Below are 57,671 nucleotides of genomic sequence, written 5' to 3'. Positions count from 1 at the left end.
GAGTTACCATCTCATCCGCCGTGTCGGAAGCATGGTTGTCTTCTGACTATTTGGGTGCAGCCTCGCCTGTAAAAATCACAATCGGGGCGGACAAGCGCATTTCTTTCAATCAGGATGCATATATCCAATCCCTGCTAGCCAAATCTCCGGCACTTAGCAGAGGAATCACCACTAATGACCATAAGTTTCTGGACGACTGGACGCTTCTGCCCGGTGTGGACTGGGATAACAACGGACGGCCGAACAATTTGTCGGCAGAGAAAAATATTCCGCCTGCCAGCGTACTTTATAATATAAAGAGCATTTTCAATAATAGGGATGGCAACAACATATCAAAGAATCATCCTGAATTCTTTGATGGTAACATGATTTCTGATATTCCTATCATAAAGGATACTGAAGTCAGCTTGGTATTTGTAAACAGCACTGCGGGCTGGTATAACACAGTCGGATACTATACATATCCTTCCAACGAGACGCCTACTGTTGATAATATCAAAAAGATAGTAGCATTCCCTAACGCTTCTCCCGTTTATAAATCAGCCGGTGTAGGTGCTTTGGTTTGTGGCGATGAAGTGAAACTGAAATACTGGAACGAAACAAAAAATCAATTCGAAGACAAGTTTCCGGCTGGTGTCACTATCGGCTGGTGTCTGCAAGGTATGGGATTCAGAGATAAACCTTTGGACGGTTATGTGCAAGGTGATCTCGTAGTTGGTCAAGGAACCCGTTATTCTACCACTGACTTAAACGAAGTAGGTAAAGATGGCTTGAAAAGACAAAGAACCGTATCACTCCGCGAAGACCCATCCAACCAAATCGTTGCCATAGGTTTTGAAGATAACATCGACCTCGATTATTGCGATGCCATTTTCTACGTTCACATAGCAGAGAAAAATGCCATTGATGAAGAAGTGATTCCTCCATTGCCTGTTGATCCTGAGGCGCCTCCTACTGATGAGGATAATTATACCATGCGTTCAGGAACATTATTATTTGAAGATTTATGGCCGGAGCAAGGAGACTATGACATGAATGACGTAATGATACGATATACAAGCAAAGTGTATAAATCAATACTCACCAATCGTGTTTATAAAATCGTTGACGAATATATTCCTTTCCATCGTGGTGGATATTTAGCGAATGGGTTCGGTTATCAGTTGCACAACATTTCCAATAGTGATGTTAGCAAGATAACTATCGAAAGACCCTCTTATGCGCAGAAATCTCAATACATGAGTGGAGATAGAGAATCGGGACAATCCCATCCTACCATCTTGCTCTTTGACGATATGCTGATATTCAACGGAAAAGAAGAAGCTGACCGTAAATACACCGTTACCATTCAGGTAAATGATGTATCTGAGAAAAGTGTCTTGCCACCTTACAATCCGTTTATCTTTATTGAGTCTGACAAGACCAGAGGAAAAGAAGTGCATCTAGTGAAGTATCCGCCTACGGATAAAGCGAATCTTTCCTTGTTGGGTACAGGTAAAGACGTTTCCCGCCCGGATGAAGAATTGTATTATGTTTCAGTAGACTTGATGCCTTTCGCACTCAATATGCCGGTTGTCGATTTCCCGATTCCTGAAGAAGGTGTGAGAATAGACGAGTCTTATCCGCAATTTGCGACATGGGTGAAATCGAACGGAAAGCAATCGACCAAATGGTACATGTATCCTAAGAAATAATAGTCTTCAATGAAGTAACAATCTTCAATGAAGTAGCAATCTCTTATAAAGACGATAAATAAAATGAGCAGGCAGGATTAATCCTTGCCTGTTTTTTTTATGCTTTCTATTTTAGCTTATCCCTCTATTAGAATATGATATGTCAAAGATAACTTATGCGCAAAGAATCAAGACACAGAGCAAAAAGTCGCCAATTGAACACCAAAAATCAAATCCTCTTAAAAGAGATAAAACTACTTTTGGCTAATACAACGTTTAGCCATACATTTGTCCGCTAATTTATAGTTCTCACATACAGATGAGACCAAACTTTAGACAAACAATCTATTAACCAGTTAAAAACAAACGAACGTTCTCTATGACAAGTGATTTAAACCCCTCAAATTCACTCCGTTTTTAGTTTTCATTTCAACAATTATATATCAACGAAGAACAAACAATAGTTTATTATTTTAAAAATTAAAGTTTCATATGACTAACAAGGTACTAATTTCAGTGTGTATAGCTGTGTTTGCTATTATTTTCCAGAGTTGCAGTGACAGGGATTATTATGACCCGACGAAACTTCCGGGTTATGTGGCTCCAAATCCATCCGGACTTGATTACTCTACCTCACATAATGTACGATTAGATCTGAATTATGATGTAGCAAATGGGGTTATATCAACCGTCGATTTTTATACGGAATATCCTTTGACTAAAACAGGTAGCCTGCGAACTGACATAACGCCAATCGCAAGAGGAATCAATGTTGCCGGCAGCACAGAACTAAGCCGGAGAATTCCTTCATACGTTGACAAACTGTATGCTTACTCACCTAATTTATTCGTACCCTTAGTGTCATCCGCAAAAATAACCAATGGCATCGCTTCTTTTCAACCGGAGGCAATTTCCGTAGAGCCTGCTAACACGACTCGTGCCGGCAATGCGGGTGATTTATGGAAGAGGGCTAGCATTTATGAACTGAAGAAAAGAGAGGATTTCTATGCGGCAACAAGTGGTGGCAATTTTAAATATGATATAATAACGCCTGATTACCAGTCGAATATCCCGGCAGAGGTTATGACTCATATCGGAAACACCTTTGGTGAATATGAGAGAATACCAGTCACAAGTGAGTTCGTCCGGGACGCTACCTTCACAGTTGTAAAAGGTAGTAAGAACAACGAAAGTGCTAAAATTTATTTATCAATACTGTCCACAGGATGTGACCAGAGAAACTCGCTATCTTATTTTGTTTATACAGGTGATAAAGAATTTAGCGAATTAACAAAGGAAGAAACTGCTAAACTTGAAGTAATAACCTTACTCCAGTTGGCTAACTCAAATAACAACTATTTCAGCCACATGAAAATAGGTCTTACTCCCGGAAATTACATACAGTTATTATATAAGGATGAAAACGGACAATTCGTTGAAGACTTTCCCGTAGGAGCCAAAATTGGCTGGAGATTAAACGCCAATGGCTTTGATGAAACAAACTTTACCGTTAAAGAATCTGAAGTAAGATTCTCTGTTTCTGTTTGGAACGACAATAAGTGGGGTGGTTCGGACTATCAAGGAGGAACTGACAGCAATTACACGATACAATTTCAGACTGCCGACAACAAAGGAAATATCTATAAATGTTTTGGCTTTGAAGATAAAAGATATAATAGCGATGAAGATTATAACGACTTGGTATTCCACGTATATAGCGACCCGGCTGATGGTCTCAGCGAGCTGCCCGAGGTGAAACCGGAAGATGTAACTATCACCGAATCATATAAAGGTATTCTTGCCTTTGAAGACAACTGGCCTAAAAAAGGAGATTATGACTTGAACGATGTGGTAGTTAAATATCAGTCGGATGTGACTTATATTGCCAAGGCAGGCAATACAGATGATGCTACAGCACAAAAAGTTGTTGATACTTTTTCATTTGTACACACAGGTGCTACCTATAGGAACGCTTTTTCATATAAGGTGAACATATCACCGGCTTCAATCAGTAGTATCACTATTTTTGATGAGAATAAGAATAGCCAAAAAGATTATACTACCCAGATTATTACTGACGGAGATGGTTTCATTATTGATTTGTGCCCGAATGTCAAAGGTGTCATTGAAGCGATGACTGACGGCGAAGTAAAAGTTCCGCAGGTTTACACAGTAACGATGGAATTCAAAGACGGGGCAGTCAAACAAAACTATTTCGCAAAAAACTGTGCACCTTATAATCCATTTATTGCTCCTATTGAGAAGCCCGGCGTAGAAGTACATTTGCCAATGTATCTCCCGACTAAGAGAGCTGAGAAATCTTACTTCGGCACTGAAGATGACCGTTCAGATGGTGGAACGATGTGGTATGTAAGTGGAGAAAACATAAAATTCCCTTTTGCGATCCATCTGTCAGACGCAACGAGTTTCAGGATTCCGAAGGAAGAATATGATATATCAACAACTTATCCCAATTATCTAAAATGGGTTGAAAGCGGTATGACCAGTTATAAAGATTGGTACAAATAAGCTGTCAATAAAAAGAATTATAAAAAAAAGAAGGAGCTGTCTAACAAGACAGGGTTAAAATGATTTCCCCACGTTACAAGTGTTTGTAACGTGGGGAAATTTGTAATCTACAGACTCGTTAGACAACCTCTTCTTTTTTTAATTCACCTTTAATCCCTTATTAGGATACAGCATATCAAATACTATCACAAAGACAAAAACAGATGTAACCAAGATATTCATCATCAACAAAGAAACATGATAGGGCCAGGGAAGCAACAAAGCCAAGGCTACTACTGCAATGATATGAGACAGGGGAATCATACGGCACGTGATATATTTATAAACACTGTTTGCCAAAATATAAATAATTGGCCCAATAATCAACACAAAGACAACTTCCGCGCCCATTTCTTGTTCAGGATGAGCAACAATCAGTTCATCTCCCACCGCACAGATAATCAATGCACCTACCAATACGATATGAATAGCGTTGTAGATTAATCCCAGTTTTCCGGGATCTTTCACCTCCTGTATCTTCCGGCTACCGGCTTCGCTGCTCACGTCGAAGTAAACCCACCACATCGCCAGGCTGCCTATGAAAGAGATAACAGCAGAAGTGATTACCAAAGGCGTCCATTCTTCAATCTCACTCAAAGAAGCACCCGTCATTAATAGAGTTTCTCCAAAGGCGATGATTACAAACAACTGGCAACGCTCTACCAGATGATGCCCTTCAATCGTCCATTCCTTGCTACTATCAGAGCGTCCCAAGCGAGGCAGGGCAAAGCCATGCATCGGGGCTGTATAATCGCAGATGGCAGCTATAATCCATAGGATGATTTGCCAGTCACCCTGAAGAACAGCACCTGTAATCCAAAAGATGGCAGAGATGCAAAACCATCCCATTATTCGTTTGAAATTGGCGGAAAGATGATGATCGCCCAATACTAAAATGACGTAAAGTGTCCGCCCCGCCTGTATCAGTACGTAGCAGATAGCAAAGATAAGTCCCCGATAAGTAAAAGCATAGGGAATGGCAGCCGCCATCACCAACCCCACCAACATACTGATAAAAAGAAGAATACGTATCGGCCGAGTATCCGGATTGAACCAGTTAGTCACCCAAATAGTATGTTGCCACAGCATCCAGACGGCAAACCACAGAATGGTTTCTTTCAACAATCCTGTCCAAGTGAGGTTATGCAGCAAGTAATGTGAAAGTTGCGTGACCGAAAAGACATAAATCAGGTCAAACAGCAGTTCGGAGTAAGAGACAGCGGCGGTTTCCGTTTCTCTCTTCCGAAGTAAAGGATGGGGGGAATAAAACATACGGGATTCCTTTTATATATATCTATAAAAGAAACCCCGTAGAAGTGTATTTTGTTCAGAGAATGTCTTACATTCTGGAAGGTACTTCGATACCCAACAAGCCCATTCCCAGACGAACGACTTTCGCTACATTGGCGGACAGAGCGATACGGAAGATTTTCACCGCTTCGTTCTCTTCACGCAGAATACTATAGTCATGGTAGAACTGGTTGTATTCTTTCACCAGGTCATAGGTATAGTTGGCAATGATAGACGGGCTGTAATCTTCACCTGCCTGTTTTACAACAGCGGCAAAGTCGGCAACCATCTGAATCAATCCTTCTTCCTTTTCACTCAGTTCAATGCCGACAGGAATCTGCTCAGGTATCACGATGCCTGATTCGGCAGCTTTCCTAAGCACAGACTGGATACGTGCATAGGTATATTGAATGAACGGGCCTGTATTACCGTTGAAGTCGATAGATTCTTTCGGGTTGAACGTCATATTCTTACGGGCATCGACTTTCAGAATGAAATACTTCAATGCACCCATTCCTACGATACGGGCAATATCATCCGCTTCTTCCTGTGTCAAACCGTCCAGTTTGCCAAGTTCCTGTGACGTTTCTTTAGCAGTGGCAACCATTTCTTCCATCAGGTCGTCAGCGTCTACTACCGTACCTTCACGGGATTTCATCTTACCTTCCGGCAGTTCTACCATTCCGTAAGAGAAATGCACCAATCCTTTACCCCACTCGAAGCCGAGCTTGTCAAGTAGAATGGAAAGTACCTGGAAGTGATAGTTTTGTTCGTTACCTACTACATAAATCATTTTATTAATCGGATAGTCGGCAAAACGAAGTTTTGCCGTACCGATATCCTGCGTCATGTAAACAGATGTACCGTCACCACGAAGAAGAAGTTTATGATCCAGTCCTTCGGCAGTCAGGTCAGCCCATACGGAACCGTCTTCTTTCTTGTAGAAGAAACCTTTTTCAAGTCCTTCCATTACCTTTTCTTTTCCTTCGAGGTAGGTATTGGATTCATAATATATCTTGTCGAAGCTGACACCCATCTTCTTGTAGGTTTCGTCGAATCCGGCATATACCCAGTTGTTCATCATTTCCCACAATCCGCGTACTTCCGGGTCGCCGGCTTCCCACTTCACCAACATTTCGCGGGCTTCCTGCATCAACGGAGATTCGGCTTCAGCCTTTGCTTTCGCTTCATCGTCACTCATTCCCTGCGCGGTAAATTTAGCCATCAGTTCCTTTACTTCCGCTTTATAATGCTTATCGAAAGATACATAATAATCACCTACCAGGTGGTCGCCTTTCTTGCCCGAATTCTCAGGAGTTTCACCGTTTCCGTATTTCTTCCATGCCAGCATGGATTTACAGATATGGATACCACGGTCGTTTACGATATTGGTCTTTACCACTTTATTGCCGTTCGCAGCAACAATATTTGCCAACGCGTTACCTAAAAGGTTATTACGCACGTGTCCCAGATGAAGCGGTTTGTTTGTATTCGGAGAAGAATACTCAATCATCACCAACGGAGAAGTTTCAGTAGCCTGCACCAAGCCGTATTGTTCATCCGCCTGAATCTCATTCAGCAACTCAATCCATGTAGCCGATGCAATAGTCAGGTTCAGGAAACCTTTTATCACATTAAAAGCGGCGACAGCCGGCTCGTTTGCTTTCAGATATTCACCGATTTCCTGTGCTGTTTGCTCCGGGCCTTTTCTTGACATTTTCAGGAAAGGGAATACCACCAACGTCAAATGTCCTTCAAATTCTTTCTTCGTTTTTTGCAACTGCACCATCTTTTCAGGGACTTCCTGACCGTAAAGTGCTTTGAGTCCGTTAAGGACGGACGCTACTAGTTTATCTTCTATCTTCATATTTACAATTATTTTCTGCGCACAAAGATACAGGATAATTTATAAAGGTTACTCTTCTGAAGAAGAATTATTCTTCGCACCACGCTGATATATAGAAGGTGAGACGCCAAATTGCATCTTAAAACGCCTGCTAAAATAGAACGGATCGTCAATACCTACACGGTAAGAAACTTCGGAGACTGTCAGATTTTCATCAGAGAGTAACAGTTCCGCCGCTTTTTTCATACGGATGATGCGCAGGTATTCATTGGGGGCATATCCGGTCACACCACGTATTTTCTTGTAAAATGCGGTACGTCCCATCTTCATTATCGAAGCAAATTCATCAATCGTAAGGTCAGGACGGGCAAGATGTTTCTCCAAAACGACAGTCAGACGGTCGGCAAACTCTTTATCCCTGTCCGTGGAGCATACCACCGGACGCATGATGCCCGGTTCATTCAGATATTTCTCACGGAGCTTGTCACGCTGCTCTATCAACTGGAACACACGCGCCAACAACAGTTTGATGCTGAACGGCTTGGGAATATAAGCATCTGCTCCCGATTCTATGCCTTCCAGGTATTTATCCGGCGAGTTCAGTGCAGTCAACAGGATAATAGGGATATGGCTCGTATCAAAGTCCGATTTCAGTTTCTTCGTCACTTCAAATCCGGTCATTCCCGGCATCAAGACATCACAGATAATAAGGTCGGCATCGTAGGAACGTGCTTTCTCAAAGCCTGAAGTTCCGTCCGCCGCTACTTCCACTTCGAAATAAGCGCTGATTTCTTCTTTCAGGAACTGGCGGATATCATTGTCATCTTCGATAATCAATATCTTCCGCTTATTCAACGGATTATCCACCTTTTCGTATTCCGGCAGTTCATCCTGTTCGTCTCCAAGAAAATCGGTAGGTTCTGCCAAGTGCCCGGCATGAATATCAGCATCTTTCAGCAATGCGTTATTGGGAACCAGGAAGTCTTTTTCATTATAAGCGGATTTATCGGTCGGGAGAGACACAGTAAATACAGAACCGCTACCCTCATTTTCCGCATACTTGATGGCACCTTTATGAACCTGTACCAACTCATGCGTCAGATGTAGCCCCACCCCGATACTATCTCCCGAGAAATTACTCTGCATGAAACGCTTGAATAATTCCGCCTGTTTCTCTTTCGGTATTCCCACTCCCGAATCTGAAACCTGTATTTGTAACTGCTGTTTCGCCTCATCTACCGTTACTGATAATACAATACGTCCGTTGGAAGGAGTATATTTAAAAGCATTCGATAACAGATTGTAGGTCACCTTATCCAAATTCCCTTTATCAATAAACATCTTATAGGAAGGAACGGAAGGATTAAACTGGAAATCCATCTTCTTCTGTTCGGCTATGTCGCCGAAGCTGAGGAATATTTCATAGAGGAATGAGATTACATCCGTTTCCTCTAGCGACAACGCCAGTTTGTTATTCTGCATTTTGCGAAATTCCAACAACTGGTTAATCAGCCTCAACATACGTTGCGTGCTCTTATCCATCGTTTTCAGAGGATGAACCAGTTCTTTGGGAATATCACCGACACGCTGTATCCGTTCCAGTGCACCCTGAATCAACGTAAGCGGAGTACGGAACTCATGAGAGATGTTGGTAAAGAAGACCAGTTTGTATTCGGTCAATTGCTTTTCCACGCTGATACGATTGCGCAAACGGTTGAAATTGCGAACTACACGATATGTAAAATAAAGAGCTACCATAGCCAACAAAGCATAGCAAAGGAAAGCCCATCCCGTTTTCCAGAAAGGCGGCTTGATAACGATAGTCAAAGTCGTCTCTTTATCATTCCAAATGCCTGCTTCATTGCAGGATTTCACATGCAGGACATAAGTACCGGGATTCAGGTATTTGTATGAGGCAAAATTAAGTGAGGAAGGAGCACTCCATTCCTTATCATAGTTTTCAAGCCAATACATATACTTCGCCTGTCCGCTATCGGAATAATCAAAGGTGGAGAAATCTATTAGGAAGGAATTCTGAAAATATTTCAGTTCCATTTCGCTGGAGTAAGCCAACGAATAAGTCAGCGGAGAGTCCGTTCCGCCGGGAATCACCTGGATACCATTGACATACAAATCAGTAAATACTACCGGAGAGAAAGATTCATTGCTTTTTATCTGCTTGGGGTCAATGACGGTCAATCCGTAGTTCGTACCGAACAACAGTTTTCCGTCCACTCCGACATAGGCACAGTTTTCACTGTAGACATTGCTCAATGTATAAGAAGAAAAGAAGTAATTGTCGAACGAGCGAATGTCAGGGTCAAATTTGGAAATCCCGTATTCGGTCGCAATCCACAGTTTGCCATCCCTGTCTTCCAAAATGGATTGCACAACATTGTTGACCAGTCCTTCATTGACTCCGTAATGTTCATACTTCAGGACATTATAATTATCTTCCGGCTGACAGAGATTAAGTCCCATTCCCGAAGTACCTGTCCAAATCCGTCCTTTGCTATCCTGAAAGATACATTTTATCTCATTGCTGCAAAACTTGCCGTTCGTATGGCTGAACCAATGATAATTTTCAGGGTCGGCTATTAAAGAATCGGGATGGAAAATACAGATTCCCTCACTGGTTCCCATCCAAATCATTCCATTCCTGTCTTCCTGGAACACACGAACCATCTGCACGCCATACCTTCCCTGGAAGAAATGCTGAAACTTATATTTGCCATCGGGAGTAGGTTCGGCCAAATCGAGCCCACCGCCAAATGTTCCAATCCACATACGGTCTTTGGCGTCACGGCAAATAGCAAAGATATTATTATTGGATAACGTGGTAAGGTCCAGTTTGTCATGCCTGTACCAGTCATTCCCTATTTTCAGCCCTTCGCCGCGAGTACCCATCCACAGTTTCCCATCGGCATCTTTCTCGACGGCATAGATATTCGACTGATAATAGGTCTTGTTCATCTTCTGATTGAAATGCGTATCATACGTGAACAGTCCCCCTTTGCGGGTGGTGATACCAATGTCTCCATTCGGCATCTCCCCTATTGTACGTATGGCATTGGAGCGGTCGAACAATTCCGGATTTTCCGGGTAAATGCGGGAAGTACCCTCGTTCAGAACCGAAATGCGGGCTACTCCCGAGTATTCCGAACTTACCCAAATACCACCTGCCCTGTCTTCCATGACAAATAAAAGAAAATCGGAATTGATATAGCTGTTTTCCGTAATGCCGGCGGCAAAATGTTCCAGCTTGTCTTCTGCGGTATTGTAAGCAAACAGACCGTTTCCATAAGTCGAAATCCAGATAATTCCCCGTGAATCATGGACGATATGATAACGTTCAAAGTCAATATGGTCGAGCATCCCTTCAGGAATCAGTTGAAAGGATTTGGTTTCGCCCGTGGCGGCAAGCATATAATGCACACGTCCGGTATGATTATAAATCCAGTAATCCCCGTGGTTGTCACGAATGACTTCACCTTTCTTTATATTCAGACGTGAGTCGGGAGTCAGCGTATAGGTTACGAGGTCATAATTATAAACTCCTGTGGTAGTTAGTATTACCCATTTATCTTTTATGCGAAAGTCATCAGTAGGAGATGTTTTTCCTGCAACAGAAGAGACAGCCGCCTGTTTTACCAATTCCTGCGCTTCTTCCTGATAAGAATAAATATCCCCGTTCTCCGTGAGGAAATAGACTGTATTTCCATTAGCCAGCAAAGAAACAAAATGCAGAGAACGGTTTACTATCTTTACTTCGCCATTTATCACTAATGCCAGTCCGCGTTTGGTTCCTATCCAAATACGTCCGCTCTCATCCTCACGCACAAAGTTCACCCGGTTATCCGGCAAATTGCCGGCTTCCGTTTTGAATACGGTAGAGGTCAGAGTGCCATTTTCCTGATGCACTACCCGCCGGGAACCATTGTCCGGATGCCAAAGCCAGACATCACCGCAAGAAGCTAAAAAGAGTTTTGAGTAATTCCTATCCTGTTCCTCCGGTTCCATATAGTTTACGAAACAGGCTTTCTGCAAGTCATAACAGCTATACAGCCGGACAGTAGTCCCCATCCAAAGGAAACCATGCTTGTCTTCAGTGATATTAAAAATCCGGTTATCCGCCAGTGACGGTTTTCCATCATTTCCCGGCTGAAAAGTCAGGAACGAGTTACCGTCATAACGGCTTAATCCGTTCAATGTTCCCAGCCACAAAAAGCCTTTACTATCCTGATACATGTACCGGACAGTGTTACTGGGCAGTCCATCACTTGTTTTCATCTGATGGGAACGCAATTCGATACCGGCATGCGTATCAAGAGCGGCGACTATGAACAAAATAAAAGCGAACAGGAATCTTTGCTTTATCATAGATTTCAAGATTAATAATAAATGTCTAACAAAAATAGCGAAGAATTTTGGAATAATAAAATTAGTCCGAACCGGAAATAAAACGAATCTACGCTTTATCCAGTCCAGACTTCACACAATTATCAAACAACCTAAAAACCTCTATATTTACCTATTCCGGCATATTCAAGCCATACCGGCATGTTCAAGTCGGGCATATTCTTTACAATTCCTTTATAAGGTTCTCAACCAACTTTCCAAATCTTTCATCATTTCAGCACGTTGCGCAAATGGTCTTTTATTATATCCCCACCCATGCTTTCCATTGGCATAGATATGTATTTCCGAAGGAATTTTCTGTGCTTTCAGTGCCTTGTGATAACTCTCTGAATGAACAGGCTTCACACTTTGGTCATCACCGGACAGCGCAAGAAAAGCACGGGGCGTTTTTTTATTTACCTGCCATTCATTGCTATATTTCTTCACTAGCTTTGCATCAGGATTCTCTCCCAACAGATGCTTTCTTGAACCTTGATGAGCATACTGCCCATCCATTGTAATCACTGGATAAAAAAGAATCTGAAAGGCCGGACGTAATTTAGCGGGGGCATGAGTAGCAACGGTAGAAGCCAAATGACCGCCAGCCGATGACCCCATTATTCCGATACTGTCCGGAAGAATATTCCACTCCTTCGCATGTTCTCTTATGCAGCGCATTGCCTCATAAGCATCCGAAACGGGAACTTCGGGATTACCATTCGGCATCCGGTATTTCAGTACCACTGCCGCTATATTCCGTTTATTGAAATATAAAGCCCAGTCATATCCTTCATCTTTCATAGCCAAATGGTCATATCCGCCTCCGGGACAAATCAGGATAGCTTTAACCGGCTTCTCTGAAGCAGGAAGAAATACCCTAAGAGACGGTTTATAATTATGCTTCTTATCATCGTATCCTTCCGCTTCCATCCCATTCGAATTAGGCAACCCCTTTTCCCACAAATCAACATCAAACGGTGGCTGTGCAGAGGTTTTGTTCATGGAAGAGGCCTGTATCATTGTCTCATACATCTGTTTACCCAAATATTCGGCAGATGTCTTATCAAAATGAAGGCGGTCTTTCAGCAAAGCAGCTTTCGACATATCTATCAGATAAGCGTTCTTATCTTCTGAAGCCAGCCTCTTCATTGCCGTCTCCACTTCTGCATTATAACGCTTGTTCGATTTGGCTACAGAACCGAAGATGAAAGGCAGTTCCGAATAATCCTCTCCAGTTTTACGGGTGAGGTGATTACGTACATAGCCTACTACATTTTTCAGATTTTCATAATAATCCGGGCCATATGCCGAATCGCTCTCGCCTTGATGCCAAAGAAAAGCGTCAATATGATAGCCTTCCGGCAAATGTGACAGCGTTTTTGTGATGCTATTACTTATTTGTTGAGCGAATGAGAGAAGTAACGATTTTCCCTTTTTCGCTGTAGGAGTATTTTGTGCCAACCATTCCAGGTCAGCAGACCAGTGTCCGCCACGGGAGTCCGTATTCTCCGGTGTTATTGATGTGCCGCCTACCGCCCATTTTATTACATAAAAGTCTTTTTGATAGAACTGTTCCAACAGATAATAAGTGACGGCATCATACCCCCAACGATTGCGACGGGGCCAAAAGGGAATAAACTTTCCATCCACACGATTCTGTGATATTTTGCAATATTTATAAGCTCCTTTGGCGAAGCCTGTGCTGTCTGTCCCCATACTCTTGATATATTCCGGCAAGTCTGCAACAGGCACTCGTCCGTCGGTGTTCGACTGTCCGGCTACAATAATGACATGAGCCGGTTCCTGCGCACCTGCCACCGCACACAAAAAGCCCAGTACCAACAGGCAAAGGCAACGCCTCGCCACTTTACACACATACAAGTCCTTTAAAACAGTTCTCATCATTCTTCCCTTTTTTACTTGGATACATTCAGATACCATTTATCTTCCGACGAGAAATCCGGCATTGCCAATCCCGAACGTTCGTATTTCTTGCCGATTACCTTTTTCAGATATTCACTACCGGAACCCGCCTTTTCTTTATTCATGCGTCTTGCCACACGGACAAGGTCTCCCCAGCGATGACCTTCAAACGCACATTCCAACGCAGCTTCTTCAATCAGCATCTTTTCCATACATTGTACCTTCGTCTCGTCTTGTTGCGGTTCTATCGGTTTCGCTTTCAATGATACACGTCCCCGTATTCCGTTAAATTCACGCCAGGGAGCACGATGATAGGGTGCATCCATCGAGCGCGCATCGAAATAGAAGGGTGCGGGATAAGGTTCACCGGGGCCGTAGCCTGTCTGCCTGTTCTGGTCGCCATACTCGTCTCCCCAGGTATATGTATTCTTGAAACCCTCATTCAGGATGGAATAGGCCAAATCCGTATATCCACAACGATTGGCTGCTTCGGCGTAACGCAACAGAACCAATGCGGCACGGTTCAAGAACCAACGTCCGCGCTTCATATAAGGTTTTGCCGGGTCATAGTCATACAGATATTTCTGTACTACGCACTGACCATCCACCCATTTGAAGGAAGAATCGTCCCCGCGCCCGTCAAACGGTGCTCCATTGGTTTGTGTCTGTGAAGCCCACAGGCTTTCAACTGCATAATCCGAGGGCTTCAATTGGTATTTTCCTTTTCCCTGATTGGCAAACAATTCAATCATCGGATAGTAAGGCTCGAACTTTTCATCATAGCTGACCGTCCAAATCAATTCACTCCATAAGGCGGATTTGTCTGCCTGAAAGGAAAACATATTCAACCATGTATTCTTATAGCTGTTTATATCTCCTTCCATATAACGTTCGTAAAAGACCTGATAATAGGTATCTCCTCCGGTGGAGTAAGTTCCGCAACGATATCTCACGCTATTGGACGTTGCCGATTTATCTTCATCGGTTGCCAGGAATTTACGATACTGCACAGCCGCTTCCCTATAATTATTGTTCCACAGATATAAATCTCCCAACAGGATGCGCTTATTAATGAAGAAACGCTTCAATTCATACGTGTCAAGCTTATATTGTACCAGCGCACTGTTCTTGTAATCATCCAATGTAGGAAGATTCTCCATACATTCTATCAACAGCGGTAACAGTTCATCCAGTCCTATTTTAGCCTGATGTTCGAGTTTCTGCGCATCCTCTACCGATACGGTAGGAGTAGTCACATACACGAGTTTACCGAAATACATACCCACTTGCAGATACGTCCAGCAACGGATAGCGGCAACATCCGAATAACGTTCCGCATATTCATCCTTCGTCATCCGGTGGTTGGCCAGCATCTCGTCGAATCCGGCAAGCATATCATTACAGTTCTGAATGACAGCATAGTAATTCGTCAGGTCGGCATATTTGTTGTTGGCGGAAGGAGTATTGGCACTGATTTCCTGCAATTCAATGGACGCGTTATTCGTGACATCCATCAGGTCGGCACGCAATTCTCCCAGCACAACGGTCTGTTCCGCCAGGTTCATAAACAATCCATACAGTCCCAGAATGGCATTATCCGCATCAGGGATTGTATTATAGTGGTTCTTATATTCAACGACAGATTCAAGTTCCGTATCCACACAAGCAGTGAACGTACTTATCAGCACTCCACAAAGCATGATTATATTTCTGATTGATTTCATAGTCCTGTACTCCTTTTTATAATCCTAGTTTTAATCCCACATAAAATGTGCGCGCCTGCGGCGTCATAAAAGCATCAATGCCATAACCCAACGGGTTGGTACTGGCGCTGAATTCGGGGTCGTACCCTTTATACTTCGTCCAGGTGCAAAGATTTTCCGCTACGGCATAGACCTGTATAGCTGTAATGATACCCTTTTTTATAGGCACATCATACGCCACCGTCAGATTCTTGAATTTCAGATAAGAACCGTCTTCAATCCAACGGTCGGAAAAACGGGCATTTCCCATCGGGTCGCCGTAAGTCACTTTAGGCATACTGGTAACCTGTCCTTCCGCTCTCCAACGGTTCAAGACTGCCTGTGTCTGATTTTCCATTCCCGACATAGATTCCAATGTGCGGCGGGTATAATTATAGACATCATTTCCCAGGGAATAAGTAAACCGGGCTGAGAAAGTGAAATTCTTCCACAGGATACGCGTATTCAATCCCCCGTAAATATCCGGGTTGGGATTCCCAATCACTGTCATATCTTCCTCATTGATATATTTATCGCCATTCATGTTCACAAACCGTACATCACCGGCTTCGAACGGCACGTCTGCCAAACCGGAACGTACTTGCAGTCCGTCCGCTTTTGCTTCTTCCGTAGTGGTGTATACGCCATTCGTCTTATAACCATAGAATACTCCCATAGGTCTACCTACTTCCGTAAGAATAGTTCCGTCGGCAATATCCGTCAGGTAACTGTTTCCTTTCAGTTCGGTTATCTTGTTTTTATAATGCGATACGGTTGCTCCCAAATCCCATTTTAACGAAGGCAGGTTGAGTACGCGGGCATTGATTGCTACGTCAACACCTGTGTTTCTCATCTCTCCGCTATTATCTATGTAGGTAGAGAAACCGGAATAGGAAGTTATGGGTGAATAAGCAATCATATCTTTAATAGTGGAACGGTAGACGTCCACACTCAATGACAGGCGTTCATTTAGTACAGCCACATCCATACCGGCATTCAGACGAGCCATCCGTTCCGGTTTCAGATACTTGTTCACCAGATTTCCCCGCACCAGTCCGTAATTACCCAGTAAATTCTGTGAGGAATAATAACGGCGGGCAGCGTAATTGCCAATATCATCATTACCGGACATAGAATATCCGGCACGGATTTTCAGTAAATCCACCCAGGGCAGTGAACGCATAAAGTTCTCCGAAGATACCACCCAGGCTGCCGACAATGCCGGAAAAATCTGGAACTGGCCTATATCTTCCCCATAGCGGGAAGAAGCGTCGGCCGAAAGGGTTGCATTCACAAAATATCTGTTCTTCAATGAATAGGCGACATTGCCATAGAACGAAAGCCAATTCCATGTTCCAATGGAACCACCCATCTGACGCAGGTCGTTCAATCCGTACTGCAACGAGCGGAATCTGTCACTGGTCGAATTGAACGATTTACCCCAGTCGTCCTCACTCCGGTTATTGAAATAACGCATACCCAATGTAGCATCCAACTGGTGCTCTACACCCAACTTAAACAGATAATTGGCACGAGTCTCATCAAACAAGGAGAATATGCGCTCCGTACGATACTGCATCTGATTGGTTATCTCGGATGTAGCGACGTCCTCATAAGGGATTCCCTTCTCCGGACGGAAAACACGCTCTTTCTCCTTATTCAGGCGAAGTCCGAAACGGGTGCTCAATGTCAGCTCTTTCCAAATCTTATATTTAAGATGTATATTGGCAAAGAATCCGTAGCTAGTATTCTCCTGCATCATATTATCTACAATGGCAGTCGGATTTGACATACCGAAAAGGTCTACTTCCTCGTAGTTCGGAGATAGCTGGTCTTGTTCGTTATAAGTGAAGCCCGCCATAAAGGGAGATTTGACCAATGAAGCATAAATCGGATTCTGCAGACTGGCATTTCCTTCCTGCATCAGGTTCTTTTTGCCATACACAAAGTTCATATTGGTCTGTACCTTAAACTTCGGTGAGAAGTTTATATCCGTATTGATACGCGCCGAGAAACGGGAGAAGTCAGTACCTTCCACCAGTCCTTCGTTTTGCAAATATCCCAACGATAAGGCATAGAGTGCGACATCATCGCCACCCATTACGCCAATGGAGTAATTCTGCTTGAATCCCTGTACAAACAACTGGTCTTGCCAGTTTGTATTTTTGTTGTAACGGTAATAATCGGCATTTCCCTCGTATCCCCAAGGATGCTGTTCGGGTTTCGTATCGTTGATAAACGGAAGTTTCTGTATGTCACCGGCAGAATATCCCCGACTCTGATATACGTCCATCAGATAACGTTTTGACTGCACGGCATCCAACATCGGAATACTGCCCGGTTTCAAGTTCATACCGGTCGTTATCTGCGCGGTTATCCGTGTTTCGGCATCTTTGGCACGTTTCGTTTCAATGACAATAGCGCCATTACTTCCTTTTACTCCATACAGCGTAGCCGCATCCTTCAGGACAGTAATCCGTTCAATATCCTTCACATCAATCGTACTCATCGGAGTAGACAAATAGCCGTCTATCAGGGATACCCCTGCCGAAAGGTTTTCCACTACCATTCCGTCGATAATCAGCAATGGCTGGTTGTTGGTGTAGATAGAGTTGAATCCTCCCATAAACATATTCGCGCCGGCATTCTCCATACCTGAACGGAATAAAGTGTTCAGTCCCGGTACTGTTCCCTGAAGCAGCGCTTCAGGACTGGTGCCCGGATTCAAGGAATTGTCCCCGTTCAACTGGGTAAGAGCCGTTGTCGTCTGACTGCCCGCCATATCTCCCAGCGGTGTCAATACATCCTCAAACAGACTTTTATGCGTCTCATCATACAAACGCACCGTTATCTCTTTCTCACCACGCAACGGAATCCGTTTCTGCTGGTATCCGGGACTTGAAACCAACAGTTCCACCTCATATGAAGGAATCCGGATTGAGAACTTACCTGACTCATCCGTCATAGCCGTACTAAGACCCGGCACCGCAACACGCACACCATTCAACGGACTGCCCGTAGCCGCATCCACAATCGTCCCCGATGCCCTTTCCTTATACTCTATCCGCTTCTTCACTTTCAGTGTACGCACTTTCTTGTTGAACTTCTGTGCATTCCCGGATAAAGCAAATACACAAGCTATCAGAAGAAATATATATTTCATTTTATTATTCATAGCATTATCTTTCCTTTAGTCGTTTCACTTCTCGTCACTCTCCATCCGCTATGCGGGGAACAAACTTGATGTAATCAAGAAACATCATTCCACCCCGTTGGCTCGCTTTCGAATATTCATGGCAACCGGCAGTGTTGCAAACCATCAACTGCACCTCTCCCATCCGCGGCACTTCAAAGTCATAAGCGTCCGCTTCCTCTACCGGCGTAGTAGGAATCATATAAGAGCCCAGATTATATTTACGGAGATGTACCGGAGTGTTTTTATACGTCTCATCACCGGCTATCGAATATCCCGCGAAACCACATTCTTTTCCCCAATAATTATTATCTATCGAAGAAGTAGTCCCCGACGGACGCCGCAGCGCCGGATCACCCGGCATGGAAGCCAGTAATTTCTGACACACCGCAAGCGTGGTGGCCACGTCCGCTTCTTCATTCTGCCTGATATGGTTCGCCATATCATCATACGACCCCAAGTATACATCATAAATCACTGAATTCAGGTTGACTGCATATTGAAGATAGAAGTTGGCATCAGTATTCATATTACTCGTATTAAAAGTGAAGGAATACTCCGCTCCGGTGACTGGGTCTGTCTGATAACTTCTTGAAGAAACCATCACATCTTTCCCGCCGCTTGCCCATGTACGCAGACGGGTATACGTTTTGGAAGCAGCATAAGTAGCCAGGTAATCTTCCGCTTCCACGATGACCGTCTTTACCTTATTCTCTTTTATCTTGATATCCACCCCGTTCAAGAAACGTATCGTTCCGTTCGAAGCCTGATATTCTCTGACTCCGCCCAATTCAAAAGATACCGCTTTGGAAAAATCAACTTCTACACCACTTAAAGCCGTTGTCGTTCCCGGTTTGAAAACCAAATCCCGGATTAGTTCGTCTGTCACCAAAGAATCCGTAAGTTCTTCACTGCTCTGATTCATATATTTGGCGTATTTTTCTTTCAGGCTCTGAAAATTCGCCTGCCTCAGCAAAACAAAAGTATAGGTGGAATCCTCGTTGTTGACCGGCATCTCCTCGAAGAAATAATTGCGTGTTGTCCAAACCGTATCATACACGGGCTGCCCTTTTTCATTCACTCCTTTTTGTATACTCCTGTCCTTATCCATTATCTTGGTGGTCTTGGCATACAAGCTGTCCAACTGTTCATACTCTTCGGGATACAATGCGTGTAAATGCTGCAAGTACTCATCAATATTCATCAATGGAGCCACCACCTTGTCCACTACATGAAGCATTCCGTTGTTACAAAGTATGTCCGAACGCTCCGGTTCGAAGGCAAGTTCGCCCGTTATCCTGTTCTTTCCGTTAATCATCTTCAGTTGATTGCCCATCTGCAAGATGGTCGTCAGATTGAAAGTGCCGAAAGCGATATGGTTTCTTACAATCGCGAGTTTCGCATCTTCATTCCATTCACCCTCCGCCAAACTTTCCACATAGCCTGAAAGGGCTTCGTTGGCAGGCGCAAGAATCGTATATTCATAGGCTCCCTGCAATACCTTGTCATAGCCTGTTTCCTGCAACAAAGCATAAAAGCCTGAAAGTTCCCCATTCGCTTTGACAGCATCCAGCACATTTCCTTCAAGAGTAGGCATATCTACCGCCACATGATTGTCCCACTGGTTATTGCAGGCTGCAACCAGTGTCGCAGCCACTAATGCCAATGCCCATCGTATCTTATTGAATTTTCGTTTCATTACTTTTCGTTTATCGATTATTTATATTCCACGTCCTCCTGTTCTCATTCATACGGCCATACTTCCTCTTTGCCCGGAGAGTACTCACCTATCTCCATTCCTGTCAGGTCGAGCATAGGCCAAACCTGGTCTTCGGTTGTAGGAATAAACTGAATCATATCCAGCATGATATCGAGGGAAGCATCTTTCTCCAAATCAAACCGCAATACATGACGTCCGCTCGAGAATACTTTGATAACTCCCAATAAGTTACTGTTCATATAGACATGCGGATAATAGGTGTACTGTTTCCATCCGTAATTAGTCTCCATAGCAGCGTGGTCTACCATTCTGACTCCGCGCTCGTCGGTCTTTTCCTTGCCATCCGCACCCTTCACATAAGAAATGGCGGAAATACGTTTTACCGTTACAATCTTATCCAGGATTTGGTCTTCTTGTCCTTCCTGTCTGAAAGTGGTTTTAAGAGTCGGGCCGTTCTTACCGGAATCCGTATGACGATAGCATAACCACACCTTATACGTTCCTTCAATCAGTAAGGGGAGCGTAAACTCAACTGCTGTAATCATATCGCTCTTTCTCATGCGGAAGGTCAGGTAATCACCATTGACACACTGCATTTGCTGATTCAATACAGGCTTATTCTTATCCAGTACCTGCCCCACCGTATAGGTTATGGCAGCAGTACTACTTCCGCGTCCGTATTCTATCTTAATATCCTGTGTCAACTGCCCTTTCTCAAATTTCTTTGTCTCCTTGAGATAAGAAGCGGACGCCTTGACTTCCGGCAAAGTACACACATCGAAGTTTACCCGGTAAGGTGCTCTTTCTTTGATTTCCAACATACCATCCACTTCCTGCAATACGCCATCCGCACAAGTCCGGTCTGCATATTCGCTATCCCGTATCAGGTCTATTCCCGGTTCGTATCCGGCTATACTGTTGAATCTGTTCAACACAATCTTTTGTCCGTCCATGATACAGGCAATCACCTGATTTTCAACCTTCGTCATCACAGCCGAACTGCTCATCAAGTCCACTACATACTGGCGACCGGTTCCGATATGATAAGCGAGGAAGTTTTGAACCAATGTCTCGCTGTCATTTATACCCGGAGTATTCTGCTTCAGGCGGGTTATCAGCTCGCTCTTATTATGGATTCCTTCCATATTGAATGTTTCATTACTTTGCACATACACTGTATAGCAAGTATCGGTGGTCATCACCGAATTGAGATAACTTTCATACTCGGCAAACAAATCTACAAAAAGAGAGTAACGTTCCATCGGCAAGACAGCCACCTGCTCGCGCAATGTCAATTCAGGCTTTTCCAATACGGCATCCACAATATGCAGGATACCGTTACCCAAGACAACATCTTTCGTCAGTAGGCGCGCATTGCGGTCTACTTCCACATATACGGTTCCGCTTTCATCGCTCTTAGTTTGCGTAGTGAGATAATAGTCACGTATATTAGCTGTCGGCATCTTTCCGTCCTGGAAGCGTGATGAGGTAATCGTATCGTTGATTATATGATAACCTACACACCCGTTCGCTTCTTCTTTGGAAAGCTGTTCTATATCTATCCTGTTTTCTTCCAGGTATTTTCGTACGGCATTATCGGTCGGCACCAGGCAAGTATAAGCTCCATAGGCATGCAACATTCCCCGATAGTCGGACTTATCGACAATCTTAAGGAACTCGCCTAAATGTTCCGCCATATATTCGTCGAGCATCTGCTGTTCAGTGGTCTGATATACGGTTCCATCAAGGGGGTCATCGCAGGCATTCAGGAAACAGAGCATTAACAAACTCACAATCAGGTTCAATCCTATTTTGTTTTTCATATTCATATAGATTCCTCCCATTGATTAGTTAGCATAAAATTCATTTTGTTGCAGCAAAGGATTGGCATCCACTTCTTCACTGTAAATAGGTAAATAATGACTGTGGTAATTGCGATACTTAGCCTTCAGGCTGTTTACCTTGCTGGCCGGAGCGCTATATTCCGCCAGTGTCATCAGATAATTGATATTATCGCCTTCATAATTATTGCGTTTTGCCTGACGCAGCACGTCAAACCAACGTTTCCCTTCGAAAATCAATTCCCGTGCCCTTTCCGCCAACACAAATTCTTCCATTGCCTTTCCGCTGTACGAACCTTCCGTTTCCCCGATGTCCGTAGTAACCACTGCGGTAGAACGGTCTCTTATCACTTTCACCGCCGCATACGCTTCTTTCAGCAATTCCTGGTTATCACTGTCCAAAATAGCCATTTGGGTCAATGCTTCGGCTTTCATCAGGTAAATTTCAGCAAGGCGGTAGATGATAAAGTTATTGGTATATTCTTCCTGCGCACGTTCCGAACCGTTCGGTTCCACGCCGATATATTTCCAAAGGCAGGACTTACTCTGACAAATCACACTGCGAATATCAAAACATTCGCCACTATAAGCCTCATCTCCCAACGGTGGAAAAATATCTGAATTCACACGTTCCGTTTTTACTCCGATAACCCCTCTTCCCGAACTCATAAAGCTATAAAAAGGATTCAGGTTGTCAGTAGCGAATTGCAATTCAAAGATGCTCTCCATAGAGTTTCCTTCATAATAAATCTGCTGGAACAGGGAGTAATAAGAAGACTGGTCAGGAGCATAATATATATCCGTTGTTCCTTCTTCCGTATTTTCCACTTCTACCTTCCGGCTTTCCACAGGAACCAACAGTAATTGTCCCGAACCGATAATCTCGTCGCATTTACGGTTGCATTTTTCATATTCTTCTTGCCACAGATAGATATCAGCCAACAATGCTTTTACAGCCCACATCGTTATGCGACCTTTGTTTTGCGCGACGTCCGTAGAACTGTATTGTCCCGGTAAATAATTACCGCCCTCTACCATTTCCAGGTCAGCGACCAAACCTGCCAAAATCTCTTTCTCACTACTCTTGGCTACACTCATCTGTTGCGAACCGTTCACATAGGCTTCGCGTATAAACGGCACTTCCCCGAACGCTCTTACCAAATAAAAGTATATCAGGCTGCGGATAGCAATAGCCTGTCCTTCATATTCTTTGAGTTGCGCTTCCGAAAAAGTAGGGTCATTGGCCTGGGCGGTAGGAGCAAACTTCAGTATAGTGTTGCAGATATTAATCGTCTGATAAAAGGAAGCCCAGTCCAAATAGGTGTTATCTATGGAGATTTCACCATTAAAGACACTCACAATACTGGAGTTCGTCCTTCTTCCGGTAGTAATCATATCCGCACGCCATTCGCCATAAAGGAAAAGACGCTGTACCAGTGCACTCGCCGTCATGGAGAGATACGCGCCGTTCACCACCGAACGGACATCTTCTTTCGTTTTCCAAAATTCATCCAATGGCACGCCGTCATTGGGCATCAGATTCAGCCAGTCCGAACAGGAAGTTGTTGCCATTCCTTGCAAGGCCAATAAGCCAATCATTATATATTTCGTTATTTTCTTCATAATCTTCCGTTTTAAAAAGTAACACTCATACCTAATGTAGCCGTAAAAGAACGAGGGATGCGGGAGTTGTCCTCACCCATTTTAAACGCACCTCCGGTCAATGCTATTTCCGGGTCCATACCGGAATAGTTCGTCCATACATACAGATTACTTAATGTAGTCCATATCTGGCAGCTTTGCAGGAAAGTACTCTTCAACTGTTTTTTATCGAAGGTGTACTTCACTGTCAACGTCTTGAAGCGCAGGAAAGAACCGTCTTCCACAAAGCGGTCGGAACCTAAATAGTTGTAGGCATTCTTCGAACCGTACACCGCTCTCGGCAGCAAATCGGTCGGTGCCGTCGATTCATCTTCATACGGATGTCTCCAGCGACGAAGTACCGCCTTACTCTGATTATTGTAGGATGCCATATTTTGCAGGCTCATTCCCATTTTGTTGATGACTTTGTTTCCATAACGGAAATTAAAGAACGCACTTACACTGATACTTTTATAGCGGATATTAGGACCAAAACCACCCGTCAGTATCGGGTTGGCATTCCCTAAGTAAACAACGTCCTGATAGTCGATATTACCATCGTGATTGATGTCTTCGTATATCGCATCTCCCGCCTTGAACTGATAGTCGATGGTAGGATAAGCAAAGCGCATCTGCACCGGAGTCCGTTTGCCGCTTGCGTCATACGAGTAAATCTTGTTGCCACTTGCGTCACGGGCAATGGTTTGATCGTCATTCAGATACACTCCTTTATAACGGAATCCATAAATCGCACCTATCGGCTGTCCCAACTCAAACCGGCGGACATACTGCCCGTTGGTTGTCAACACACCTTTCTGCATCGGATACTGGTCGGGTACGTCCAGAATCGAGTTGATGTTACGGGCGAGATTGATGTTGAAAGAAATATTCCATGCTTTCGAGCGGTATGGAACCGTGTTGATAGAAAGCTCGAATCCCTTGTTTTCCATAGAACCGGAGTTGACATCTGCCTTGGTGAAACCGGTGGTAGAGGGCAAGGACAAGTTTTGGAAGTATTGGTCTTTCGAACGTTTCCGGTACACTTCCACGTCGATATTCAAACGGTTCTTGAAAGCCGCAAAGTTCATACCCAGGTTTATCTGTGTCGTTGTTTGCCACTTCAGGTTGCTCAATTCAAGATTGGCGGGGTAAACACCCGTTTCACCCAAATAAGAGTATTCATAAGAGTCGTAAAGACTGATATGCGTATAGTTATTATTGGTTTTCGGTGACGAGCCGTTCAGACCGTAGCTGCCACGAAGACTCAGTTCATTCAGCCATTTCTTCCACGGCTTCATAAACGGTTCGCCGGAAAGTCGCCAGCGCAGGGAAACACTCGGGAACAATCCCCAACGATTTTCTTTCCCAAAACGGGAGTTACCGTCATAACGGGCGGTCGTATTGATAATATAACGGTCGAGCAGACTATATTGAATACTTCCCATCATTCCGACAGAGCGTTCCTGCTGAAGAGTGGTGGAAGAAGTCAGATAACTGGCACCGGTCACACGTGAAGGGATAGACGGGTCTTTCAGATAGGGACTCGCCAAGTTACCTCCCGTCAGGCGGAAGTTGGTAGAGCGCTTGTCGGAAGTAGTCAGTGCAAGCAATCCCTGAAAACTATGTTTCTTGCCGAGGTCAGGTGTGAATATCACTTTGTTCATCGTATAGATAGTGAAGGCTTCGCCGTCGCGGTCGTCCGCACGGTTCACCGTTGCTTCATTCCAGGGACGTCCCGTAGCCGTTTGCGGCAGGAAAGCGTTCTTTTTATTATTGGATACGTTCAGGCTGAAGTCCGACTGGTAGCGCATCCATGACAACGGTCGCCAAATCAAGGAAAGATTAGATACCACGTTGTTGGATAACGTCTGAAAATAACCATCCTTCGCCATTGCCACAGGATTGTAAACGCCTCCTGAAGAACTGCCCGGGTTCCATTTCCCCTGCGGGGATTCCTCGGGAGTAAAGAAGTTGCCGGTCCATAGTCCTATCTCGTTATATTCGTACACACTCATGTTCGGCATACGCGTGAAAGCCATGCTCGTGGCATTCTGCCCGGTAGAGAAATAAGAAATATAGTTTTTCCGGTCGTCAGTGCGTGTATACGCCATGCTGGCGGAGAACTTTAGTTGTTTCGAGATGTTATAATCCACGTTCAGACGGGCATTGATACGGTCTAATCCGGTTCCTATCACAATACTGTTGGAATTATAGTAACCGATGGAAGCACGATACTGTGCCTTGTCTCCACCGCCACTGATAGAAGCCGTGTGGTCCTGAGTGAATCCCGTACGGGTTACTTCGTCATACCAATTGGTGTTGGCTCCGTAGTTATAGAAATAATAAGGCTGATTGACATCATAAGCAAATTCAGGGTCGGTTGTCGGGTCATAAATCTTCCCGCTATTCATCAATGCTTCCTGTATCAACGTCGTATATTCATCTCCCGAAAGAGTCTCGATACCATGAGGACGGCTGATGACCGTACCTTTGAATGTATAGGAGATGCGGGGCTTGCTTACTGTTCCCCGTTTGGTCGTAATCATCAATACACCGTTGGCTGCTTTCGCGCCGTAAAGGGCGGTAGCTGCCGCATCCTTCAACACTGTGATTTCCTTGATATCGTCCGGAGCCACATTCAACAGTTGGGAGTATTCTTCCTCGTCCGCCGTCGCAAAATCAAAATCGTCATCTACAGAAACATCATAGGGGAATCCGTCCACTACAATCAGCGGTTGTGAAGACCCCGTCATGGAAGTCGTACCACGGATTCGTATCGACATCCCCGCTCCCGGATCGCCCGAACTCGCCGCAATATCCATACCGGCAATACGTCCCTGCAAGGCATCTTCCACACTGGGCGCAGTCATTCCGTCTTCCAAATCGCTCATGGAGATGCGGCTCATGGCTGTTGTCAAATCCCGTTCGCTAATATCCATCATACCATTGTTCACTCGTTTGCTCCCAATGATAGTAGCGCCTTCGAGCATCACCGTCTCATCCTGCATGACAATGTTAATCGTCATTTTTCCTTTTACGGGGATGGTTGCTTTCTTCATACCTATATACGTAGCCACCAGATTATCTCCGGCACGCGTCTCCACACGCATACTATAATTACCGTCCATATCGGCAACTGCATTTCCTACCACACGCCCATCCTTGTTGACCAGCAATACATTCGCTCCCGGAAGAGGCAGCTTGTCAATAGCTGCTGTCACTACGCCCCGAATCACCACCTTCGTTTGTTGGGCGGATGAGAGTGCAGGCATACAACACAGTACTGTCAGAAGGATGAACTGATATACATATCTTCTCATTATCATTGTGTTTAATTAGGTAAATATTAGATTCAATTATTCTTTGGGATGTGTTGTAAACCCAATGATGCCATCTACGGCATGTATCACAGACAAGGGGCCTACATAGTTACTCTTACCAAACGTGCGTACGACATTGACCGGTGCATATCCCTCCACCTGAAGCCAGTCGTTTTTGGTTATATCCCTGAAACGGAAGGTCAAACGATTGTCCGCCAGTTTGGAGACAACCACCGCAGTAGTGACCGACCATAAATCCAGTTCGCTATCCGTCAACTTGTAGACCGTATTCAATGCAAGGCTTTCATTCTTTCCCGGTTCTATATAAGGCATCCCGTCATCCGGCACTACTGTTCCGGTAAGGAAACAAAGTTGTATGAAACGCTCAACCATTGATTTGTCTTCCGGCTCAAAGGCATCGCTACCGCCGGGCAAAGCAGGAAGAAGGTCCGAGCCCACCGCATTTTGTATCGCTTCGTCCGTAGGAATCAGGACTGTATAATTAGTGCTCTCCCGGATAAAGGAAGGAGAAGTTCCGCCGTAGACTCTATCCATATATTGTTTGAATAAACGGCAGTCACTATTCTCTGCTGCATATGTGGTGATGCGGTCGTAAAGTTTAGGGACGGTAAACGCAGCCGTACCGCCGGTGTTGCGCGGGCTGTATTCTATCATGGTTCCGTTCGTAATACGAAAAACGTGTCCGTTGATATAGTCAAAATCCACTTCTTCCACCTCTACTTCCGTACCGTCAAGGATATTGCCCAACCCTTGCAGCTTGTTATCTTTGAAGCGTATCATATCTCCATAGATATTTACTGCATAGCCATATCCGTCGTAAGACAGTTGGGGGAATCCGGTAAAGTCATCCAGTTCCGTCAACTCCTTCGTGCGTTTGAATACACAGGAACGGAGCAGTCTTTTCATGCGGTCTTCCGCGTCGGAAGAAGCAGCCAGGTTCTCATTCAGAAACTTACTGTTCACTTCGTCATAAGAGAATCCGTCCGCTTTCAGCAATTCGTCCGAGGGAAGTACCATGATATAATCCACTTCCTTATCGCCGGTCAACTTACTTTTGGTCATCTCCGGTATCCAGTCATTGATAAAAAACTTCTCATAGGCTATATTCGCCAAGTTACGGCAGTCTTTATTCAGCAGGATTTCGGAATAAACAGTGGTGAAGTATTTGCTTTGCACGATTTCTTTCGTGTCATACAGCACACCGTTGCTGGCAAAGCTGCTCTTTGTCACACAAGCATCAAAATCCGGTCCGTCTTTCCCTTCGCCATTCAGATATTCTTCATTGGAGTTCTGTTCCGAGGCAAAGTGCGAAGGCCATACAATACGCGGCACCATGTGGGCTTTCAGGAAATAGGTCAGTGCGGTCAGTGAAAGTTCTGACAAGTCCCCCACTTCGGCACGCTCGCGCAGCATTTCCGCAAACCGCTCCACAGACTCGTTGGAAGGAACAAGCAGGGTATATCCGTGTTGTTCCGTCGTACCGCTTTCCGTACCTTTATAGTCTTCATTATTTAATAAGTAGGGCAAGTTCTGATAAGTCTTGCAATAAACTGCGGAAATATTACGTTCCGGATAAAGTTTCTTATATACTTCGGTTGTGTTTTCACCCAACAAGTAGGAGACAAACAAATAGGAACTTCCTACTTTCGTTTCTAAAATCTTGCGGAAGGATTCGTGCCCGTCTCTTTTCAGCATCTCATCCAGGTTGTCCAACGGCAAATTGACTGCGTCTACCTCGTGGATGATTCCATTTTCGGCATACATATCCTTATTCGATACGCTTCCGGCAGCAGCATTCAATCCTGAGTAAGCAGCATATGGAAAGAATTTCTCATAATCGGCCGCAGTCAACAGATTCCCCTTAAAATAAGAATCGGTGAAGATGGGTAAGAACTTATAGGGAGTAACGACAGCCGTCACATCGGCAGGACTGTCCACCACCCATTGTTCCACTCCGTCGATAGTCTCTTTATAAAGTGTCTTATAATAAGAGGAGCGTTTCTTGATAGAAGTACCGGTTTCCCAGACACTGCTGTTCAGCACATCGCCCAGGCGGGCAGTCTCGAAACGGTTGAATACCATCGAATAAGCGACAATCTGTGTCAGCACATCCACGGGAACTTCATCGACGGAAGTATAATTGTGTCCGGAGAGGAATTTGCGGAAAGCCTCATCATTCGGGGCAAATACGGTATAATTGCCCGCTCCTTTGAGAATGGAGCTATACAACGTCTTATCCGCCGCATGGAGATACATGGAGAAATTACCTTTCCCGGCCAATACATCATAAATAGGTGGTTCTAACCACGAAGGACGTTCATACTGTTCCTCCGTATCGGTACAACCTGCCAGTGACAGCAACATCAACAAGACCAGGCTGCAAGTTACCAACCGGCTGAAACGTTTCTTGCATAAACCAAATAACGCGTGTATCATAGTCTTAAAATTAAAAGAGAGTTATCAACAAGATTTTATTATACGGCAAAGATAGGAATGCCTACCCTTGTCGAGAATGGACATTCGTACTTTTATATGGACTATCAATGTACCCCATTCCAAAGGGGTTCTAACCGCGGATTTCAAATAAGGATGGACTTTTTATGTGATTCATGGACATTCTGTCACAAGCAGTCAATATATAAGAAATAGTCCATGCTTTCGTACACCACTCCATTCGCCGCTCCGATAAAAGCCGCTAATTTAGTCGAAAAAATTACGTAGACAATATTTCTTAGAAATCTTAATCACCAAAAGTTTATCAAATGAGAATAAACAGCATTCTTACTTCCCTCTTGACCGGTGTACTCCTGACAGCCTGCAATCCCGGCAAACAGACCCATCACACCTATGACTGGGGGAAACTGCCGCAGCAAGTGGACTTGAGTTGGGCAGACAGCGTTGGCAGCAGACAGCAACCGGACGGGAGAATTATATCCGCCAACTCTTTCGGCGCAGTGGCGGACAGCACCCGGCTTAGTACGGAAGCTATTCAAAAGGCGATTGACGAGTGTTCCGCCGCAGGGGGCGGAACTGTGACCCTGGCTCCCGGATATTATTTGGTGGGAGCTTTGTTCATTAAAAGCGGTGTCAACCTACAACTGGATAAGGGGGTGACCTTACTCGCTTCTACTGATATAAACAATTATCCTGAATTCCGTTCGCGCATCGCCGGCATTGAAATGATATGGCCGTCGGCCGTTCTTAATGTCATCAAGCAGAAGAATGTAGCTATCAGCGGCGAAGGTATGATTGATTGCCGCGGAAAGAAGTTTTGGGAGCAATACTGGAGCATGCGCAAAGAGTACGAAACCAAAGGTTTGCGCTGGGCTGTGGATTATGACTGCAAACGTGTGCGTGGCATCCTGGTGGAACGAAGCACGGACGTGACTTTAAAGGACTTCACTCTGATGCGTACCGGCTTTTGGGCTTGTCAGATTCTCTACTCCGACTATTGCAGTATCAACGGGCTCACTATCAACAATAATATCGGCGGACGCGGGCCGAGCACGGACGGTGTGGATATAGATTCTTCTACCAATATATTGATAGAAAACTGTATGATAGACTGCAATGATGATAATATCTGCCTGAAATCGGGCAGGGACACGGACGGCCTACGCGTCAATCGCCCGACGGAGAATGTAGTCATACGCAACTGTACCACCCGCAAAGGTGCCGGACTTATCACCTGCGGAAGCGAAACTTCCGGCGGCATACGGAATATCCTCGGGCACGACCTTACAGCCCAAGGTACCTGGAATGTATTAAGACTAAAAAGTGCCATGAGCCGGGGTGGTATCATAGAAAATATCTACATCACCCGTGTCAAAGCAGACAGTGTGCGCTATGTATTGGCCGCCGACCTGAACTGGAACCCGCAATACAGTTACAGTATCCTGCCCGAAGAATATTCGCATAAAGAAATACCCGAACACTGGAAAATTCTGCTTACCCCGGTAGCGCCTGAAGAAAAAGGGTATCCCAAATTCCGCAACGTTTATCTTTCGCATATCAAAGCTACCAATGTCAGAGAGTTTATCTCCGCATCGGGATGGAACGATACGTTGCGTTTAGAGAATTTCTTCCTGTATGCCATCGAAGCACAGGCACAGAAAGCGGGGCGAATCCGGTATAGCAGAAACTTTAATCTGGCGGAAATCATGTTGGATACCAAGGATAACACCACTATTGCATCCGAGAACAACGATCAATGTAATATTCATCTGAAAAGTACGCCTTCCGGAAATTTATAGAAACTAAAAACTATTTGATATGAAAAGGTATATTTACCGGTTGATATGCGTATGCGCATTATCATCCGCATGGGCTGCGAGCGCCCAGCCCAACTATAATTATTCAAAACTGCAAAAGGAGAAGCTCGGACGCGGCGTAGTTGCCATCCGTGAAAGTCCCTCGACAGTAGTAGTCTCATGGCGGTATCTATCTTCTGACCCGATGGAAACGGCTTTCAACGTATATCGCGACGGGAAGAAGCTGACTGCCCAACCGGTGGTCACGGGGACTCTATTCCGTGACGAGAACAACAACCAAGAAACAGCGGCATATGAAGTACGTCCCGTACTGAAAGGAAAAGAGACGCATCACATTGACGGTAAATACACGCTTCCTGCCAATGCTCCTCTAGGTTATCTGCAAATTCCATTGCAGAAACCTGCGGACGGCGTGACTCCGGCAGGCGATACATATACGTATATCGCAAATGACGCTTCTATCGGCGATGTAGACGGTGACGGCGAATATGAGATTATCCTGAAATGGGAACCGAGCAATGCCAAAGATAATTCTTTTGACGGATATACGGGTGAGGTTTTGTTCGACTGTTACCGGATGAACGGTGAGCATCTATGGCGTATTAACTTAGGCAAGAATATCCGTGCCGGAGCTCACTACACGCAGTTTATGGTGTATGACCTGGATGGTGACGGTAAGGCGGAAGTGGTCATGCGTACTTCGGACGGAACGGTGGATGGCAAAGGAAAAGTAATAGGCAATGCCAAAGCGGACTATCGCGAACCCGGTGTATTTGATAAGAAAAAGAACAAGCTCACCCGCCAGGGACGCATCTTGGAAGGCAACGAATATCTAACCGTATTTTCCGGTCTTACCGGCGAGGCGCTTTACAGCACCGACTATATTCCCGCACGCGGGAATCCCAAAGACTGGGGTGACACGCGCGCCAACCGCAGCGACCGTTTTCTTGCCTGCATCGCTTACCTGGACGGTGTTCGTCCCAGCGTAGTGATGTGCCGCGGTTACTACACCCGTATCGTACTGGCTGCCTTCAACTGGGACGGGAAGAAACTGAAAAAGCATTGGGTATTCGACACCAACACGCCCGGAAACGAGGATTACGCCAAACAAGGAAATCATAATCTCCGTGTAGGAGACGTAGACGGCGACGGGTGTGATGAAATCATCTACGGTTCGTGCACTATCGACCATAATGGCAAAGGGCTCTACTCTACCGGTCTCGGACATGGCGATGCCATCCAACTGACTCAAATAGACCCTGCCCGCAAAGGTCTGCAAGTATGGGCCTGCCACGAGAACAAACGTGACGGCAGTACTTACCGGGATGCCGCCACCGGAGAAATCATCCTGCAACTCAAGAGCACCCGGGATATAGGCCGTTGCATGGCTGCCGACATCGACCCGACGAATCCGGGAGTGGAATTATGGTCACCGGGAACAGGCGGTATCATCAATTTCAAAGGTGAACTGCTTGCTCCGAAGACTAAAAACTTCCCTGTCAACATGGCTGTCTGGTGGGATGGTGATTTATTGCGCGAGGTATTGGATAAAACCCGTATCAGCAAATATGACTGGGAACAGAAACGTTTTATCCCGTTTGTAGAATTTGAAGGGGTTGCTTCCAACAACAGTACGAAAGCTACTCCCTGCCTGCAAGGAGATATTCTCGGAGACTGGCGCGAAGAAGTCCTTTTCCGCTCCGAAGATAACAACTCCCTACGCTTATATGTATCAACAATTCCGACTGAATATCGTTTCCATACTTTCCTGGAAGATCCGATATATAGAATCAGCATCGCCACCCAAAGTGTAGGATATAACCAGCCCACTCAACCCGGATTCTATTTCGGTGCGGATTTAAAAGGAACTTTCAGGGGGTATCAGTTCAAATAATGGTGAATAATTGTTCACTTGCCAGCCCTTTGTAGCTATCCCGTCATTCATTAAGGGATACCATGTGTTTGATTAAGAGATAGCATATAAATCTCAGTTAGATTGAATGTACGGGATGAGCATCTCATACATTACCAGATGAGCATCTCGCACAGCACCAGATGAGCATGTCAGACATGACGAGATGAGCATCTCGTACATTCAATCTAATAATCATTCACACGTCATCCCTATATATTCCGATTGCTATGTCTTAATTATCTGCATATTGCATCTTAATGTCCATGTGTCAATATACGTATGTTCAAGTTAATTCAAAACCGAAATATACCTGTACACAGAAGATGACGTTTTTCGGCTAAAGTACCGGACTTCCGTAAATCACACCTTCATCTTCCGTTATCTGAATCAGCTTGTTCTTAATCTCCGGTTTCGGTCCATATTGTCCCATACGTACAAGTACAGTACATTTCTTCTTTGCCGGAATCGCTTTCAAAGCCTCATCCAAGGTGAAAAAATCACCGCTTCCATCCGTGGCTACTACATAATCGAAATGACGAATATATTTCCCCAGTTCGGGGATTTTCTTGCCGACCGCATCAATCGCTATTCCGGCAAATACACGGGAACCTTTGATATTCAGGTGCGTATCGTCTTTCTTGCCGGCCCACATATACAATTCTTTCGATTTCTCCGGCCCCATTTGCTGCACGAGGTCATGAGTCATCTTATTCATATCAATAAAAACGACGTTCAGTTCTTCAGCTATCCGTTTGGGAGAAAGAAGATAGTCACCATGCGTATCGGACAGCGAATCGGTAAAGTTCCCTGCTTCGTCCTGGCAGAACTTGCGGCGGACAATAGAATTGAAAAGAACAGGAATACCGCCTTTCGCACGGGTTTCATCCACAAACTTACGCAGATTATCGTCAAACGTGCCGCCGGGTTCGGTATAGAGTTTCGGATTATCTTTCTTTTCGTCATTATGTCCGAACTGGATAAATACATAGTCGCCCGGTTTTATCTGACTGACTACACGCGTCCATCTTTTCTCGTCGATAAAACTCTTTGTGCTGCGTCCACTGGCTGCATGATTGGCAACTACCACTTTGTCAGTTGGGAAAAAGCTGCCTAGCATCATTCCCCATCCACGTTCCTTGCTTCGCGGGCTCTTCGCGAGATTTCTATTTGCCATGGTTGAGTCACCAACCATATAAATTGTTACCGGAGAATTGTCTGTAATAGCGGAAGTAAGAAATATCAAAGCCGCTAGAAAAAGGAGTTTCATTTTCATAATCTTGATTCATTTAAGTGTAACATAGTTCTCATGCGAAATACCTTCAAGGCATTCCGGCATGAGAACTAACATTTAATATATATCTTTTGTGGTTTCTAAAATGAGAGTACACAACGAACCCTGCGGTTACTGTTGCTTGCTTTTGTAGCACCGGTAGTTGTAAGGGATGTAGTAGTCAAAGACACGGAATGTGCGTAAACCAATCCTTTGTTATTCCGATTATGTTCTGAACTCGACCAGTAATTTTTCGAACTTTCAAATTCATCGGCTGATGATGATGCAGCTTTCAGGCAAGTGTTCAGGGTTTCCAATACTGACTCTCCACTCAAGCTAATTGCAATATTGCTAGATGTCGTCCCGCTATCTCTCAAAGCGGCCAAACCTTTCGCTTCTCCCAAGTTCTCAAAAATATCCCACCATTGGCCTATACTTGGCAAATACCAGCCACTAGTGCCTGCCGGGGCTTTATATGATGTCGTTGCTGCCGTTTCTCCATACTGGCTAACCTGATAAAAAGCTCCGTTCACATCCTGGAAAGTAGCCTCATCTCCATATGTATCCACCATATATTTTGTTTTCACGTATCCGCCTGTCTCTTGATACATTCCCTTATAAGTAGATGCATGCTCCGCAAACGGGGAGTTTTCTCCATCGCCTTCCGTGGCTGCCTTTCCCCATTTGGAGTCTTTACCTGCATTGGTCAGTGCCATGACACAACCATGTGTCCATCCCTGTGCCAGTTCATCGGCACTCATACGTTCCGCATCTGCCTGGAATACAATTCCGATACAGCCTTCAGGTACACTAGCCACATCTCCGGGAAGTATCGTTCCGTCACTCATATAATAGTCTCCTACCTGAACGTCACGGCTACCCGGCGGTTCTACTCCCTCATCGAGAGTATAGAAAAGATAGTGTTTGGCAGACGCATCGGATGCGGCAGCCGCTATGTCGAATTTTCGGGTACCTATATAATAAGGATAACTGCCTTTTAGAGAGAAATCCGCATCCGGCTTGATGATATAACGCAGGATTCTTTCATCCGAAGTCTGATAAGGTATCTTTCCTTCTTCCCACGAAAAGGCAGGTGCACCCAAAACTGTAGTGGCCGGATGATATTTCACTTTGCCGTCTTTGGTAGTCGCACATTTTCCTAACGGAACTTCGATTACAATCAATGCCATCTGATGTTCTAAATTGACATTCAGTGTAGTTCCTGATACGAGTCCTTCTCCTTTCATCAGGTCACTTTTCGTATAGTCCTCATAAGTGGCTTGATTCAGTCGGGGTTCGAATGAAGCAAGATATGTCTCCAGTTCTTCCTTACTGCTAACAGAAGTGTAAGGATAGTAAACGATATACTCATCTCCCTGCTTGTGCGACAATGGCACACCTGTCCAGTTACCTTCGTCGTCAAGAGTAAAGCGATAGTTTTTAGATACCGCCTCTCCACCATTTCCGGATGACGGTGTTATCTGCAAGACGCCAATCTCGTCACCGGAAGTAAATCGAGTCGTGTATCCTTCTTCTACAATACGTGTTTCAACGGTATTGGCCGATACGTAATTGTCCGAAGTTACTTTGAGAGTGAGAGGAAGTCCCCCATCCGGCAAAGTGGTAAAAGCATCTTCTTCCTTGGAACAGCCGGATAAAGCTACCAACAAAAAGAGCGAAGCTGACAGAGTGAATAACTTATATAATTTCATCATATTCTTATTTTTATTTATTCATATACGGAACGTTTCTTTATGTGTCCTTTTAGAAAGCCAAAATACAGCGGACATTGGTAGAAGCATTATCCTTATTATTATCTCCAATACGTAAAGAATATTTTTTACTGGAACCATCGAAAAGAACACGCCGGGCGACGCCGCTGCTCTTTTCTGAACTCGACCAATAATGGATATCTGCCTTAAATGGAGTAACAGTCTGTCCACTAGCGTTCATAAGTTCGTTCATCCGATTTATGGCGACTTGGGAAACTCCATTTTTGAGTTCAACAGTGGTTCCTGAACTATTTCTCAAGGCTATCAATCCATTAACATCTCCCAGGTTTTCCAGAATATCCCACCACTGTCCGATAGCAGGCAGATACCAGCCGGAAGTCGTTCCATCGGCAGGTGCAGCATACTGTCCGCTGCCATCCGTTCCATATTTTTCGGAGTGATAGAAAACATCATAAAGTGTGCCGTCAGCACTTGTCACTCCGACAAGTTTCTGCTCGGCGATATATACTTTCTTGCCATATCCATCCATGTCATTATACATATCGGAGTTCGTTGCCAGGTTCGGGAAATAATTAATACCTTCAGTCGTTTCTCCCGTATCTTCATCTATGGTCTTGTCACCCCAGGTACACTTTTCGGCAGCATCGGTCAAAGCCATCACATACCCATGTGTCCATCCTTTTGCCTTTTCCAGCGCACTTATACGTTTCGATTCTGTTTGGAAAACAATACCGATACATACCCTGCCGTCTGTAAAGTCAGCGGGATTTTTTGCCGGAGTTTCCCACTCTTTTTCACCTGTTGCATGATTCACTTTACGCAAGCCACCGTCACTTACTACCCAACCCGCTCCATCTGCTGTGCGGTAAAAGAAATCGCCGGGTTTCATATCATCCGCCGTGTAATAAGTACTGCTGACAACAGCCTGTTCTTTTCCTTCTGTCCAGGCAGGAGCGGAAACGGCAAGGGTTACTTCAATCTCATGCCTGTGAGTTATCTCAATATTGTAAACATACAGGTAGCCGGCTTGCAGGTTTGCATCATCTTCTGCCGGGATATAATAAGCCTCGACACCATCCACTACTACTTTAATAAACTGTTTGCCCCTCATTTGTTGCGGCACCAGTAAGGCTTGCAGTGTCTGCAAATAGCCTTCTGTAACGTTCTCTGCATCCAGTCTTTGAGGAAGAATCGTTTCCTCTCCGGTGGTTTGCGCCACTTCCCCCGTAGCCATGTTTATTTCGCCGGAAGTCAATGCCATATTGACAAAGGTAACTTCCGCATTCTTCACCGTTTCGGGGTCTTCCACTCCTTCACCGGCTTTCAGGTTCAGTCTCACTTTGGCAGGCAGATGATAAAAATCCAAAGCCGGTTGTTGGGTGGAAAAGGTAAAAGTTCCCTTGGCTCTCAAGAAGTCGCTGCTCTGAAAGCCATCATTTTGGTTCTGTTCCTGTTTCACCGAGAAGGACACAGGCAGAGTTTCTGTTCCATTGCAAGGGAACCATGCCAACACATCAACTGCTGTTGTCTTACTTTCCCAATAAAAGGGGGTATCGTCCGTTGTCAAGGCTCCGTATGTATCTGCCTTATACAATTTGATTCCGTCACTGACTTGCACGCCTATTTCTTCCGTTCCGGTCCATGTTCCTTCCGAAGTAGTCCGTGTAATCGACTGGTTAAAGACTTGCCCCACAAACTCCATCGGATATTTATCATCCGGCAAACCGGAAATTTCTTTCTCATCAGATGTGCATGATGTCAGTACACTGCCTGCTGCCATAACAAGCAGCCAGGCAAACATCCGTAATTTTCTACTATCTGGTTTCATAATTATCAGACTCATTAACAGGTTGAATTATATATTTATGTTCACATCCTTATCGCCGGGAGTTTCATCCCACCCGTGGATAGAGGAAGAAGAGATGGTAAGCCGTCCACGGTTTACCGTAACGTTATATTCGTACACTTTGCCCGGTGTCAGAGCCAAGTCGGCAGATTCTTTCCCCGTCAGACTTGCCCCTTCATAGACAGTACCATCCTCCTGGATGAATGAGAGTGCGACACCACCGGAAACGGTTTCAGGCAAGAGTATAAAGGAGTAAGTATTTCCATCCGGTACAATGGTGGTTCCGGCAGTAAATTCAAGTCCGCCCGCTTCTTCCGTACTAATTCCGGCGCTACCGGTGATGGTATTAAATGTACCGGTGGGATGCAAGTCGGCAAGTCGGACAATACCATTACTAAAGTCCGCATCTTCCGCAAAACCGCTACCCGGCAGGAAGTTCAACACTACTTTGCACATCTTATGCCGGAATTTAAAGTCCAGGAGTGGAGCTGCTTCCGAGCCTTCCGCGGTAGCATATAAATAATCGAAGCTTTTACTTTCATTCTGATTACTCACATTTACCGCAAGCTCACCTCCCGTTTCGTTGAAAGGATGGTAAGCGGAAAATTCTACCGTCTCCCTATTTATATAATAAATCACCTCTCCCGCAGGAATGAAAGACGAACCTTTGGAAAAGTCATATTGACGGTTCGTATATTCAACATTTCCACTTTTCCCGGATATACCGATTGCGTCTCCGGTTTCCCACGTATCATTCGTAACCCGGGTAATCAGCCCGCTTGTATTGACAGTTCCCCATACATTGACAGCCACCGGCATCTGACCGATTGTCTCTTCTGTCTCTTGTAGATTATTACATGCGGTCAATATCATCAGCGATACTGCCGTCAAAAGAAATCTGATTCTCATGGTTCTATATTTTAATGAATTTCGACATCATGCGGTCCGTCCTCAAATTCCGGTTCCCACGGCAAAATATTGCCGGAGCCTTCAATCCCTCCTGGAAGTTCGAGCGGAGCTTTCAGAGAAAGCGGAGCAATATCGTTTCCGAAATACCGCAAGGCTTCAGTTAGACTGCTCTTCAGTTTGTAATGCCTTCCTTTGGATAAGTTCAGTTGTAGAGTGAGTTCCTGTCCTCCTTCGGGCACAATGCCTAAAATGGATAAAGTGGCCGAGTAAGAGCCGGAAGGTTGTTTTTTAAAGACAATAGCAATGCTCCCGGCTTCCGACAATTCTTCCGTTACCATATTAAAGGTTGAAGCGATGCCGGACAAAGCTGCTTCCAGTTCCGTTTCTTCAATCTGTGCAGGGTCACCGCCCTGTGGAATTATGGTCAATGTCAGTTGCCGAACCCGCTGTTTCATTTTCAGTGAAGTTTTCACTGTCTTGTCCGGTTCTACCACTACCGATTTGATACGGGTATTGGAAAAGAGAGTTCCCGGTTGCAGGAGTGTACCGTCTTCGTCGAGTCCCACACTGGCCATAAGGTTATCCACAGTTATATTCGCAGGGGTATTATAAGCAGCCAGCCCATATGTTCCCGCGTCCAGTAAGGATTGGAAAGTAGCAGTACGACTATTCATCGCCTGTTCACCGGCACCGGTAACGACAAGGGTATAACTGTCGGGGAGTTCTGCTTCCGCCGAATAATCGTCCCAATTAGCCGTAATCTCCACACTGCCTTGTCGGGCGTCACCGTCGGATTCATTATCCGAACAGGAAGTTTGGAGTAACGTAACTGCCGGCATGAAAAGCAGGAAAGCATACGCAATCTTCAATCTACGAGTTTTCATAATAGTATTATTTTTATAGTTCAACTTTTCCAAAGTACAGAGATACATCTATCAATGTATGGCAAATGTAAGCAGAGAATAAGTGCCGGGGAATGGACATCCGTACACAAACCAGCACAGATTATCAAATCCGCCCCGAATGAAAAACAGTACGGACAAATAATCCATGCAAACGTACGAGCGTCCATGTCACGGACACGATACTCTCATCATCTTTGTAAGCGAACGTTAACCAAATGTATTGACCATGAAACATTTACGTTATTTATCCATATTCGGAATACTCCTTTTTATCGTTGCCTGCGGAGATGAACAAATACAATCACTGGAAGATGACAACACGGAGAACACCGTAAAAAAGGAAGAACCCAATAAAGAGGTTATTATTGGGGAACGCAGTATGTGGGTGAGCTATGACCCTGCGCCCAGGGGAACGTTGAACCATACTTCAGGCTATTCACATGCATTAGTCAGTTGGCGGCTGCTCCCCACCGACCCTGACAACCTCGCATTTGATATTTATAAAAGCGAAGATAACGGGCAGGAAATCAAGTTGAACGAAACTCCTGTCACGGACGCTACCTGTTGGGCGGACAAAAGTATCAATACACGAACGACCAATATATATCGTGTCACTGTTGCCGGTTCGGAACAGACGCTCTGCGAATATACATTCACTCCCCAAATGGCGGAAACATTCTATCGCGCCATCCGGCTGAACAGTAATGTCCCCGACCCCAGTCTGACCTATGCAGCCAATGACGCACAGGTAGGCGACCTCGACGGCGACGGCGTGATGGAAATCATACTTAAACGCCAGCCTTACGACGGAGCAAACCAGGGCGGATGGCGAGAGGGCACTACCCTGCTCGAAGCCTACAAGCTGGACGGCACTTTCCTTTGGCAGATAGACATGGGGATTAACATACGTTCCGGCTCCCATTATACTTCTTTTATCGTATATGACTTTGACGGTGACGGAAAATGTGAGATTGCTTTCCGCAGTTCCGAAGGCACTAAATTCGCTAATGGCGAAAAGATAACGGATGCCAGTGGGAACGTAAACGATTACAGGCAGAAAGACCCGTCAGGGAAAGGATGGTATTCGGGAAAGTCGTTATATTCCACCTGCGGTTTAATCTTCGACGGGCCGGAATATATATCCGTCGTCAACGGACAGGGAGTAGAAGTGGCCCGTACCAACAATATTCCCCGCGGCGGTGAAGGGAGCAACTACGAACGTGCCAAATACTGGCATAATTACTGGGGAGACGACTACGGCAACCGTATGGACCGTTTCTTTATCGGAGCCGCTTATTTGGACGGAATCCCTCAAAACGGTGTCAGAAAAGCCAATCCCAGCCTAATCGTCACTCGTGGAATCTACAGGAACTGGCAGGTATGGGCACTGGATTTCAACGGTTCTTCCCTGCTCCCCCGCTGGAAGTTCAATACGAACGACAAAGGGAATGAGTCTTACAGGGATATGGGCTCACATACATTCAGGGTGGCAGACCTGAACGGTGACGGATATGACGAGATTCTCTACGGTTCAGCAGCCATCGCACGCAACGGGAAAGGGCTTTACTGCACGGGAAACGGACACGGAGACGCGCTTCATGTAGGAAAATTCATCCCCGACCGCCCGGGGTTACAAGTGGTGGCCTGTTTTGAAAACCCGAATAAATATATGAATAGCGGATTCGGCTATGGCTGTGCCGTATTCGACGCTGCGACAGGAAAGTTTATAACCGGTCATGCAGGCGGTTCAGGCTCAGGAAGCGGCGAAGACAATGCAGATGAAGAGGATGAGGACAAAGACCCGCCCGGAGATGTGGGAAGATGCCTGGTAGCAGATATTATCCCCGACAGTCCCGGATATGAATACTGGTCGTCTGAAGCCAGTGGCGTGTACAGTTGCCAGACCGGGCAGTTGCTTAGTACGACTTTGCCTTCTGCCAAAACCGGCTCCAAAAGCTACAACAATGCTATCTTTTGGACAGGCGACCTGACCCGCCAAATGCTGGACGACGTGATGGTGCATAGTTATACGAAATCCGCCCCGTGGGATAAATCGCGGGTAATCACTTTTACCTATTACGGCAACGGGGTTTATTCCAACAACTCCACCAAAGCCAATCCCTGTTATTACGGAGATTTCCTGGGTGACTACCGTGAAGAAGTCATATACCGGAGCAAGGACGGAGAGTACATTTATATATTCTCCAGCAATCATCCCACCACGCACCGGTTTGTACATCTGACGAATGACCATACGTATGATATGTCACAGGCCATGCAGAATGTTGGCTACAATCAGCCGACACATATGGGATATTATATAGGTGCGGACGGTAAATAGCACAAATTATCCATATTTTCACACGCATGTCCATTATACATGAAAGAAAAACGCACTATTTTAGCTGCGGAAACAAGAAACAAGAATTTCACTCATACATATTCTAATTTTACCTGAAATGAAAACAACTTTATTGAGCCTTTTACTACTGGCATCAGTTAGTATAGAAGCACAAAATTTACCACAGACTTTTAAATTGGCCGACGCTCCGCGCTACTCGGAAAAAACCGGATATGGATACGACCGTGTAGACACCCCTAAAAAAGGTAGTAATGCACCTTTTTATTTCTCGGTACGTGTGCCCGACGGGAATTACCGCGTCACTGTACGCCTGGGAAGCAAGAAACAGGCAGGAAATACGACCGTCCGTGCAGAATCACGCCGCCTGTTCGTAGAGAATCTGCCCACAAAGAAAGGAGAATTCGTAGAAGAAACATTCATCGTCAATAAACGCAGTCCCCGCATTTCCGCCAAAGAATCCGTAGCAATCAAAGATCGCGAAAAGAGCAAACTGGATTGGGACGACAGGCTGACAATCGAAATTAACGGAGATGTGCCTGTATGTGAAAGTATTCGTGTAGAAGCTGCCGATCCTTCTACTCCTACCATTTTCTTATGTGGGAACAGCACGGTGGTGGATCAGGAGAATGAGCCTTGGGCAAGTTGGGGGCAAATGATTCCCCGTTTTTTCAATTCCGAAATAGCTATTGCCAACTATGCAGAAAGCGGTGAAAGCGCCAATACCTTCATTGCAGCAAGACATCTGAAGAAAGCACTTTCAATAATGAAGAAAGGAGATTACCTGATGGTGGAATTCGGGCACAACGACCAAAAGCAGAAAGGCCCCGGCAAAGGAGCGTACTACTCTTTTATGACGAGCCTGAAAACATTTATCGACGAGGTGCGCGCCAAAGGCGGACAACCGGTATTGGTCACCCCGACACGCCGTCGCAAGTTTGACAAAGAAGGACGTACGGTCAATACGCATGGCGAATATCCTGACGCAGTACGTTGGATTGCAGCAAAAGAAAATGTACCTTTGATAGAGCTGAATAACATGACCGGTACGCTGTATGAAGCATTAGGCGAAAATGAATCGAAAAAAGCCTTCGTACACTACCCGATGGGAAGCTTCCCGGGGCAGAAGAAGGTATTGGCCGACAACACACACTTCAATCCGTACGGTGCTTACCAAATAGCCAAATGTGTGATTGAAGGGATGAAGAAAGCAACACCGGAACTGACGAAATACCTGAAAACGGATATTTCCTATGACCCTGCCCAACCGGACAGTATAGATAGCTTCCATTGGTGTCCGGCTCCTTTCTGCGAAATGGAAAAACCTGACGGAAATTAATCATATAACCATAAAAACTAATATCATGCTTTTACGTTCTATCTCACTAATCATCGTTTTTGTATGTAGTCAGATTGTACGCAGTAACGACTTCGTTTGGTACAATGGAAAACAGGCCATATCGTATGCTATGCCCCAGTCTACCGCCCCAGTTGTAAAAATAGCTATTGACATGTTCATCGGAGACATGAAGCAGGTCACGGGGCTTTCACCGAAACAAAGCCCTGTTTCCAAAGCGACTATCCGCATCATACAGTTGGATAAAGCAGATAAGAAACAACAGAAGGAATTGCGCGGGCTTCAGATTCCTGTCGATGACATCGCAGCCAAAAAAGACGGCTTTTATATTACGGTAGCCGGTAGCCCGGCAGACAGGCAACTGTTCATCGTAGGCAGTGACGGCCGGGGAACTGCTTATGGAATACTCGAACTGTCACGCCTGGCAGGTGTATCACCCTGGGTATGGTGGGGAGATGCGACTCCCGAAAAAAAGACTCAGCTCACCATTGACGGCAACTATAAGACTTTTCAGAGCCCGTCCGTCGAATATCGCGGGATTTTCCTGAATGACGAAGACTGGTCATTGCAGCCCTGGAGTTGGAAAACATTCGAGCCTTCACCTGTCAAAGGACGTATCGGAGCTCGTACTTACAAAGAAATATTCAAGTTGTTGCTCCGGTTGCGCGCCAACGCAATATGGCCGGGCATGCATGGCATCACCACTCCTTTCTATTTCGTACCCGGCGCCAAAGAGGTGGCTGACAGTTGCGGTATCGCCATCGGCACCTCACACTGTGAACCTCTGATGCGCAACAATGTAGGAGAATGGAGTGTAAAACGGCGCGGTGATTATAACTATATCACCAACCGTGATTCTGTACAGGCTTACTGGATAGAACGGTTGAAAGAGGCCGGTAAATATGAGAATATGTACACCATTGGTATGCGGGGAATCCACGACGGACATATGGAAGGCGTAAGCACGATGGACGAAAAGGTCAATGCCTTGCAACAGGTCATCAATGACCAGCGCAAAATGCTGGCTAAATATACGAATCCTGACGTTACGAAAGTGCCGCAAGTATTCGTACCTTATAAGGAAGTACTGCAGATTATGGAAAACGGCTTGCAAGTTCCTGACGATGTGACACTCATGTGGTGTGACGATAATTATGGCTACATGACCCGCCTCAGCGACGAAGAGCAGCAGAAACGCAGTGGCGGAGCCGGGGTCTACTACCATTTAAGCTACTGGGGGCGTCCGCACGATTACATGTGGCTATGTACCACCCAACCGGGACTTATCTATAACGAAATGAAACAGGCTTATGACCATAACGCCCGCCGTGTATGGATTGTCAATGTGCATGACCTGAAACCTTCGGCTTACAACCTCGAGTTATTCCTGGATATGGCATGGGACATCCATTCCGTAGCGCCTTCCACTTTGAACGAACATCAGGAACAATGGCTCTGCCGCGAGTTCGGGGAACAGGCCGGCAAGAAATTATTTCCTGCCATGCATGAGTTCTATCGCTTGTGCGGTATCCGCAAACCGGAACATATGGGATGGACACAGGTGGAATTAGACAAGAGAAGATATCCCAGGGGACGTTCGCAAGTGATTGATACTGAATTCAGCCTGACAGAGTTCGGCGGCGAGTTGGACCGGTACATGGAATCTTACGAAGCTATCAAGAGAACTGTCTCGGAAGTAGAAACCATGATTACCCCCGAACGTAAAGACGCCTTTTTCTCACATATCAAATATCAGGTATTCGGAGCTGCCGCCATGAGCACCAAAATGCTGGAAGCACAACGTGCCCGCTCCTATTCGATGGGACAGTGCGACGAATCCCTTTGGGGACGTGACAAAGCCATGTTCTCAGCTTGTGCCAGAAGCATGAAAGCTTATCAGGAAATCAAAGACCTGACCGACTACTACAACAACGAAATGTCCAATGGAAAATGGAAACATTCCATGTGTTTCTACCCGCGGGATTTGTATGTGTTCTATCCGCCGACTCTCCCCATGGGACTGTCCGACAAGGAAATAGATAAATACCTGACTGAGAATCCGAAGAAAGCATCTCCTCATAAGATTAAAACGGATAAATGCATTGTCTCCAACGCTTGCGATTATACAAAAGCAACAGAAGGAACCACTCCTATACAGGCATTGGGACATAGCATGAATGCCGTATCTCTTCCCAAAGGCGGTTCGTTGACTTTTGAGTTCGACTGCCCGTGGGAAGGGGAAGCCCTATTGCGTACTGCCGTCATTCCCACCCAGCCGAATGACAAGGGTGATATCCGTTTCAGCGTCAGCATAGACGGTGGAAAGCCGCAAGTTGTTTCTTTCCGCGAAAAAGGACGAACGGAGACATGGAAACGCAATGTGTTGCGCGGACAAGCTGTCAAGGAAACCAAACACTCACTCAAAAAAGGTAAACACACGCTGACTATCACCGCTTTGGATAAACATGTCGTAGTAGACCAATGGATGCTCGACTTCAAGCCGAACCGTAAGTTCTACGTATTCCCTGTCGAGGGGAGCAAATAATTAATATCCGACAGATTTGATATGATAACAAAAAGAATAAAACAGCTTTTTATCGGTGTCAGTTGCTTATGCGCAACTACGATAGATGCACAGAACACGGAAACTCTATACCTGTCCGGCACCGGATTGGGAAAGACTGTCACCTGGGATTTCTATTGTTCCGGTGGCATGAACAGCGGTAAATGGAGTAAAATTGAAGTGCCCTCACAGTGGGAACTGCAAGGTTTCGGGGAATATACATTCGGTCGTTTCTACCTGGTAAAGGAAGCCAAGCCGAGTGACGAAACGGGGCTATACCGCTACAAGTTCAAAGTTCCCGCCGACTGGAAAGACAAACAGGTCAGCATTGTATTCGAAGGGGTAATGACAGATACGGAAGTGAAGATAAACAACGAACTTGCAGGAGAGATTCATCAAGGCGGTTTTATCTGCTTCAATTATGACATTACCGATAAGCTCAAATTCGGTAAAAGCAATGAACTGGAAGTGAAGGTATGGAAAGAGTCTGCCAATAAATCGGTGAACGCGGCGGAACGCCGGGCCGATTGGTGGCTGTTCGGTGGTATCTACCGCCCGGTCTATCTGAAAGCTATGCCCAAAACGCATATCGAACGCATTGCCGTGAATGCAACAGCCGACGGTAAGTTGTCAACAGAAGTTCATATGAATAACCTGTCAGAAGGATATTCACTGGCTACTTCACTGACTCCGGTAGGAGAAAGCAAAGCCATCGGAAAGCAAACAAATACTTTGGGAACCGGGAATGTACAAACCATTTCGACTGACTGGAAAGGTATCCGCACCTGGGATTGCGAACACCCCAATCTCTATACGCTCCGGTTGGAACTGCTCGACAGCCAGAAGCAAATTGTACATGTACACGAAGAACGAATCGGATTCCGCACCGTCGAGTTCCGCCCTAAAGACGGAATTTATGTCAATGGGACAAAAGTGATAATGAAAGGTATCAACCGTCATAGCTTCCATCCTGACGGCGGACGTACTACGAATAAAGAGATTAGCCTGCAAGATGCGCTGCTTATCAAGGAAATGAATATGAACGCAGTTCGTTCCCACTATCCGCCCGACAAACATTTCCTGGACGTATGCGATTCATTGGGACTTTTCTATCTGAACGAGTTCCCCGGTTGGCATGGAAGATATGATGAGAAAGTGGGAGAGAAATTGCTGAAAGAGATGGTGGCTCATGACGTGAACCATCCCTGTATCTTCTTATGGAGTAACGGTAATGAAGGCGGATGGAACAAGAAACTGGATGCCCGCTTTGCTGATTATGACCCACAAAAGCGCCATGTGATTCATCCGTGGGCAGATTTTAACCAATTGGATACCCATCATTATCCTGCCTATCAGACCGGAACCGGACGCCTTGCCAACGGATACAATGTCTTTATGCCGACAGAGTTTCTGCACGGGCAATATGACAAAGGGCTGGGCGCGGGACTGGACGATTATTGGAGCAATTATACTTCCAATCCGTTATTTGCCGGCGGCTTCTTATGGACTTTTATTGATGAAGCGGTTTCACGCAGTGACAAAGGCGGCATCCTCGATTCTGACGGGCCGAACGGCCCGGATGGTATTGTCGGCCCCAGGCGGGAAAAAGAAGGCAGCTTCTATACAGTTCGTGAAGTATGGGCGCCTATCCAATTCAAAAATCTGTTTATCACTCCTTCTTTCAATGGAGAATTTATGGTGAGTAACACTTATTTATTCACTAATCTAAAGGAATGTAGTATGAAGTATCGGCTTTATGCCACCCCCTCTCCACTAAAAGGTGGCGAACGCTCGCTGCTGAATGAAGGGATAGTGAGCCTGCCCGCTATTGATCCGGGGGAAACAGGGAAAGCACGTATGCAGTTACCGGAAAACTTTTTCCGGGGTGATATACTGGAACTCGAAGCCTACGACAGAGACGGAAAAGCAATTTGCAACTGGACATGGCCGGTGAAGTATGCTAAAGAGTACTTTGAAACTCAACGCATACAAACAACTTCTGCAAACTCGGCAGAGATAAAGAAAGGAAGCGAAAGCATTACTCTTTCTGCAAACGGCATTTCAGCAACGTTCAACAGCAAGGACGGAGCATTGGTAGAGGTAAAAAGCAATGAGCAAATTATCCCGCTGAACAACGGCCCTCTACCCGTAGGAATAAAAGTTGACTTCAAAAAAAGTGAGGTACGCATAGATGGTAATGACGCCCTTTTCATCGTAAGATATACGGGTGCCATTGATTCCATCGTTTGGCGCATGACGGCAGACGGTTTGCTGGGAATGGATGCCATTCTGCTGAACCGCGGTAACGGTGGCGGATATAAAGGTGAGTTCTTTGATAAAAACATCTATTACCTGGGACTTAGCTTTTCTTTCCCGGAAAAAGAAGTGAAAGGTATGCGGTGGATGGGACGCGGCCCATATCGTGTATGGAAGAACCGGATAAAAGGGGCAAATTATAATATTTGGGAGAAAGAATACAATAATACCGTCACCGGAGAGAGTTTCGAGAAACTGATATATCCCGAGTTCAAAGGATATCATGGCAATCTATACTGGGCGACCATGGAATCGGACAAAGTACCGTTCACTGTTTATTCGGAAACGGATGGTTTGTATTTCCGTGTATTTACCCCGGAAGAACCCGTGCATCGCAGGGATGGAGAAAACAGTATGCATAGTTTCCCGGAAGGCGACCTTTCCTTCCTTTATGATATTCCTGCCATACGTTCGTTCAAATCAATACCGGAACACGGCCCGAAAAGCCAGCCCAGCACCATCCGTATCAAATCGGGAGACGACGGATTGCGTATGAAACTTTGGTTTGATTTCCGTCGCTGATATGCCTTGACTTATGAATCAACAACCATATAAATTTTAATTAATAACAAAAATAGCCATGAAAAAAGTACTATTAACGCTGGCATTAGTTGCCACAGCTTCATTGAGTAATGCTCAAGTATTGAGAAACAATTTTCTCAACGGATGTAAAGAGGGGGAACCCATCGAAAAAGCAGCATACACTGCAAAGAAAGCCCCTCTCAACAAAGATGTATGGAGTGCCGTATTCAGTGAGAAAGAGCCTTTTATAGGTGAAAGCCCCGTTGCGGGCAAAGAACTGTCTTACAAAGGATACAATGAAGAAGGACTGTCGGTTACTTTTGGCGGACTGCCGGAAGAAGCGAATTTCCGTCCCAGCATTTACGGATTAGAATCCGGAAGGACATACTCTACCGGAACGTATTACCTGTCATTCCTGGTGAACTTCTCCAAGTTCAAGGCAAAAGGTTATATGGACTTCATTTCCACAAGTGCCAACCATGCTACCGGAACAAGCCGCGGATTCGTCTTTGCCTCTAACCAGGGAAGCAAACTCAAATTCGGAGTAGGCATACAGAAGCAACGTGGCTCTGCAACCAAGACTTATGATTTGAACACTACACACCTGATTGTATTAAAAATCGATTTTGCAAAGAACCAAGCTTCCTTGTTTATCGACCCGGAATTGAAAGATAAAGAACCGACACCGGACGCGGTAGCCACCGAAGAAGGGGTTCTAAAAGCCGGTATCAAAGGCATCATGCTTAAAAATCGCAATAATTACGCAGGGAATATAGGAAACTTCCGCTTCACCGACAGTTGGGCGGGAGTAATCGGAAAATAAATAAAAAAAGCGGGTTTCTTTATCAGGAACCCGCTTTTCAATTTCTTTCAACTATCTATCTTATTCAACAGCTGCAGATAATTCAGCACCAGCTTTAAATTTAGCTACTTTCTTAGCAGGAATAGTAATAGTTGCCTTTGTAGAAGGGTTAATACCAGTTCTTTCAGCTCTTTCGCTTACAGAGAAAGTACCAAAACCAACGAGAGATACTTTTTCGCCAGCTTTCATAGCATTAGTAACTGAAGTGATGAAAGCATCAAGTGCTTTTTTTGCATCGGCTTTGCTCATTTGAGACTCAGCAGCCATTGCGCTAATAAGTTCAGACTTATTCATAATACGTAAAATGATTAATTAATATATATGTTACACAAAAGATTATCTTTCAATGGATTGATTTCACAAATATAGCCGAACAAAACAACATATCAAATAAAAACATAAAAAAAACGCAGCAAATTATTGAAAAAGAGCTAATAGGAAGTCATTTTCATGCTTTAAAACAGAATTTATTCGTACTTTTGCGAGTATTATCTAAATATTCAGAAATTAAAATGATGCCAACTGTAACTAAAAACCTGATAATTATCAATGTACTGGTATTTTTCGGTACACTCGTTGCTCAACGATACGGTTTAGATTTGACTAATTATCTGGGATTACATTTTTTCCTCGCAAGTGACTTCAACCCGGCACAGCTTATCACCTATATGTTCATGCACGGCGGATTCAGCCACATTTTCTTCAATATGTTCGCCGTTTTCATGTTCGGACCGATTCTCGAACAAACTTGGGGACCGAAGCGTTTCCTGTTCTATTACATTATTTGCGGTATCGGTGCAGGACTTATTCAGGAAGGTGTGCAATATATTCAGTATGTTACGGAACTCAGCCATTATGCAGAGGTGAATATAGGTTCAGCCATTATTCCCATGGAGCAGTATCTTAACATGATGACCACCGTAGGTGCTTCGGGAGCCGTTTACGCTATATTGCTGGCATTCGGTATGCTATACCCCAACAACAAGCTGTTTATTTTCCCGTTACCTTTCCCGATCAAAGCGAAGTTTTTCGTTATCGGATATGCAGCAATTGAGTTATGGTCAGGATTTGCCAATAATCCCGGAGATAATGTCGCTCACTTCGCCCACTTGGGAGGTATGTTGTTCGGACTGATTCTGATTTTGTATTGGAGAAAAAAAAGCAATAACAATGGGACATATTATAGCTGATTTAAAGGAGACATTCAGAAGAGGAAATATTTTCATCCAACTGATTTACATCAACGTCGGTATTTTCCTTATCGGTACGTTGGTTAATGTTTTTCTGCAACTATTTGAATTCAGTATCCCCGATATATTCGGTATTTTCGCCCTGCCGGCATCCTTTATCGGTTTTATTCATCGACCGTGGTCGCTGCTCACTTATATGTTTATGCACGCGGGTATCCTGCATATTTTATTTAATATGCTCTGGCTGTATTGGTTCGGCAGCCTGTTCCTCCACTTCTTCTCTGCAAAGCATTTAAGAGGTCTGTATGTACTGGGAGGTATCTGCGGCGGTTTACTATATATGGTTGCTTACAATGTATTTCCTCTATTCAGTTCGCAGATAGCAGGTTCCACATTGGTCGGGGCATCGGCATCCGTGCTGGCTATCGTTGCAGCCACAGCTTATCGGGAACCTAATTACCGGGTACAACTTTTTCTGTTCGGCGCTATCCGTCTCAAATACCTGGCATTAGTTGTTATCGGTATTGATGTAATCTCTATCACGTCAAGCAATGCGGGAGGACATATCGCCCATTTAGGCGGTGCTCTTGCCGGACTTTGGTTTGCCGCCAGCCTAAGTAAAGGAATCGATTTGACTTCCTGGATTAACTGGTTCCTGGATGGTTTCATGTCTCTGTTCCAAAAGAAGACATGGAAACGCAAACCCAAAATGAAAGTACACTACGGTGGCGGCGCTACTAGTCGTGAGCAAGATTATGATTACAATGCCCACAAAAAAGCACAGTCCGATGAAGTAGACCGTATCCTGGAAAAACTAAAAAAATCCGGCTACGACAGTCTGACTACAGAAGAAAAGAAAAGCTTGTTTGACGCAAGCAAAAGATAAAAGAATGGAACATATTGGCAAAATTGTCGCATATCTGATACTGGCTATTAACGCTTTCTTCGTTGGAACGTTGATACTAAGCGCCTATAGTCCCTATCTAAGTCCGAGAGTAAACCCACTGGCTTCGAGCCTGGGACTTGCATTTCCGATATTTCTGACTATCAACTTCTTGTTTCTGGTCTTTTGGGCATTTATCAATTATCGCTATGCTTTATTACCAATCATCGGTTTCTTGATTTGTATTCCGCAAATACGGACTTATATTCCTTTTAATTCCACCACTAAAACGATACCGGAAGGGAGCATCAAACTACTGTCCTACAACGTAATGAGCTTTAGTAACCTGGAAAAGAAAGATGGGAAGAATCCTGTCCTGTCCTACCTGGCGGACAGTAAAGCCGATATTATTTGCCTGCAAGAATATAACACGGCTACCAATAGGAAGTTTCTGACGGAACAGGACGTGAAGAAAGCATTGAAGGCATACCCCTACCGGTCCATCCATCAACAAGGGGTAGGAGAAGTACAGCTTGCCTGTTTCTCAAAATTCCCCATACTTTCGTCACAGCCTATCAAGTATGAAAGTAGCTATAACGGTTCCATGAGATATGTACTGAAGGTGAACAACGACACCATTACATTGATTAATAACCATTTGGAATCCAACAAGCTAACCAAAGAAGACAGGGGAATCTACGAAGACATGATAAAAGACCCGAATGCCAGTAAAGTGAAAACCGGACTCCGCCAATTGGTGAAAAAGCTGGCGGAAGCATCGGCTATCCGTGCGTCACAGGCCGACTCCGTAGCCAGGTATATAGCAGAAAGCAAATATCCGACAATAATAGCCTGCGGTGACTTCAACGACGGTTCCATCTCGTATACCCATCGCATCCTTACCCAAAAACTAGACGACGCGTTCACCCAATCCGGCAAAGGACTGGGAATTTCTTATAATCAAAACAAGTTCTATTTCCGAATTGACAATATCCTGGTAAGCCCCAACCTGAAAGCCTACAACTGCACCGTAGACCGGTCTATCAAGGCTTCGGACCACTACCCTATCTGGTGCTATATCAGCAAGCGATAAGAACTGAAAACTCTAATAAAAACACTTATGATGATTAAAAAAACACTAACCCTTTTAGCAGTAAGTTGTATGATGTACTCCTGTGCTACGAAAACAGAAAGCAATCCTTTCTTTACAGAGTTTCAAACCGAGTATGGTGTTCCCTCTTTCGACAAGATTAAACTGGAACACTACGAACCTGCCTTCCTGAAAGGTATCGAAGAGCAAAACCAAAATATAGAAGCTATCATCGAAAGCCCGGAAATTGCGACATTCGAGAATACGATTGTAGCTTTGGACAACAGCGCACCTGTCCTGGACCGTGTAAGCGCTATTTTCTTCAATATGACAGACGCGGAAACAACCGACGTCCTGACCGAACTTTCGATGAAGATGGCACCGGTTCTTTCGGAACATGAAGATAATATCTCCCTGAATGAGAAACTTTTCAAACGGGTGAACAATGTGTACCAGCAGAAAGATTCACTGAACCTGACGACAGAGCAAAGCCGCCTGTTAGACAAAACCTACAAAAGATTTGTCCGTTCGGGAGCCAACCTCAGCGCAGAGAAACAAGCCCGTCTCCGCGAAATCAACAAAGAGCTTTCTACACTCGGCATCACCTTCAGCAACAATGTGTTGAATGAGAATAATGCTTTCCAACTTTTTGTTGATAAGGAAGAAGATTTGGCCGGACTGCCCGAATGGTTCCGCCAAAGCGCAGCCGAAGAAGCAAAAGCAGCCGGACAACCGGGTAAATGGTTGTTTACCCTGCACAATGCCAGTCGCCTGCCCTTCCTGCAATATTCAGAAAACCGTCCGCTCCGCGAACAAATGTACAAAGCCTACATCAACCGGGGAAACAACAATAACGAAAACGATAATAAAGAGAATATCCGTAAAATCGTCTCTCTACGCCTTGAAAAAGCTAATTTATTAGGTTTCGACTGCTACGCCAACTTTGTCCTGGACGAAACAATGGCAAAGAACGCAACAAACGTAATGGAACTTTTGAACAATCTTTGGAGCTATGCACTGCCGAAAGCGAAAGCAGAAGCAACAGAACTTCAGAAGTTGATGGATAAAGAAGGCAAAGGCGAAAAGCTGGAAGCATGGGACTGGTGGTATTACACCGAAAAACTGCGCAAAGAGAAATACAACCTGTCCGAAGAAGACACAAAGCCCTACTTCAAACTGGAGAATGTACGCGAAGGCGCATTTGCCGTAGCCAACAAACTTTACGGCATCACTTTAAGCAAACTGGAAGGAATCCCGACCTACCATCCTGACGTAGAAGTCTTTGAAGTGAAAGACGCCGACGGTTCCCAACTCGGAATCTTCTATGTAGACTATTTCCCGCGTGCCGGAAAAAGCGGTGGCGCATGGATGAGCAACTACCGTGAACAACAGGGAGCTACCCGTCCGCTGATATGCAACGTTTGCAGCTTCACCAAACCGGTAGGCGACACTCCTTCCCTGCTGACGATGGATGAAGTGGAAACATTGTTCCACGAATTTGGCCACGCCCTGCACGGCTTACTGACGAAATGCGAATACAAAGGAACATCCGGCACCAACGTCGTACGTGATTTTGTAGAACTTCCTTCTCAAATCAACGAGCACTGGGCTACCGAACCGGAAGTACTGAAAATGTATGCCAAACATTACCAGACAGGAGAAGTAATCCCCGATGAAATCATCGAAAAAATACTGGAACAAAAGACTTTCAACCAGGGATTCATGACAACGGAATTGCTGGCTGCCGCCATCCTCGACATGGACTTGCACACAGTGACAGATGTAAAGAATATGGATATACTTTCTTTCGAAAAAGAAGCGATGGATAAGCTCAATCTTATCCCCGAAATTGCTCCCCGTTACCGTGTCACTTACTTCAATCATATCATTGGCGGATACGCTGCCGGATACTATAGCTACCTATGGGCAAACGTACTGGACAATGATGCTTTTGAAGCCTTCAAAGAACATGGAATCTTTGATAAGAACACTGCCGACCTGTTCCGCTACAACGTATTGGAGAAGGGGGACAGCGAAGATCCGATGGTACTTTACAAGAATTTCCGCGGAGCCGAGCCAAGTTTGGAACCACTACTGAAAAACAGAGGAATGAAATAATTCTGCAAAAAAGCCCTTAAACATCAAATATTTGAGGGCTTCTTACATATAAATGTGAAAAAAAAACTATATTTGCAGCCTTGTATGCGGCAAAAAGAACTTGTGTACGACAGAATTTAACTGAAAATTAAATTAAAAAAGTAATCATCATAAATTAAAAGTAAAATGCAAAACAAAGGATTTGTAAAGGTTTTTGCGGTGCTACTCACGCTGGTATGCCTGTTCTACCTCTCATTCTCCTTCGCAACACGCCACTATACCAACAAGGCGAAAGAAATTGCGAACGGCGACCCGAAAGTAGAACAAGATTACCTCGACTCTCTCTCTAACGAGAAAGTTTGGCTGGGTAACTGGACGCTGAAACAATGTCGTGAGATGGAGATTAGTTTAGGTTTGGACCTGAAGGGTGGTATGAACGTTATCCTTGAAGTTTCTGTACCTGATGTTATCAAAGCACTGGCTGACAACAAGCCGGATGAAGCTTTCAACAAAGCATTGGGAGAAGCTGCAAAACAGGCTATCAACAGCCAGGATGATATCATCACCCTGTTTGTCAGAGAATACCACAAAGCAGCTCCGGACGCAAAACTTTCCGAACTCTTCGCAACACAACAGTTGAAAGACAAAGTTAACCAGAAATCAACGGATGCTGAAGTAGAAAAAGTACTGAGAACAGAAGTAAAAGCTGCAGTTGAAAACTCATACAACGTACTCCGTACCCGTATCGACCGCTTTGGTGTTGTTCAGCCGAACATCCAGAGTCTCGAAGACAAAATGGGACGTATCATGGTGGAACTGCCGGGTATCAAAGAACCGGAACGTGTGAGAAAACTTCTCCAAGGTTCTGCTAACCTGGAATTCTGGGAAACTTACACAGCAAAAGAAATTCTTCCTGCCATGCAATCTGCAGACGCTAAACTGCGCGCAGTATTGGCTGAAGAAACCACCGCCGATGGAGATACGATAGAAGCAGCAGTCATCACCGAAGCTACTCCGGTTGAGAAAAAAGCCGTAAGCGCAGCCGACAGCCTTGCTGCCGCACTGAAAGGTGACGCAACTGCTGAAGACGCATCTTCAAGCAACATGGAAGAAATCAAGAAGCAATATCCTCTGTTGTCTGTACTTCAGTTGAACTCCAGCGGACAGGGTCCTGTTATCGGTTATGCCAACTACAAAGACACTGCTACTATCAACGATTATCTGGCTATGGCGGAAATCAAGGCAGAACTTCCCAAAGACCTTCGTCTGAAATGGGGTGTTTCTCCTTCTGAATTCGACAAAAAAGGACAGACTTTCGAATTATACGCTATCAAGTCTACCGAACGCAACGGCAAAGCTCCGTTGGAAGGTGACGTAGTAACAGATGCTAAAGACGAATTCGACCAATATAGCAAACCGGCTGTAAGCATGACAATGAACTCTGACGGTGCACGCCGTTGGGCACAGTTGACTAAGCAGAACATCGGTCGTTCCATCGCTATCGTTCTTGATAACTATGTATATTCTGCACCGAACGTAAACTCTGAAATCACAGGCGGACGTTCACAGATTACAGGCCACTTCACTCCAGAACAGGCAAAGGACTTAGCTAACGTATTGAAATCAGGTAAGATGCCGGCTCCGGCTCACATCGTACAGGAAGATATCGTTGGTCCGTCACTGGGTCAGGAATCTATCAACGCGGGTGTTTTCTCATTCGTTGTGGCTTTGATTCTGTTGATGATCTATATGTGTTCTATGTACGGTCTCATCCCGGGTATGATTGCCAACGGGGCGTTGTTCCTGAACTTCTTCTTCGTATTAGGTATCCTTTCTTCCTTCCAGGCGGCACTGACAATGTCCGGTATTGCCGGTATGGTGTTGTCACTGGGTATGGCTGTGGATGCGAACGTGCTTATCTATGAACGTACAAAAGAAGAGCTTCGTGCCGGTAAGGGTGTGAAGAAAGCGCTTGCCGACGGTTATTCCAACGCATTCTCCGCTATCTTCGACTCTAACTTGACATCTATTATCACAGGTGTCATCCTGTTCAACTTCGGTACCGGTCCGATCCGTGGTTTTGCTACGACTTTGATTATCGGTATCCTTGTATCGTTCTTTACCGCTGTGTTCATGACTCGTTTGGTTTACGAGCACTTCTTGAACAAAGACAAGTTGCAGAACCTGACATTTACGACTAAGCTTTCGAAGAACCTGATGACCAACACACATTTCGATTTCATGGGAACAAATAAGAAATCCATGATTATCGTAGGAGCTGTTATCATCATTTGTATCGGTTCATTCGCTATCCGTGGTTTAAGTCAGAGTATCGACTTCACAGGTGGACGTAACTTTAAGGTACAGTTTGAAAATCCTGTGGAACCGGAACAAGTACGCGAGTTGA

Annotated in this window: 31 protein-coding genes (2 of these 31 cut by a window edge); 14 read left to right on the top strand and 17 right to left on the bottom strand. The window is 45.1% G+C overall.

Annotation, left to right across the window (positions count from 1 at the left end; genetic code table 11):
* On the top strand, nt 1-1,694 hold the 3' portion of the coding sequence (locus HC965_RS10605; RefSeq protein ID WP_191031475.1) for an LruC domain-containing protein. 316 nt of this gene lie to the left of the window's left edge; only the last 1,694 of its 2,010 coding nucleotides appear in the window; its start codon lies beyond the left edge, outside the window; its stop codon occupies nt 1,692-1,694.
* Nucleotides 1,695-2,165: 471 nt separating this feature from the next.
* Complete coding sequence (locus HC965_RS10600) at nt 2,166-4,202, top strand: LruC domain-containing protein (protein WP_191031474.1); 2,037 nt, start codon at nt 2,166-2,168, stop codon at nt 4,200-4,202.
* A 138-nt stretch (nt 4,203-4,340) separates the two neighbouring features.
* Here the strand turns inward: HC965_RS10600 and HC965_RS10595 are convergent, their stop codons facing one another.
* The 11 genes from HC965_RS10595 to HC965_RS10540 all read right to left on the bottom strand — a co-directional run bounded on the left by HC965_RS10595 (nt 4,341) and on the right by HC965_RS10540 (nt 29,612).
* Nucleotides 4,341-5,513, bottom strand: a complete 1,173-nt coding sequence (locus HC965_RS10595; RefSeq protein WP_191031473.1) for a low temperature requirement protein A — start codon at nt 5,511-5,513, stop codon at nt 4,341-4,343.
* Between the two features lie 67 nt (nt 5,514-5,580).
* Complete coding sequence (gene argS, locus HC965_RS10590; RefSeq protein ID WP_191031472.1) at nt 5,581-7,398, bottom strand: arginine--tRNA ligase; 1,818 nt, start codon at nt 7,396-7,398, stop codon at nt 5,581-5,583.
* A 48-nt stretch (nt 7,399-7,446) separates the two neighbouring features.
* On the bottom strand, nt 7,447-11,754 hold the full coding sequence (locus HC965_RS10585; RefSeq protein WP_370539974.1) for a two-component regulator propeller domain-containing protein: 4,308 nt from the start codon (nt 11,752-11,754) through the stop codon (nt 7,447-7,449).
* Between the two features lie 216 nt (nt 11,755-11,970).
* Nucleotides 11,971-13,680: a sialate O-acetylesterase gene (locus tag HC965_RS26660; protein WP_223854818.1), complete on the bottom strand. Its 1,710-nt coding sequence runs from the start codon at nt 13,678-13,680 to the stop codon at nt 11,971-11,973.
* Nucleotides 13,681-13,691: 11 nt separating this feature from the next.
* A complete protein-coding gene (locus HC965_RS10570; protein WP_191031470.1) occupies nt 13,692-15,422 on the bottom strand; it encodes a RagB/SusD family nutrient uptake outer membrane protein in 1,731 nt (576 codons plus the stop codon).
* A 16-nt stretch (nt 15,423-15,438) separates the two neighbouring features.
* Nucleotides 15,439-18,603, bottom strand: a complete 3,165-nt coding sequence (locus HC965_RS10565) for a SusC/RagA family TonB-linked outer membrane protein (RefSeq protein WP_191031469.1) — start codon at nt 18,601-18,603, stop codon at nt 15,439-15,441.
* Nucleotides 18,604-18,649: 46 nt separating this feature from the next.
* A complete protein-coding gene (locus HC965_RS10560) occupies nt 18,650-20,332 on the bottom strand; it encodes a fasciclin domain-containing protein (protein ID WP_191031468.1) in 1,683 nt (560 codons plus the stop codon).
* Nucleotides 20,333-20,376: 44 nt separating this feature from the next.
* Nucleotides 20,377-22,176 (bottom strand): fasciclin domain-containing protein, encoded by a 1,800-nt coding sequence (locus tag HC965_RS10555; protein ID WP_191031467.1) that lies wholly within the window; start codon nt 22,174-22,176, stop codon nt 20,377-20,379.
* Nucleotides 22,177-22,200: 24 nt separating this feature from the next.
* Entirely contained in the window at nt 22,201-23,817 is a 1,617-nt protein-coding gene (locus HC965_RS10550; protein WP_191031466.1) for a RagB/SusD family nutrient uptake outer membrane protein, read from the bottom strand.
* A gap of 11 nt (nt 23,818-23,828) precedes the next feature.
* Nucleotides 23,829-27,155 carry a TonB-dependent receptor gene (locus tag HC965_RS10545; protein ID WP_191031465.1) on the bottom strand — a complete coding sequence of 1,109 codons (3,327 nt, stop codon included), beginning with the start codon at nt 27,153-27,155 and terminating at the stop codon, nt 23,829-23,831.
* A 36-nt stretch (nt 27,156-27,191) separates the two neighbouring features.
* Nucleotides 27,192-29,612, bottom strand: coding sequence for a fasciclin domain-containing protein (locus tag HC965_RS10540; RefSeq protein WP_191031464.1), 2,421 nt, complete (start codon nt 29,610-29,612; stop codon nt 27,192-27,194).
* 326 nt (nt 29,613-29,938) lie between these two features.
* Between HC965_RS10540 and HC965_RS10535 the strand changes: the two genes are divergently transcribed.
* On the top strand, nt 29,939-31,429 hold the full coding sequence (locus tag HC965_RS10535; RefSeq protein WP_191031463.1) for a glycoside hydrolase family 28 protein: 1,491 nt from the start codon (nt 29,939-29,941) through the stop codon (nt 31,427-31,429).
* A gap of 19 nt (nt 31,430-31,448) precedes the next feature.
* The gene (locus HC965_RS10530) at nt 31,449-33,341 is read left to right on the top strand and encodes a rhamnogalacturonan lyase (RefSeq protein ID WP_191031462.1); all 1,893 of its coding nucleotides are present in this window, start codon (nt 31,449-31,451) and stop codon (nt 33,339-33,341) included.
* A 358-nt stretch (nt 33,342-33,699) separates the two neighbouring features.
* On the opposite strand, the gene HC965_RS10525 is transcribed toward HC965_RS10530, so the two are convergent.
* The 5 genes from HC965_RS10525 to HC965_RS10505 form a co-directional block, all read right to left on the bottom strand.
* Nucleotides 33,700-34,635 carry a GDSL-type esterase/lipase family protein gene (locus HC965_RS10525; protein ID WP_191031461.1) on the bottom strand — a complete coding sequence of 312 codons (936 nt, stop codon included), beginning with the start codon at nt 34,633-34,635 and terminating at the stop codon, nt 33,700-33,702.
* A gap of 98 nt (nt 34,636-34,733) precedes the next feature.
* On the bottom strand, nt 34,734-36,347 hold the full coding sequence (locus tag HC965_RS10520) for a fimbrillin family protein (RefSeq protein ID WP_191031460.1): 1,614 nt from the start codon (nt 36,345-36,347) through the stop codon (nt 34,734-34,736).
* A gap of 49 nt (nt 36,348-36,396) precedes the next feature.
* A complete protein-coding gene (locus HC965_RS10515) occupies nt 36,397-38,193 on the bottom strand; it encodes a fimbrillin family protein (RefSeq protein WP_191031459.1) in 1,797 nt (598 codons plus the stop codon).
* Nucleotides 38,194-38,220: 27 nt separating this feature from the next.
* Nucleotides 38,221-39,120 carry a fimbrillin family protein gene (locus HC965_RS10510; protein ID WP_191031458.1) on the bottom strand — a complete coding sequence of 300 codons (900 nt, stop codon included), beginning with the start codon at nt 39,118-39,120 and terminating at the stop codon, nt 38,221-38,223.
* A gap of 11 nt (nt 39,121-39,131) precedes the next feature.
* On the bottom strand, nt 39,132-40,004 hold the full coding sequence (locus HC965_RS10505; RefSeq protein WP_191031457.1) for a FimB/Mfa2 family fimbrial subunit: 873 nt from the start codon (nt 40,002-40,004) through the stop codon (nt 39,132-39,134).
* A gap of 247 nt (nt 40,005-40,251) precedes the next feature.
* On the opposite strand from HC965_RS10505, the gene HC965_RS10500 reads away from it, so the two are divergent.
* The 5 genes from HC965_RS10500 to HC965_RS10480 all read left to right on the top strand — a co-directional run bounded on the left by HC965_RS10500 (nt 40,252) and on the right by HC965_RS10480 (nt 49,965).
* Nucleotides 40,252-42,366: a hypothetical protein gene (locus tag HC965_RS10500; RefSeq protein ID WP_191031456.1), complete on the top strand. Its 2,115-nt coding sequence runs from the start codon at nt 40,252-40,254 to the stop codon at nt 42,364-42,366.
* A 118-nt stretch (nt 42,367-42,484) separates the two neighbouring features.
* Nucleotides 42,485-43,723, top strand: a complete 1,239-nt coding sequence (locus tag HC965_RS10495) for a rhamnogalacturonan acetylesterase (protein WP_191031455.1) — start codon at nt 42,485-42,487, stop codon at nt 43,721-43,723.
* Nucleotides 43,724-43,748: 25 nt separating this feature from the next.
* The gene (locus HC965_RS10490; RefSeq protein ID WP_191031454.1) at nt 43,749-46,286 is read left to right on the top strand and encodes a glycosyl hydrolase 115 family protein; all 2,538 of its coding nucleotides are present in this window, start codon (nt 43,749-43,751) and stop codon (nt 46,284-46,286) included.
* Between the two features lie 21 nt (nt 46,287-46,307).
* Complete coding sequence (locus HC965_RS10485) at nt 46,308-49,142, top strand: glycoside hydrolase family 2 TIM barrel-domain containing protein (protein ID WP_191031453.1); 2,835 nt, start codon at nt 46,308-46,310, stop codon at nt 49,140-49,142.
* A gap of 58 nt (nt 49,143-49,200) precedes the next feature.
* Entirely contained in the window at nt 49,201-49,965 is a 765-nt protein-coding gene (locus tag HC965_RS10480) for a hypothetical protein (RefSeq protein ID WP_191031452.1), read from the top strand.
* Nucleotides 49,966-50,025: 60 nt separating this feature from the next.
* On the opposite strand, the gene HC965_RS10475 is transcribed toward HC965_RS10480, so the two are convergent.
* The gene (locus tag HC965_RS10475) at nt 50,026-50,298 is read right to left on the bottom strand and encodes an HU family DNA-binding protein (protein ID WP_022136564.1); all 273 of its coding nucleotides are present in this window, start codon (nt 50,296-50,298) and stop codon (nt 50,026-50,028) included.
* Between the two features lie 221 nt (nt 50,299-50,519).
* Here HC965_RS10475 and HC965_RS10470 point away from each other — a divergent pair, with 221 nt between their 5' ends.
* From HC965_RS10470 to secDF, 5 genes are all read left to right on the top strand, one after another.
* A complete protein-coding gene (locus HC965_RS10470) occupies nt 50,520-51,194 on the top strand; it encodes a rhomboid family intramembrane serine protease (RefSeq protein WP_097677813.1) in 675 nt (224 codons plus the stop codon).
* On the top strand, nt 51,175-52,080 hold the full coding sequence (locus HC965_RS10465) for a rhomboid family intramembrane serine protease (protein ID WP_191031451.1): 906 nt from the start codon (nt 51,175-51,177) through the stop codon (nt 52,078-52,080). Before HC965_RS10470 ends, HC965_RS10465 begins: the two co-directional genes overlap by 20 nt.
* Nucleotides 52,081-52,084: 4 nt before the next feature.
* The gene (locus tag HC965_RS10460) at nt 52,085-53,170 is read left to right on the top strand and encodes an endonuclease/exonuclease/phosphatase family protein (protein WP_191031450.1); all 1,086 of its coding nucleotides are present in this window, start codon (nt 52,085-52,087) and stop codon (nt 53,168-53,170) included.
* Nucleotides 53,171-53,197: 27 nt separating this feature from the next.
* Complete coding sequence (locus HC965_RS10455; RefSeq protein WP_370539973.1) at nt 53,198-55,285, top strand: M3 family metallopeptidase; 2,088 nt, start codon at nt 53,198-53,200, stop codon at nt 55,283-55,285.
* 165 nt (nt 55,286-55,450) lie between these two features.
* On the top strand, nt 55,451-57,671 hold the 5' portion of the coding sequence (secDF, locus tag HC965_RS10450) for a protein translocase subunit SecDF (RefSeq protein WP_191031449.1). The gene runs 797 nt beyond the window's last position; only the first 2,221 of its 3,018 coding nucleotides appear in the window; the start codon lies at nt 55,451-55,453; its stop codon lies beyond the right edge, outside the window.

This window comes from Bacteroides sp. GM023, from assembly GCF_014750685.1.
Classification (GTDB): domain Bacteria; phylum Bacteroidota; class Bacteroidia; order Bacteroidales; family Bacteroidaceae; genus Bacteroides.
This window is presented reverse-complemented; position numbering and strand designations above follow the sequence as displayed.

What these genes read in the sequence shown, in the direction of transcription:
- HC965_RS10470 (WP_097677813.1), top strand. Translation starts at nt 50,520, where the DNA reads ATGCCAACTGTAACTAAAAACCTGATAATTATCAATGTACTGGTATTT.
- HC965_RS10570 (WP_191031470.1), bottom strand. Translation starts at nt 15,422, where the DNA reads ATGAAATCAATCAGAAATATAATCATGCTTTGTGGAGTGCTGATAAGT.
- HC965_RS10520 (WP_191031460.1), bottom strand. Translation starts at nt 36,347, where the DNA reads ATGATGAAATTATATAAGTTATTCACTCTGTCAGCTTCGCTCTTTTTG.
- HC965_RS10460 (WP_191031450.1), top strand. Translation starts at nt 52,085, where the DNA reads ATGGAACATATTGGCAAAATTGTCGCATATCTGATACTGGCTATTAAC.
- HC965_RS26660 (WP_223854818.1), bottom strand. Translation starts at nt 13,680, where the DNA reads ATGATGAGAACTGTTTTAAAGGACTTGTATGTGTGTAAAGTGGCGAGG.
- HC965_RS10560 (WP_191031468.1), bottom strand. Translation starts at nt 20,332, where the DNA reads ATGAAACGAAAATTCAATAAGATACGATGGGCATTGGCATTAGTGGCT.
- HC965_RS10465 (WP_191031451.1), top strand. Translation starts at nt 51,175, where the DNA reads ATGGGACATATTATAGCTGATTTAAAGGAGACATTCAGAAGAGGAAAT.
- HC965_RS10530 (WP_191031462.1), top strand. Translation starts at nt 31,449, where the DNA reads ATGAAAAGGTATATTTACCGGTTGATATGCGTATGCGCATTATCATCC.
- HC965_RS10565 (WP_191031469.1), bottom strand. Translation starts at nt 18,603, where the DNA reads ATGAAATATATATTTCTTCTGATAGCTTGTGTATTTGCTTTATCCGGG.
- HC965_RS10495 (WP_191031455.1), top strand. Translation starts at nt 42,485, where the DNA reads ATGAAAACAACTTTATTGAGCCTTTTACTACTGGCATCAGTTAGTATA.
- HC965_RS10595 (WP_191031473.1), bottom strand. Translation starts at nt 5,513, where the DNA reads ATGTTTTATTCCCCCCATCCTTTACTTCGGAAGAGAGAAACGGAAACC.
- HC965_RS10455 (WP_370539973.1), top strand. Translation starts at nt 53,198, where the DNA reads ATGATGATTAAAAAAACACTAACCCTTTTAGCAGTAAGTTGTATGATG.
- HC965_RS10515 (WP_191031459.1), bottom strand. Translation starts at nt 38,193, where the DNA reads ATGAAACCAGATAGTAGAAAATTACGGATGTTTGCCTGGCTGCTTGTT.
- HC965_RS10525 (WP_191031461.1), bottom strand. Translation starts at nt 34,635, where the DNA reads ATGAAAATGAAACTCCTTTTTCTAGCGGCTTTGATATTTCTTACTTCC.
- HC965_RS10500 (WP_191031456.1), top strand. Translation starts at nt 40,252, where the DNA reads ATGAAACATTTACGTTATTTATCCATATTCGGAATACTCCTTTTTATC.
- HC965_RS10600 (WP_191031474.1), top strand. Translation starts at nt 2,166, where the DNA reads ATGACTAACAAGGTACTAATTTCAGTGTGTATAGCTGTGTTTGCTATT.
- HC965_RS10490 (WP_191031454.1), top strand. Translation starts at nt 43,749, where the DNA reads ATGCTTTTACGTTCTATCTCACTAATCATCGTTTTTGTATGTAGTCAG.
- HC965_RS10535 (WP_191031463.1), top strand. Translation starts at nt 29,939, where the DNA reads ATGAGAATAAACAGCATTCTTACTTCCCTCTTGACCGGTGTACTCCTG.
- HC965_RS10485 (WP_191031453.1), top strand. Translation starts at nt 46,308, where the DNA reads ATGATAACAAAAAGAATAAAACAGCTTTTTATCGGTGTCAGTTGCTTA.
- HC965_RS10480 (WP_191031452.1), top strand. Translation starts at nt 49,201, where the DNA reads ATGAAAAAAGTACTATTAACGCTGGCATTAGTTGCCACAGCTTCATTG.
- HC965_RS10555 (WP_191031467.1), bottom strand. Translation starts at nt 22,176, where the DNA reads ATGAAAAACAAAATAGGATTGAACCTGATTGTGAGTTTGTTAATGCTC.
- argS (WP_191031472.1), bottom strand. Translation starts at nt 7,398, where the DNA reads ATGAAGATAGAAGATAAACTAGTAGCGTCCGTCCTTAACGGACTCAAA.
- HC965_RS10475 (WP_022136564.1), bottom strand. Translation starts at nt 50,298, where the DNA reads ATGAATAAGTCTGAACTTATTAGCGCAATGGCTGCTGAGTCTCAAATG.
- HC965_RS10540 (WP_191031464.1), bottom strand. Translation starts at nt 29,612, where the DNA reads ATGATACACGCGTTATTTGGTTTATGCAAGAAACGTTTCAGCCGGTTG.
- HC965_RS10510 (WP_191031458.1), bottom strand. Translation starts at nt 39,120, where the DNA reads ATGAGAATCAGATTTCTTTTGACGGCAGTATCGCTGATGATATTGACC.
- HC965_RS10550 (WP_191031466.1), bottom strand. Translation starts at nt 23,817, where the DNA reads ATGAAGAAAATAACGAAATATATAATGATTGGCTTATTGGCCTTGCAA.
- HC965_RS10505 (WP_191031457.1), bottom strand. Translation starts at nt 40,004, where the DNA reads ATGAAAACTCGTAGATTGAAGATTGCGTATGCTTTCCTGCTTTTCATG.
- HC965_RS10545 (WP_191031465.1), bottom strand. Translation starts at nt 27,155, where the DNA reads ATGAGAAGATATGTATATCAGTTCATCCTTCTGACAGTACTGTGTTGT.